A 40,859-nucleotide genomic window follows, 5' to 3' on the forward strand; every position below is an offset into this window, starting at 1 on the left:
TGCTGTACAAGTTATTCATGAATCCGATGAAGTGCCGTTGACGCCGATAAATCTGAGCCATTTAGAACCGGAAAAGCAGGAAGAAGCAGTTAAAAAATTAATTAGAGAAGCAATTATTTCTCCCTTCAATCTTCGCACACTGCCTTTACTGCGCGTCCATCTCTATCAGTTAAATGAGGACGTTCATGTTTTTGTCTTAGTAATACACCATATTATTTCTGATGGTTGGTCATTGGGTTTAATGATTAAGGAATTATCCTTATCTTATGCAGCATTTTGCCAGGGTGATGCATCGCCTTTATCAGCTTTATCTCTACAATATGGAGAATTTGCCCATTGGCAGCGAACAACTTTTGAGCAAACCCAACTACCTGCACAACTGGCTTATTGGAAAGCAAAACTTGGTGGAAAAATCGAAACTTTAGAGCTACCGACTGATTTTCCTCGTCCTGCGATCGCAGGTTATCAAGGCGCTACTGTATCTTTTACGATTAACAGAGAAGTGAGCGATCGCTTGCAGAAGTTATGCGAATCTCAAGGTGCTACCCTATTTATGGGATTGTTAGGGGTATTTAGCACCCTGTTAATGCGTTATTCGGGACAGCAGGATTTATTAATTGGTACGCCCATTGCTAACCGAAATCACAAACAAATTGAAGAACTAATTGGCTTTTTTGTCAATACTTTGGTCATCAGAACTGATTTAACTGGCAATCCTGATTTTAATACATTACTGTTGCGAATCAAGGAAGAAACGCTCCAAGCTTATGCCCATCAAGATGTACCCCTAGAAAAAATTGTTGAAGAACTACATCCAGAAAGAAATCTCAGCCATCATCCCTTATTCCAGGTGATGTTTGTTTTACAAAATGCCCCAATGGGCAACTTGGAATTACCTAATTTGAGCCTTATTCCCTTGGAATTAGAACAGGTGACCGCTAAGTTTGATTTAACTCTATTAATGATAGAGACAGAAGCAGGAATTCAGGGAACATGGGAATATAGAACCGATTTATTTGATGTAACAACAATTAACCGGATGGTGGGACATTTTCAAACCTTGCTAGAAAGTATTGTTGCTAATCCCAAACAGCGAATTACACAATTACCTCTACTAACAGCAACTGAGCAAAATCAATTATTGGTAAATTGGAATCAGACTCAAGTTGAGTATCCCCAAGATAAGTGCCTTCACCAATTATTTGAATTGCAGGTAGAGAAGACACCAGATGCAATAGCTGTGGTGTTTGAAAACGAAAATATGACTTACGGGGAGTTGAATAAACGGGCGAATAAATTGGCGCATTATCTGCATTCAGTAGGGGTAAAATCAGATGTACTGGTTGGTATTTGCGTTGAGCGATCGCTAGAAATGGTAATTGCGTTGTTGGGTATTCTTAAAGCTGGTGGCGCTTATGTCCCCATCGATTCAGCTTATCCCCAAGAGCGGATAAATTTCATCCTAGAAGATGCTCAGACACCAGTCTTATTGACTCAACAAAAACTACTGGAAAAAGTTGATGTTCCAGACAATATACAGATTATTTGTTTAGATACTGACTGGGAAATCATTACCCAACAAAGTGCAGAAAACCCAGTTAATGAAGTATTAGCGGAAGACTTAGCCTATACCATTTACACATCTGGTTCCACAGGTAAGCCCAAGGGAGTAATGATCTCTCACCGCGCTATTTGCAATCATATGTTTTGGATACAAGCAACATTTCCCATGACGGAAGCAGACAAACTGCTCCAGAAAACTCCCTTAAGTTTCGATCCTTCTGTCTGGGAATTATACGCACCATTGTTAGTAGGCGCACAGTTGGTTATAGCTCGTCCAGGAGGTCATCAGGATAGTGCTTATCTAATTAAAATCATTAACGAACAGAAAATTACTTTTGTTCAATTTGTTCCATCGTTACTACAAATGATCTTAGAACAAGGAGGAATTGAAACTTGTAATTCTCTAAAAAACGTCTTCTGTGGGGGCGAAACTTTGCCAGTTTCTCTGCAAGAAGGTTTGTTTAGTAAACTAAATGTCAACTTTCACAATCTCTATGGCCCAACTGAAGTTTGTATCAATACAACCTTCTCAACTTGTCAGCCTGGAATTAATCAAAAAATTGTTCCAATTGGTCGCCCAATTTCTAACAACCAGATTTATATTCTCGATCAGAATTTACAACCAGTTCCTATTGGTGTTCCTGGTGAACTGCACATTGGTGGTGCTGGACTGGCGCGGGGTTATTTAAACCGTTCAGAGTTAACCGCCGAAAAATTTATTCCCAATCCTTTTAATAATTCAAAATCAGAACACCTCTATAAAACAGGTGACTTAGCCCGTTATCTCCCTAATGGCAATATAGAATTTTTGGGGCGTATTGATAACCAAGTAAAAATTCGGGGTTTACGCATCGAATTAGGAGAAATTGAAGGGGTATTAAATCAACATCCAGATGTCCTCAATGCAGTGGTGATTACTTTTCCAGATTCAGTAGGAAGCCAATGCCTAGTTGCATACATTGTCCCCTCAACCGAGCAACTTACTTCTGTAAATAAGCTACGTACTTTCCTAAAAGAAAAATTACCTGATTACATGGTGCCTGCACACTTTTTTATCTTAGATTCTCTACCTTTAACACCTAATGGCAAAGTTGACCGAAAGGCACTATGTGCACTTAATTTTGAAAGAAATATCGACTCCAGCCAACAAATTCTGCCTCGGACAGCCTTAGAGCATAAATTAGTTCAAATCTGGGAAGAAATACTACAAGTTAACCCTATTGGCGTTACTGAAAACTTCTTTGACTTAGGTGGACATTCGCTATTAGCTATTCGGTTAATAGCAACAATTGAACAGCGGTTAGGATGTAATCTATCTGTTATTACTTTATTCCGGGAAGGTACAATAGAGAAGATGGCGGCTTTACTGGAGCAAGAGCGTTCAAGCAGTGATTTAGATGTTATAGTTCCTTTACAAACTAAGGGCTATTTACCCCCCTTATTTCTCATACATCAAGCAGGTGGTTATGCCCTTTCCTACTCCATACTTGCTCAAGCTTTGGGTCAAGAACGTCCAGTTTATGCACTTCAGGCAAAAGGTTTAAATGGGAAACAACTGCCTTTAGATACTATCGAAGCAATGGCTGCTAGTTACTTGAAGGCAATTCGAGAAATCCTGCCTTTTGGCCCATATTTGCTAGGTGGTCACTCTTTGGGAGGACTGATTGCTTTCGACATGGCTTCCCAATTAGAAGCTAGGGGAGAACAGGTTGAGCATCTGTTAATTATCGATACCCATCCACCATTACCTACTCCAAAAATTGAGGCCTCCCTTGAAGATGATGCTGCTATTCTTTGCTTTATTGTTGAGCAAATCGGACTGCATTTTGATAAAAATATAAGTGTTACTTGTGAGGAACTTTCGCCTTTAGGTAAAGCGGCTCAATTTAATTATGTACTGCAAATTTTGCAACACCACAAACTAATTCCTGCTGATTCGGGACGCAATATAATTTTCGGCTTACTCAACGTTTACAAAGCTAATTTGCACGCAAGTCTGCGTTATCAGCCACAACCCATTAAAGCTGCTATCTCACTGTTCAAAACTGCATCGTTAGCAGAACAGTTTCCAGATGACCCTACTGTGGCTTGGGGGCAATTAACCAAAGATCGAGTGCGCGTTTGTTTTGTAGCTGGTGAACATCAAACAGTTTTGAAAGAACCTCATGTCAGGAAACTTGCAGCAGAAATTGCAGAGATATTATCGCCGATTTCTCACAAAATCTGAAAAAAAGAGAACTCTTGCATAAATATTTTTTGATATAATGAAGGGTTATTTATTTCGCTACCAAAGTAAGTTCAAATAGCCAGAAAATACTAAATTTTTTATATTAACTGAGGCTGAAGAATACAAAATCAAAAACTTGATATAGTGAATTGATTCAGCAATTAGTTAGCTGCTGAATTTTATCATTAATTTTGTTTGATTTTAGGCTTTTAAAGCTAATTCATAATTGTAAATTCCGGCAATTAAATTAGACATTAATCCAAATCTCCGATGACGATTTCGGTATTGATTAGATAAAATATTAAAGATTTTTAGACGACGATTAACGTGTTCAACAACAATGCTTAATCGATTAAGTTGTCCATTATATTGCTTCTGTTCTTTTGTCAACTTTTTACCTCTTGGCTTTTTTATTGGTGTTTCACTCAATTGATGAATTTTATTAATCCCTTGATAGCCTTTATCTGCTATGATTTTCGTAAGGATTCAGGTGGCAGAGTATTGACAAAGGGAACACTTGAGGGGAAGTATCACAAATATGAACCAAAGCCTGCCTCAAGATTTATATCAACGTAGGTTTTTAATTTCTATCAATGTCAAATACTTGCTGTGTAGTCTTTTTGGATCTCTCAAAAAGATAAATTCCTGTGGCTTATCTGGATAAATATGTCATTAAAGTAACTAAGCATATAAAATATTGATTTAGCGCTCGCTCTCCCGGTGGGTCATCCCACAAAATCGCATTGCTCCCGTAGTCATCTGCACTTCAAGGGGTATATGCCTCCCAAACCTTTAGCTGGCTTGGTTTTGTGATGATTGTCGCCCCCTCAAGTATAAGGCAATACAATCTCGAAAAACTCAGCTTGACCGGCATGATAACGAATGCTGTCTTGCGATGAATACACTTCGTTACCTTGTTTATCGTTAACCCGGATGTATAAATCCGGTTTTTTTTCGATAATATCGGCAAAATCACATTGGTGATAAATCACGGCAAAGTCACCAAATTCGTCTGTTTCTATATCGCCAAGCAGGTCATCATAAACATAATCACGGTCGAATATACGTACCCGTACTCCCGAAACTGGGTTACCTTGGGCATCGATAACTGTGCCAAATACTACCCACTCACCTGGTTTAACTTGGGGGCGGCGTTGCGTGCGAGTAACGGTAGTTTGCAAATTTTGCTGGAGTTGATTGGCGAAGGAAGCGGCTTCCCGCAAGCCAATTACTTGGGGATGATTTTCTCCTAATGTTGCTTTTAGCCTAGCTTCTGCACCGGCTAAACGGGTTGCGCGTTGTTGCTGCAAACTGGCAAGTTGAGTAAAGTTAGCAATGGTTGCATCGTTAGTTTGCTTTTGCAATTCATTAAAGAGATTCTGAATATTATCTAAGGGAATATCATTGGCGTTCATATATTTATCACCTTCCAGATGTTGGTATTGTGTTTATATTTTGACAAAATGTATTGTTAATTATTTGGTTAAACTCTGCGATTCTCTGAATTGTTCCTTGGATTTGCAGACAATGAGTTGCTTGATTGTTTGTAGCTAGGTTAATTAATCCAATAGATAGGTATGACCATAAAACTTGTTGAGGTAATTCGTTAAAGCGATTGCCAGATGCACGAATTGTAGGAGCTAGTGTTAATACGTTTATGAACAAAGGAGGTACGTCGTTTTGATTAATTTGGACATTACCGATAATTTCGGTGAGAATTTGATTATTTTGCAGAGATATATCATCTAAAGAATAGATTAACACCGCTATAATCAATTCAGAAACAATTTGTAATTCCTGCAACGTCACTTGGTTGTCGTGAAACACCACTCGTCCGTCGTTTATTTCACGAGGTTTAGGGATTCTGCTTTGGAAAGTGTTGAAACCTGCAATATTACCTTGAAACTGCTTTGCTAGTATGCTATTGACAAGCAATATATCTTGACCAAGATTCCAAATATATACGCATCTGCCAACTAGATTTAGCTGATTAAAACTTTCTTTCTCTGGTTGTTTAACAATTCCTTGGGAATTTAAAGTATTTCCAATCACCGACATGGAACCCAGACCAGATAATATTAGGGCTTGGCCTGCGGGAGTGACAACGATATTGTTGTGAATAAATGCTGCTGGAGCAGTGGCTTGTACGCGAGTCAGTTTATCGAAATTTGATGTTTGGGATTTACCAGCTAATACTAGCCAGCCAACAATTCCTGCTTGTAAGGTTGTGGTGTCTTCCTGTTGCGCCGAACCGTTGTTAACGATAGTGTTATTAGTTACTTCTAATTCAAAGCATTGGAAAACAAAAATACCACATGCTCTTACATTTGCTTTAACACCATTGTCAGCAATATAATTATTTTGGATGCGGACTTGCGAAACTTCTCTAAGGATAATTCCACCCACCGCTAGGGAATCAAATAAATTATTTACTCCTTTTGCAGCACATTCAACAATGTGATTGTGGGAAATTATGATATTTTTAATATCACCAAAATTGATTTCTGCACCATCGATATCAGCAACGGTACTAATACCACTATTAGACATCTTAGAGATGCGATTGCCAATAATTTCGATGTCCAGAATACCTGTGCTAAGCGTTGAAGCCTTTTCTCCTGTAGGTAGTTTACCTAAAATAATTCCGGCACTAGCACCTTGGGAAATATCATTATCGTGAATGAGGATGTTTGCAGAACCATCACGAATCCAAATACCTCCGCCAATAACTTGATTTTTGAGTAGTTGTAAATTATTTGCTTGGATGCAGAGGTTGCAAAATGCGCTTGATTTTTGGTTAACGAATTGGCAATTAGTAATAGTGATGTTATCGCTTTGGGTTGTCAAGATTGCACCTAGTGGAGAGTCTACTTCCATCCAAAAGGATTCAAAGATGATTTGTTTACAGGAGTTTAATTGAAATACTGCTTGATTGTTCGTGCCTTTGATGTATGCTTGGCGATCGCAACCACTGATAATTAAATTACTATCACGATTAATGACGATTGTTTTCGGAATTTGGTAAACTCCAGGCAAGATACAGATTTTTACCCAGGTGTCATCTTTTCTGCTTTCAGAAATATAAGCGATCGCATCTTCAATTCTACTAAAGTTTCCCTGACTTTGTACTCCATCGCCAACTGTCACTGTACAACATCCACCAGTTTTTGGCAATTCTGTCAATGGTGGAAAAATTGGACGACAGTCAGCAATAAGTTTTAATATTTCAGTTTCAAGTTCAATCAGTGCTAAACGACAGTAATGATGCTCAATTCCCAATGGTGGCTGTGGTATCGGCGATAACGTCGCCTCATCGATAAACCACTCGATTTGTCCCGTGGCTGTGCGTGCTGGGATAAGCCAGTAATCGCCTGTTTTATAAGTTCCAGAATCAAATTTAACTTCAATTCCTCCTTCCAATTGCATCCAATCATTAGTAATATTTACCGCATCTATTGTAGCGGTATCTCCTTCCTGTTCCCAACGGCGTAATTTAGGATGTAGCTGCAAATTTACGCCTGTATTATTAGGTTGACTACTATCAAAAATATCTGGTGCAACACTTAATTCAATGATACGCGTTGCGGCATCAAGTTTGATAATTTGTAATAACTGTCCTGGCTGACCTTTCAATTCTAATTCATCATTAATTAATTCCACCCATTGACCAGGAGCAAAACCTAACACCTCATCTCTACCTACATCCACCACTGTCAGATTTTGACCGTTGATTTTTTGAATTGCAGTCACAACTGAAGCGTTTTCCCGCGACCATTTAAAACTTACACCATCTGGATGGTCACTGCCATGATGAACTTCCACACGGTAGAGCTGATTTTCTAACCGTTGATAACCAGCAGTAGGAGGAATTAAACAAGGATTTTTCGGATTTTCGACGGGTTTAGTTTGGGCGTTTAATTTTCCTGTACTGCTAGCAATTAATTTATCCCATTCTGATAGTTGAGTTTTACAATCTAATTGTTCTCCTCTGGAGAATTGAATCGGTAAAAATTTGACTTGCCAGACGGTTTTGGCACGAGTTGCTGTATCTGCACCACCTAAAGCTGCCTCTCGAATTCTGGGGTTATCTAAGGCTGTAATGTGGCGTTGCCAAACATCAAGATAAGCGATTCCAGTATTAGTCTTAGCATCAGCAATCAATCTTATAACATCGGTTGGATTGGGTAAGTCAGGTTGTTGAAAGTAGGTAATATCTTCGTGATTTTCGCACATAATACCGTGTACATAAAAACGACCCTTGCCTATAGTTAATTTATGATTAATAATCCCAATTTCAAAGCCAGCATCATGCTTAGGCGCACCACATTTACCAATGACATCTTTAGTTTCAGTGACAATCCGATGCTGATTAATTGATTGTTGTTCATTCCAATCTGCATCAACTTGCACTCGTCCTTGCTGCATTAAAACGGTGCTGTAGTGTTTTTTTGGGTCAAAAGTATAACGACTAAAATCTCCTTGCATTCTAACCTCTTCTATTTTTTTATTTATATTTAAGTCACATAGAAAACTCCTGCTTCTAAATTAAAGCGGAGATACTCATCGAGACGTATTTTTAAATTAGTTTCGCGTTGAGGCTGATATAAGTTGTGAAATACTCCCATTTCGGCTTCATCATCAGCACCTTGACGAATTTCTATGGGACAACGTAGGCGTAGCCCGTCGTAGACATCGCTCAACTGCAAATAACCGGGTTCGCCGTAGCGTTTTGATGTAAACTGCGGATACACCCGCAGGTCATCGGCAGTGGTTTTTGGCTGACAATAATAGCGGCGGGGAACTAACGATTCTAACGATACATAAGAAAAGCGTACACAACCTTGCTGTCGGCGTTCGGCGCGTACCAATCCGAGAAAGATTGTATTTGATGCTAACTTCATTACAGCTGTACGAACGCTGCCGATGACCGTACTGTTTTCAATATGTAATGGTGCGCCTGGTTTTCCAGGTATAACTCCTTCGTAGGCGATTTTATCTTCAGCGATCGCATCAATAATACTATTACGAATTTGCACTTCGGCATCATCAATTATGCGAATTCCGCCCAAGATAGAATCGTCAATTTCTACAACTGTAGTTGCGGTTTCCACTGTTAAACTTGGTGTATCTGGAAACTCAGGTGTCCCATCCGTTTTTAATTGCACACCAGGTACAAGGGTGCAATGTTCTAGATGCAGCAAGCGTAACAAGTTTTTACTACCATCAGCTTGAGTTGCAGGAACCTGTAAACTTTTACCGCTAATTAATACACCGTTAATTGTGACTTCGCTATTCTCGCCACCAATGATTTGTAAATCATCAGTTAAAACTAGAGTCGGGCGAAATTCATCTTGAGCGCGGAGTTCGAGTTTTTGACCTGGATTAATAGTAATGGAGAGGGTTTCAGAATAGCGATCGCTATTTTCGATTTCAACTACACCACCATTTCTCACATTATCAAGAGCTTCCTGAATCGTACTATATTGTGATGGAACTTTAACGACTGGTTGTAATTCGTAATTTAACGATGCAGCCCGGTCATATTCTCCCCCTCCCATATCAGCACTAAAACCATAGTGATAAGTGACACGAACATTTTCTGGACTTTGATTATCGGGAAAAGCAATTCTTCCTAATACTGGGTCAATAGCAATTTTAGATTCTTCGGGTTTGTGTGCCCATTCACCAGCACTTTTATCAGATAAATCGCAAACTACAATTTCATTTATCTTAATTTCCCGACTATCAACTTTTATAAACAAACTTTGATTCTCGCCGTAATAATCATTGAGATACTCACTTAAAACCTGACGACTCAACGGCATAGCAACATTAAGTCTTGTAGCAATACTGGTGATTTCTGCTTCCGGTTTTGGGCGATGAAATAATTGTGTATTGATACCCAAAGGATGAAAAAAGAAACGATGAGCATCTAATTTCCAAGCAGGAGAATTAGTGAGAGAGGATGCAGTTAATCGCCAGAGGAAAATTCCAATATTGGGAATATTATAACGTCCTCTTCCGGGTGGAATCCGGCGCATTTCCGCAGTATGCGCCAAACTATCAAACGCAGTATTAATATTTTCTAACGGTTCCCAGCGTCGCATATCTACCCAAGCGCGATTTTGTGGACGTAGGTGTTTCATATATTGAGTAGTTGCCAATAACTCAAAAAATTCCACCACCCGTGCATCCCACCCCGTCACATCCCGCGCCAATTGTTCCAACACAGAAGCCGTACCCTTACGCCGACGATAGCCGATAGTATTAGCCACCACCGCACGAGAATTCAGGATTTTTTGGTTAAGCTGATTGATATTCCGAATCGAACGAGTTCCAACCAAATCACCAACATAAGGAATTACCCACTCCGCACAAGTTTCGATAAATTGGTCATCATAAAGTTGCTGCAAATCTTCTTCAACCACAGCAACCTCTTGGGCAATCACTGACAACAAAGCCCTTAATTCCTCCCCTTCCTCATCATCCCGAATCTGGTAAATCGCCGGCAACAAATCATATAACTTCTCCCCATCAAAACTCATTTTCCCTCCTCTGCGCCTCTGCGTGAAAAATCTTTATCTTAAAACCCCCAACTCCAACAACAAACCATCAATCATCAACAACTCAGCACCTAGAACCACACCATCTGCACCCGCCTGAGGTACACCAGCAATCAAACGACTATTATTTAAAACACCAGGCGAATCAACACGATACAATTTATCTAAATCTACAGCAATCACCCCCGCTACAGATTGAATACAAGCAATCACTTCACTTGCCGTTACTCCTTGGCCTAACTCCCGCGCCTCAAAAGAAAAATTTGATAATAACGATTCCCGTACCGCAGATAAAACTTTTTCTTCCAAATAATCAGGGTCAATTTTGACTTTTGCAGCAATTCTAAACAGTGCAGGGCGGTAAGATTTAACTGTTAAAGAAACAAAGCGATCGCCAGCTTTCTGCATTTGTGTTAATAATTGTTTATAAGTAACACTCTCTTCACTTACAGGTTGCCCTTGATAACCTGCGACTGTCACAAATACACCCCGCACTTGTCCATTCCACGTCCAAGTCGCCAACGCTTTGGCTATACCCGCAAATGCACGTGTAAAATCTTCGTAATCTTGCAAAGAAACAATCCTGTCAAGAGTCAGAACTGTTAGTGGCGCATTCCGACGAGATTCTGAGAGAGATTCTCTATCTTGTGCGCCAGTCGCAGCCGTGGGGTTAGTAACGCTTTTTACACCCAAAGGACGAGTCATCAACAAACTCAGTTGTCCCGCTTTTACCAGTCCGCCTAAGCCGATACCTTGGCGATAGGTGACTTTGATATTCTCCTGTCCACTAGCCAGACGTGCGCCAGTTCTCCCATCCCCAAATTGAATGGTAGTTTTACCATCATCGTTGGTGCGGGTAATAAAAATGCGTTCTTTGCCACCTTTACCATATAGTGACGGTACTTCATGCCATAAAATATCATTGACGCGTAGTTTTAAAGTTGACTCTGCACCACTCGGATTATCGCTACTTACATAAGTTAATGGCGATTGTCGCAGGATAAATTTTTGATAGGCTTGACTAGCATCACCGCTACCCAGAACCTCTGTTTTAGTTTCGCCGTGCGTAGCAAGCACAACATTACCATTGATTGTCACCGTCTCACGCAGATAAGAGTTTTGCAGTGCAGTTGTAAGTTTGATGCGCGTACCACCTTCAGCAGAAATTGTGTTGTCTACTTTAGCGATAGTTGCGACTTCACAACCTTGATTCCCTCGGTTATTTTCGTACTCGCCGCAAACAATTATTTTTTGTCCGTTAAATAAATTCCCTACCCAACCATCAAGTTCGATTTCATTACCAAAAACTGCTGTAGTTATTGGAATGCGCGCAAGTTTTAATTCTTCGCTTTGAGCAAAAACTGTAGTTTCCCGAATCTTAAATTTATCAAAGTCATCTCTGTTATTTAAAGTCAATTTAGTGATTTTAGCTGAAATTGAAAAATCAGATTTGGAAATTTCACTTACATCTTTCACTTGATGTAATTTCCAAGTGTTACCTGTGACTAAAACCACATAACTATCTTTGACAATGTTAGAATAGATATTATCAAGATATAAATTTGTACTATTTATCGCCTCACCAGGGTAAACATTCAAGCTAGTTTCTGCCCAGGAATTTTCACGACCGTTGTAAGCACCAGGGATAAAATCATAAGTCGTTTGATCCTTGTTACCATATTCTCCATAGCGTTGAGAATTCGGCAAAGAATCCCATCTTGGTGCATTATGACCGAAGATTGCTGTCCTGACACGAAAAGTTATAATACTCGGCGGCGGTGGTTGAATAGCAATGAGATTATTAAAGATATTTTGGGTGATAAATCCATTAACGAAGGCGTAGGCATAAAAATCTGGATTGCTAATTGTTTGATTTAGAAATGATTTAGTGAAGAGGCTATATTCAACTAATGTTGCGTTGCCCAGAATTACATTTGGTTGCGACAACACACCAATTGTAGCTCCCACTTTTTGCAACTGCACAAATGTAGTATTTGTTTGTGGTTGCTGTGTGACGGAAGCAATTTGACGAAAAACAGGTTTACTACCATCATCGGGAACAATTAATAAACTATCTCCGGCTTTTAGCCCCGTACTCACTCCTACAAATAGTAGAGAATTTGTATCAGTTTTAATCGGTTGTCTTTGGGTTAATTTAGGTTTAATTAAATTCCATTCTGCCCTGGCATCAAATTTTTCCACAGTTTCAAAAGTCTGTGGTTCTTCACCAGGACTGGGAAGACTTTGCACTTTTGTCCCAATATCAATAATGGCTTGACGTGGTGCAGTTGGGACATCTTCCAGGGTAAAGACCAAATAAGTGTTAGCAGCTACACCAGGTCGCAATTCATAACCAATTAATCGGGCAAGATTGAGAAGAGAAAGTCTTTCTTTGGCAGTCCGTAAATATGATTCATTAGCGATACGTTCTTGATAAAATGTTAAAACATCAGCAACAGTCGCCCAAGCATCAAGTAATGCGATCGCTAAATCATCATTTTCCCTAGTCTGCAACTTTTGTAATTTGGCATTGGTGGAAAGCCGTGCTATTAAGCTATTTTTAAATTCTGCATGGGTGCCAACACGATATACTATGTCATCTAAACCCGGACGGTTGAAAATCGTCACAGGAGTTTCCACTGTTACCCCTTCACAGCAACCGCAGTCGTTTAAATTCCGCAAGCTGGGATGCAACTCTGTACTCATTTACCCCCCTCCAAAATTAAACGTAAAACACCTTGTTCGGGAAAATTTGCATCGTTATTTAAACGGGCAATTTCCAAACGTCCTAATGTTAAAAAACCCTTGTCCAATGCTTCCTGACTGGGTGTACCTTGACGCTGAAATTTGCTAAATATGACCGAATCTACGCCAGGAACCGCCAACGCTGCTGCATACAACTGACTCAAATAAACAGGCTGTCCGAAAGTAAAATTATCAGGGTGAAATACTCCCCGCGTCCCATTGGGAAGTATTTGGTTACTAAAGACTTGCAACAATGCAGATTTGACATCGCTGCGGAAATAATCACGATTAACACAAACTTGCATATCGATTTCCAAAGAGACAAAACTTGGTGCATCAATTTCCAAGTCATAGCCAGCCATGCGATATTTTTCTAAAAATTGCCGAATTTCTCGTTTAAATTTGTCGTCAACAAGTAAACCGCCAAATCTATCCACCGTCACAAACACCGTGTACCAACTCCCAGTCCACCGAAACGTCGCCGCCGCTTTTTGGACTTGGGGATGACGGGCGGTAACTTCAGCATAATCTTCGGGAGTCACCGCCCTTTCTTGGGTGCGAAAAGCATAGGGGGCTTTTTGTCTGGCATCTTCAATACTTTCAGGTTCCACACCACCAATAGCGGGTAATGGGTTGCGAACACCTATAACTTGGCCATCGTTAGTGACGATATGAGCGATCGCTTCTGCACCCACATTACCAGCTACACCATTACCAACTCGATAAATAGTTGTAAACTCAGTTCCCGCAGCCGGACGCAAACCCCGAACATCATCGCCAAAGCGGATATATGTTCTACCATCCCCTTCGATTTCCACAACAAATTCTCGATCTCCTGAACGAGAGTTGAGTAAATCCCGCGTCGCTTCCCAAGTGTCAATTCTACTATTTAAGTTACTAGTCAGATGAATTTGCGGTTTGGCATCTTTCGTTAACCACTGCATTGACCGCGTTGCCGATACCTTAGCATCATAGGGTGCGGCTTGTGTCAGAGGTGCAAATTTCAAATGTGGGTTAAACCGGGGAGGAACCGGTTCTGGGGGAATTTCTTGACAGCGACTAGCCACAGTTGCTGTTGGTACTTTATAAATTGTGGGTTGCGGTACAGTCCCCAATAACTCTGGTTGGGGAATTATTTGACCGTAGTCTGCCAAGACAATATTACCAAGGGCAACACTCACATTTTTGATTAACTTTGCCCCATGTTCCCTGTCAGTCTTGGCAGAAATACACAACGCAAATGGCAATGCATCCTCCGCATCCCAAACAATCTCTATGACTGGAACGGGGTCGTTGCTGGGAGGTTGCAAAAATAGCCCACCTAATGAGTCTTGTTTGGGCGTCACTTCAATTAAACGCACAGCATGACGATGCGCCAGGTCAGCATCTTCGGTTTCCCCAGTCTCCGGCCCCAAGACTTCGATAAAAATTAAGACATCACCAACTTTCAGATTGGGATAATGTTCTCTGAAAGTTGCCCGCGTTGCACCTTTAGGTAAACAACACTCATCATTACCCCAAGTATAAAAATTGATAGTATTATTTTTGCTAAATAACTTTGCCTCATACATCGTTTCAAATACTTCTGGACGCTGTAAAAAAGCACGAAAGTATGTATTAGAACTTGGGACAATCCGCTTTTGAGTCTCATTCACCTGGGTCAATAACTGCGTACCACGAGTTAAAGTTATATCTGCTTCTACCTGTATATGTACCCACACACGGGCATTGCAACCATTGTGCATGAAATAATCTACCAACCGGGCATGACGACGCACAGAAATCCGACTGCGGCTAGAATCTAAATAGGCTTCAGTAGCGATCGCATCTTGTTGATAACTCAAATGATCGCCCACATAAGCCAATAACTCAACCAAAGTAATCCCAATATCTGCCAAATTGCGTTCTTGCCACTGTGGCATCAGTAACGCCATACGATCGAGGATCAATTGCCGAAAACTGGCAAAATCCTTCGCTAAATAATCGATTTCCGGTTGAACTTGGACTTCCGGAGGACAAACCCGTTCCGTCCGACAATCAAAATCACTCGGACATTCAACCTTGAAAGAAAAATCAACCGCCGCTAACTGCGAGTCAAAATTCGCCGGTGGTTCAAAACTATTCGGAGATTCCCGCAAAATCAATCGATAGGTAGAAAAATCTCCCGCCGAATCTGTTCGGACAACCAAAACATTGCCCGCTTCCGGTAAAGATGTGAAAAAAGCTTGTTCTTGCGGAGTAGCCGGTGGCGTGGTGACAGCATTAGCCACAGCAACCCATAATATTTTAACAGGTGAAATCCGCGTCCCACCCTCAATGAGTACCTGGTCAACACTCAGTCCAGACAAAGGTTTAAAACACCGCACCAATAAAGTTTGCTGGCGGGGACTGCCAATAGTGTTTTCGTCTATTACTTCCAAATAATCAATCCCGTTAAAGGTGGACTCTTTCACCACCTCCCGACGCTGCTGATTGCAACAAAAGTAAATCATAGTCATTAGTCATTAGTCATTGGGCATTGGGCATTGGGCATTGGGCATTCAAACTTGACGCGCAAACTCCCCAACTTGTCGCTGCTGGGTGCGTCGGACGATATAATGCACCAAAACTCTCAGAGTTGAGTCTTCACTTTGCACTTGCACCGCCTCAACTAAAATCAAATCACCTAACCACTGTTGCAATGCACCCTGTAGCGTCGCTTGGGTAGCAGCAGCTAAAGCATCGCTGTTGGGGGCAAACAAAAGTTGTAAGATTCCGCTACCAAAAGTTGGACGGTTGAGGCGTTCGCCAGGGGAGGTAAACAAAACTTGTTCAATTAAATCGCGGATGTGTTCGTCTTGGGTGGTGCTAGCAGTCCGCCCACGACTATCAAAATGGAATGGATAGTCAACTTGCATTACATCCCCTTGACTCGTATTTGCGTGACTACTATGTTTACAGGTGTACCCGTTGGCGCACAAATTGCCTGACTGTCTTGGAGTAAAACTGGTAAACCTCCAGCCCGGACTCGCACAGCACCAGTTACCCATTGTGCAGTCACACAAGGCCCCCCTGCTACGGGTGGGAACGGACAACCCGCAACTAAATAAGGATTAGGCTGAGTAACAATTGGTTGTCCGCTAACTCTAACGCGCGGATAAGGCACTGCCGGCTGTGCTTGGCCACCATGCGTACATAACACTGTCGCCCCTTGATGCAATAAATATCCTGGCATTAAGTCACCTCCAATGCTCCCTGATTAATTGATACCTGTGGTCCCGTCAGCTTGATACTTGCTCCTTGTCCGTTATCAATCTCTACTCCAGTGGCACTCAGGACAATTTTTTGCCCGCTAGAAGTTTCCAAAGTAATCCCGCCAATACCAGGAGTATCGTCAAATAAGATACTCTGACCGCCCTCGGTTTTGATGAGAAGTTTTTTGTAAGGAGGTGCTAGGAGTATCGGTGGCATTTCCGCAGCCGAACCCCACCAACAACCAGACCAAATCGGATAGTCAGGATCGCCATGCTCAAATTCCATCCACACCCCAGCCCCTACAGATGGTAAAGCAAAGAAACCCACACCATTACCACCAAAAGGCGCACAAGGCATTGCCCAACCACTTTCTAGGTCACCCATCACATCCGAAACTCGCGCCTTAATTCTGCCCATCATCAAGGGGTCTTGAATATCAGTGACAATACCGCGATATTTGCCATAAAACTTAGAACTACTGTTCATATTGACCTCGCTTGCAGACCAGCCGCAACCCTCGCAAATCCTGGGGGCTAAAAACTAACTCGCACCACTGGTAAGAGTGCGCCAGTTCCTTCTCTACTGAGTGTAAATCTTTGCTTGTATTCTCCCTTTCTAATGCTGTGAGTGACACTCCGCACATAGTAAAAGCCATCGTAAGACAAGCCAGCACCCCTTAGTCCCACTAGTTTGCGTGCCCGCAAGATATTGCCGTAACGGACTGTATCCAACTCACCTTGCCCACGTACAGCTTCGGGAGAATTAGTAACAGTTGACACCGCAGATAGAGCCGCTTGGGCAGGATTTTGATTTGCCGATCGCCGCAATTGAACTCTGCGTTTGGCTGGAGTTGACGAACCACTCAAGGGCGGAATACGTAAGGAAGGCAGAGGAGGAATTGGGATTCTCTGCTTAGTAATCGGTTCTACAAAATAACCTTCCGTACCCACAGGCCCAAGGAAATCATTGGCAAAGTTCAACGATATCAGATTCGTATAAGCCCCCATATTCATAGTTAATGCAGGCTGGGGAACACCCAGACGATTTTCCCGACCCCAGTAAGCCGTGTTTACACCAAAAGTCACTGGTTCTGTGTAAAAAACAAAACTATTGCGTTGCGCCAACCGCTGAATAAATTGAGCATCCGTTTCCCACTGACGCGGCACTCGTTGCAGTTCAATTGGCACATCGGTTGTTGGCGTCACTTGGAAAGGAGGAATTAAACCATACTGTGCGTAGTTGGCAAGAATACGGTTAACAATTAAGAAATCCGGTTGATTTTTATATTCTTCGTTTTTTTCCTCCAAATCCATCATCAGACTAATGTCCCTACCCATAACCGTTAGAGTACTCATTCCCGGCTCATCGCTGGGCGAAATTTGGTGATGGGTAATTACACCATCAATCAGCACTTCCGGAGATACACCTAGTAGCACTCCAATTATTATTCGTGAAAACGGGCTAAGAATACTACTTTGCAACAAGCTGTAATCTCTCGATTTATCTTTACTCAGAGTAAAAACAATCTGAAAACCGTCTCCATTTTCAGAGTCATTAGTTACTTCCACACTACTGAGAGCAGTAGTCACCTCATAAGGTGCCGGACGGGGAACGGTTTCGCCCATCCACAAAATCAGACGAACGCCAAGTACGCTTGTGAACATATTTGATATTGGGCATGGGGCATTGGAAAAACTCTTCCTAGTCCCTATGCCCTATTCCCAAAATTACATAAAGGGTAAAGCAATTTTAATTACACATCCAACTTCTTCTAGTTCATCGGGACGGAAGACGTTATTGGCATCGCATATCTGCCAGAATTGGGTGGGGTTGCCGATATATCTGGCGGTGATATTATCAAGGCGATCGCTCTGAGTGACTGTATGTTCCATGACAGTGGTCATTTTCTCTGATGAAGGAATAAATCTGCGTTGCACATATCTAACTTCACGAGACAAACCGTCACTATTTGTAACAGTTATGGTCTCCGTTTTCAGTTTGTAATAACGACTGGTCTGCTCAAACATAATTATCAATTGATTCTTGTAAAACTCTTAATTTTCTTCTCTTCCTTTGCGCCTTTGCGTCTTGGCGTGAGACAAAATTTATTTAACCTCCAATACTAATATTTGCATCAAAAGAAAAAGATGCAGATGCCGACGGTAAACTTCCCCCACTATTAATTGTTGCCATTACTTCTTTAGCAATTTGATGGGCCATAAATAATGCACCACCAAAACTCGCCAATCCTAAATCGTGGTAATTAAGTACTTCTAAATCTAAACCAACTTTAGCGCGAATTGGATTTAAATTGGAGTCAAAAGCTTCTTCAGTAATAGTAAATTGAGTTAATCGCACGGGTAAAATCCGTTTTTCACCCCATATAAATAGTGTAAGGGGTGCTTCTGGGGGAATGATTTCAATGATGCCTAAATTTAGCAAAACTTCATCAGCAATTACTTTTACTGACTTGGGATATAAAAGCATTTCCAAAGCTGCTAATGTGGGATAAACACCCAGAGTAGTAGCCGGAAATTTCGCTGTTTCTAACTGGTCAGCCGCGTCGATATCCACGTCTGCCCTGATGGATTCTCTCGGCGGACCTTTTAATCGTAAAGCTTCATTTCTATCATTATTTTCTCCTCCCATTGTTTGGGCGGTAATTGTGCGCGTCAGATTGTCGGGGTTGTATTGAAAAATAATGGTGCTGGCGACGGGCTTGAAAACGTCAACTCCGACGATTGCGCCTTTAAGGACGCGAGGAGAACCGGGGAAAGTGGTCATAAGTTAGCTTTTTATTTATTGGGATAACTAGCACATTCTCTAATCAAATTAGCCGTCTAAAAGCCCTGATTTTAGAAGTCCCAAATATGATTTTGGGGTGCGATCGCGTAATCATTATATTCCTTGAAGCATCACACATTTAAGGACTCCAGCTTGGCTGACGCCAGTCTCGTCGGTTGTAGACCCGAACTGGAGTTCCGTTAGAAACAGAATTAAAAAAGGTTATGGCATCAGCATGTCGCATTCGCACGCAACCGTGCGATCTAGATGTTCCATCGACTCTTAACGTTATTCTCAATCGTTGATCCTGGGGTACACTCCGGTCACAACGGCTATCTCCGTCAGCACAGAGTGTTGCCATTTTGGGATAAGCGATGTTGGAATGAAATCCAATACCTCCGCTAAATGGGGCAAAGTATTGTAGTCCCCACTTTCCTATTTGGGCGGTTGGATCGCTTCTTTTAGTCAGAGAATAAGGTGCAAGGCGAATTAAGTCTTCGGTTAGTGGTCCAGCAGAAACTGGAGAAAAAAGTATATCACTTTCATTCTCTCGATACAGTTTGACCTTTTGGGGTTCTTCGAGATTCACATGCGCTTCTACTCTTTGCCGTTGCAGCCATTTTAAGTGAGCATCGTTGGAGCTAATCCGACTAATTTGTAATGATGAGTGTTGAAAAATTGGCCTTCTTTTGATGAATTCAGTTGGCTGTGGGCTGTTGCTGAGATGATTGCTATTTTGTTGGAGTACATGGGTTAGCTCATGTGCCAATAACCGTTTACCTGTTTGGCTATCAGGATGATACCGCCCAGAGTTAAAGTAAATATCTTGCCCATTGGTAAACGCCGCCGCTTGCAAATTTTGTGCCATTTGACTTGCATTACTATCGGTGTGAACTCTTACGCGGCTAAAATCTTGTCCAAATCTGGGTTCCATAAACGATCGTACCCCATCGGATAAAGGAACACCACGACCCTTGCTATCAGCTAGTTCTCTGCCTATATTATTAGTAGTTTGAGACGTTGTTAACGGCAGCTTTTTTAGCAGTACAGTTCCGTCCTCTTCTTCCCCTTCTGGTAATTCTTGCTGCCCTGAACCAAGTTCTTCTCTTTGCAGTGCAATAGAGCTTTGAGTAGACGCATCTTCTATTTTTTTCTCAGTCCAAGGAGTAATTTGTTCCGAAAGTGGCTGAGTCTGAATTGAGTTTTCTGCTTCGACAGAAACAGAATTGTCTTGCTGACGTTGCTGAGTATTAGCAAAATCCCTCATACTAGTTACTTCTTCGGCAACCCGATCTGCTTCTTGTTCGTATTTGTCGTTGGGCGCACCAATGGTCAGTTTTGCCTGAATAGGTATACGGCTCAAGTCATTCGTCAAATTCTGTTGATTAACGATACGAGTATCTCGAACCAGCAATTGACCTGCTGAATTTGACATCTCATGTAAGATTGGCGGTGCATTAGATACTTCCGCATGACTTGTCGGATAACGCTGTGCAGTCACCAGTTGACTTTGACACCCAGTACAGTTGCTGGTGAAACCCGCAAAGTTACCACAGGCGCACTTACGTTGTAACAATTCCGATCTCACTAGTGTAAAAGATGGTTTGGGTGTGGGTTTGGTTTGGATTGGCAATCGCGTATTCATTTGCTGAGTCCTTTTGTTTATTCCTAGCTCATGTACATTTACCTGAGGCATCTAGTTTGGCCAAAATGAAACCTTCTGCTTTCAGCTTTTGCAAAATTGCCTTGAACAAAGATTTCTTTCCCGCCCAGTGACGGTCGTGCAACAAGATAATATTGTTTGGCTTAGGTAAACTTGTTACCTCTGCGGCGACACCTTTTATACCCTGCCAATCTAGGGCTGTGAGGTGACCAAAGCTGCCATTTGTAGCAAACTCAAAGTGCCAAGTCACATGAGCCATTCCCATACCCTCAGTGCCAATTACGTAAATTAGCTTCCCACCAGCTTTGACAAATCGTCCGTTACCTGGGAGCCTTGCTATCTTAAATATTGATTGAGTCTTGCTTAGCAGAGTTTGGAAGTGCTGCTCATTTTGAGCGTAGTTTGCTTGAAACTTCTTCAAATTTGCTGGATCGCTAAGGTCTCCGTAAGCCTTTTCATACTCCTTACTAGTTGCCGGATTATGGGTAAAGGTGTGGTTACCGAGCTGGTGTCCTTCATTGATCATCCGCTCCACAAGTTGTTTCTGGAGAGCCTGGTTTGAAGCCATGTTTTTACCAGTGAGAAAGAAGGCCGCAGGGGCACTTTCATCCTTAAGTCCATTCAAAACATCTTCCGTACCGCTTTGGGGTCCATCATCGAAGGTTAGACATACCTTTTTATCGGCTTTATCTTTAGTGGCTTCATCGGCAGGTTTAGAAGCATCTTCCTTCTGTTTTGAGCTATCGGTTGGGGCTTCTTCTGCTTGTTTAGAACCTCGGATCTCCACCCGCCAATAGGTTTCCTTATTCAAAACAAAGCTTTTAACCCGATACTCGCTCCCATTTTCTTCCTGTTGCAAAGCTTTCATCCGACGCTTGGCTTCATCTTCGGTCTTGTAATAAAGCGTTCCGTTCTTATCTTTGACCCAATTATCATCTTCTTTGCTACCCCCATTTTCTCGCTGAACTATATTTGCACTTTGGTGTGAAGTTACATTTACTGCTTGGTTTGTAAAAATAATGTTTGCAGCGTTCTCTGCTTCTTGCTCTGGTGCATCTGCTAGATGTCCTGAATCAAGCTTAGCTATCGACTGCTGGATAGAATTGCTCTGTTGAATAGTATGAGTCAACTCATGTGCCAACAACCTTTGTCCCGTTGTACTACCGGGATTATAATGCCCTGCCCCAAACACCACATCTCGTCCAACCGTATACGCCAACGCATTCACCGGCTGCGCTGACTGTCCTGCTTTCCCATCTGTATGCACTCGTACAGAACTAAAATCATGCCCAAATCGCGACTCCATAAAAGTACGAGTATGCGCGTCTAAAGGCTGACCTTGTGAACTCAACACTTCATGCACAATTGGCGGCACTTCGCCAAGTTCACCCTGATTTGCCGCACGACGCTGTACATTTAATTGTTCTTCCTGACACCCAGTACACTTACCTGTTAAACCAGATGAACTACCACAAGCACATTTGCGCTGTAACAATCCCGTTTTTACAGGTGTAAAAGATGGCTGTGGTTTAGTTTTGGCTTGACTGTGCAATTTCATATTCATTGCCCCAAACCTCCATAAATTGACTGTGCTATTTGCACACCGATCGCTTCTGGTTTCGCCCCTGCTGCTACTTGAAATCCCCCACCATCTAAGCGTGTCATCTCCCCACCTTGCACCAAAGATGGTGGTAAACCCCCCTCAGACAACAATCGCGTCAGTTCGTGCTGTATGATTTCACCAATGCGATCGCGGTCTTTTGCTGCAAATCCATGCAGTAGCAATTCTTCTATATGTAATTCCACATTCGTCGGTATCATTTACAACCTCTTATGTTTTGACTTTTGACTTCTTTATACCCATCCTCCCACTTCTGCTTCGGTTAGCTGTTTCTCTAACTTGGCGTATTCACTTTGAGCTGCACGCAATAAATGTTTCATTTGCACGGCTTCCCCAGTATCTGCGGCTATAAATGCAGCATTTAAAGCAATATTACGAATATTTCCGCCTGTAACATTCAATTTTGCTAACTTATTCACATCTATGCCCTCAATCGGCATTTTTGGAGGAAATATTCGTCGCCAAATTTCCTGGCGTTGGGCAAAATCAGGAAAGGGAAATTGCACCACAAACCGAATGCGACGTAAAAAAGCTGTATCGATCGCATTTTTCAGATTGGTTGTCAAAATCGCCAATCCTCGGTAAGCTTCCATCCGTTGTAGTAAATAGCTCACTTCGATATTTGCATAGCGATCATGACTATCTTTGACTTCACTACGTTTGCCAAATAAGGCATCTGCTTCGTCAAATAATAAAATCGCACCTCCCGTTTCTGCTGCATCAAATACTCGACGCAGGTTCTTTTCTGTCTCACCGATGTATTTACTCACTACCTGACTCAAGTCAATTCGGTATAAATCTAGACGTAATTCTTGGGCGAGTACTTCTGCCGCCATTGTTTTACCTGTACCGCTAGCCCCGGCAAATAGGGCGCTGATACCTAGCCCATTGACGCTTCTGAGGGCAAATTCCCAGGTTTCGTAAACTTTTACTCTTTGTCTGAGTTGCGCTGCTATATCATGCAAAATTTGACCCTGCGTATCTGGTAATACTAAGTCGTCAAAGGTAGCTTTTGGTACTAAACGTTGTGCTAAATCTTCTAAGCGGGGACGAGCCGTGGTGCGACATGTATCCCAAATTTGGGAGAGGAGGGGAGATGAGGGAGATGAGGGAGAAAAATTGCTTCCTTGTCTCCCTACTCCCCACTCCCCGCTCCCCATTCCCCTAACTTGATGACAAACGTCATAAATTACTGATGCACTGAGGCTAAATTGAGATATTAAGGTATCTAATTGTCCGTTAAGCTCACCAGCTAAATCGCCTAAAGCATTTTGCCAGAGGCTTTTTTGTTCTGTTACATCGGGCTTGTAGACATCTAAACGAAGAATTTCACGTTTGCGGTTACGTAAATATTCCTGGGTATTAATTATTAACAAGCTTTGCAGATTTTCGACAAAGGGGAGAATTGTCCGCATTTCGCCTGGGGAATCCTCACATTCCAGCAGCAATGCGCTATCACTCAAGATTGCTTCTCTCTCCCAAAGGCGAATCAGGGCTTCTCGTTCAGCGACAGCTTGGGGAATATCCGCAGCCCGGAGGACGTGCAGTTGCATTTCCAGTGTTGCACAAGCCGCAGCTGCGATCGCCCATTTGCCATCAGGTTCATCCCCAGATAATTGAATGACTGGGGGTTGTTTTCCAGAATTCTCAGACCAAATTTTAGCGATGCGTTCAGCTAGCAAGCGGTGTGACGGTGCGAGTTCACTGGCAGGGGGTAACAATTCGATCAGTCCTTGCAGGCGATCGTCTAAATAAGAGAATCCTGTAAGATAATGCAACACCCGCTCATCAATCCCCAGTTTGCTTTGGCTAAGGCTTTCACCAGAGACAACTTCAATTAATCGCCAACGACGCAAGGGTGCAACTGGTGCAAAAGAACGCATATTGGCTTCTGGAAAAACAGCTAGCACTAAGCTAACGGTGGGGTAAGTAAATTGCGGATGTCCTTGGGCTGTTGCACAGAGTTGAGCTAGGGAACCACTCAGTTCCACTCCCGCACACAATAATAAAATTTGCCGTTCAAAGCTAGTCAGTCTCAAAGCATTACACAGTGTCACCAGTGCTGGCGGATATTCCCACTCAGTAGTGTCTTCGTCTGGCGCCATCTGGGCGTCACTCTCAGCAGTACCTTGCGATCGCGCAATATACTGTTGTAAGTTCATCCGAACTTCAGCCAAGGCTTGAGCGAGGTATTCTTGGTTGATTTGTTGCCAGGAATGGGTGACCATCTTTGAAGTTAAAAGTTAAAAGTTCTAAGGCAAAAGTTCAAAGGAAGAAGATGTTCTTGATATCTTGATTTCATACCGTTTCAAAACAACCTAAATTTATCTTGGTGCTTCTTTCTTTTTACTTTTTACTTTTTACTTTTTACTTGCTTTACTGTTGTGTTCATGTGGGAATTACCAGTCGCGGTGTACCTGTATAACGATTGAAGTTAGGGCTGTTGGAGTCTGTATTTACATCAGGTAGGCTTTCTGCGCCATCTACCTGCACCCGAACCAAATAATCTCCGGGGTTAACATCTCGAATCACAAATTCGATGGATTTAGTATCGCTATTTCTGGAATTTGCCTGAAAGCTGTAACTCTTGGCGGGAGGTGGATTTGCTGCTGATGTCCACTCGTTTAACAATAAGGTAACGCGCTGGGACTTTCCCACAATCGGGGTTAACTCGATGGTTACAGTTCTATATGTACCCTTAGAATCATTTAATATAGATGATAGGGCGATTTTACTAGTAGTATCTGGGTTTTTATCAATGGTGGGACGCAAAATAAAAGCTGCTGCATTCGACTCAAACCCTTGATGGGGGTCAGCGGGAGTCCCAAAATATAATGGATGAACTACTTGGACTGTATTTACTCCAGCAGGCAAACTATTAGGGACTGTAACTTGTAAAGAGCGATCGCTCACACTTCCCGGATTCACCTGTGTAGTCGCAAATTTTACCCTTACTGTGTCAGCCTGCAAGTTTTGCCCCTGAATTATCAGATTATTTCCTGATGTAACTATATTGGGTGACACATCTGTAATTTGCGGTTGTTGGAAAGGCAAAACTAGCAGATTCGCCCTTGTGACAGGTAGCGCTGACTTGGTGGAACGGCGGCTTTCAATCAACACCACTGATGCCTGATATGCTGCTGTTGCTCGATAGTTAGTTTGCTGAAAAGTTGCCCATAGTCTAGACATTTCCTCTGTACCAAGGGATTCTGGAGTAATTTTGATTTGCTCAATCTGCTCCTCTAGTCCCGCCGTTGCCAATATTTGTAGGGTTGCAGCCAAATCTGGGTCGGAAACTGGCACTGATGGATTCAAAGCGTTGTGAATTGCTGCCCTGGTTAACACGGGCATTTCATGCAGCAATTGCATCCCATAGCCCAATAAAATCTCACAATAAAAGTCTCGCTGACCGTAAGCAGTCAGGAGATAGTGGAGATTTAGGGCTAGGGGAGGGTTACTGGTGCGATCACCATTGCTATCCCGCGAAGGTAACCCCACATTTCGCCAGCCTTGATTGGGCGTAACGTGGTATAAAAACAAGTTCAGTTGACTTGCTTCTGATGTACCTGTAGTTATTCTGTCTGGAGGTAGTGCAGTTACTGTGGGATTACCCAAACTGGTTAAGTCAAAGTTCTGAAGACCGTTGTTCAGCAGGTCTTTAATAACTGCGGTGACAGCTGCAATGGCGAGAGCAGTACTCATAGATTGCCGACCTTGCACGATTTCAGATAGTCATCTAAGGATAATTTCGGGGCTGCTGGTGTCCTAGTTATCTGCTTTGGTGCTGGTGGTGTGACGGCTCGCACATCAATGCGCCCAATAGTCACCCGAATGGTGGGTGGGGAATGGGGAGTGGGTAGAGACGCGATTAATCGCGTCTCTACTGAGTGGGGAGTGGGGGAAGTAGCTTTTTGGGTAGTAGTTAGTCTGCTTTCAGTGATGTTTTGACGCTGGGATGGAGCTTCTGGAAGTTTGTCAGACTGGTTTATCACCTCCTTGATAATCGGTGGGGATAGGGGCGGAATGGGTGAAAAAACAGGATTTTCAGATGCAATTTGGTTTGTATGATTATTTACAATATTTACCTGGGGATTTAGTAAGGATTGCTTTGGATACTCTACGGAACTGTTTGCTTCCAAAAGGGGGGCTGGGATGAACTGGCTATTAGATATTGAGGATGAAGATGTGATAAATTCTTCATTTTCCCCTTCTTTCGATATTGATGTCTTTATTTTTTGGGGGATATCGTTGTATTTTTTTGCTTCCGTTTTCGGTGAAACTACTTGAGGGCTTTTTTCCACAATTGTGTTTGCTTCTTGCTGCTGAGATGCGATCGCTTCTGTTTCTACAAAGGGAATCGACTCTTCACTGACAGCGGTATATGATTCAAATAACGATGCTAATCGGGGTTGAATAACTGGTGTTAAGCTTAAACTTCTAGCGGCTAAATTACTCAGATAATCACTCATACGCCCACCATCTCCAGATAAAACTGTCTTCTTTGCGGACTCATGGCTAAAATATCAGCTTCGCGCCAACCGTAGGCGCTGGCGAGGGTATGTACTTCTCGTAGGGTGCGATATGCCCAAGCATTAATCTCACTCCACAAAAACGCTACGATGTCAAAAGTAGCTTGCCACTGATGGTTACAAGCCGGACAGCACAGGGCAAGTTGGACATCTGCTTGCGGATCGGCTTCTGCCATTTTTGCCACCACTGCATCCTGTAAATCTGTTGATAAATCGCTGACGGATACTTCTAGGCTTTGACTTTCAACTTTCAGCAGACAGCGTTCCAGTAAAAATCTTCGCATTGCCTGGATATTTTGGCGATCGCGGTAACTGCTGACTGTCTGCATGGCGATTAAATCCCCACTGTTAGGTAGACGGAACTGCACCTGATAATTTGCAACATTTAATATTAGTACTTCTACTGTTTCTGCATGTGTTGACACCCTTATATCTGCAAGATTAAACATTAGTTCCAGCCTTTCACCACACTGGGGACAGGTAGCTAAACTGACTATCTCTGAGCCAAATAACCATTCCCGCAAAGTCAATAGATAAGTATCTCGCTGACCAATACTGAGTTGTGTTAGTAACTCCGTTGATGTTTCTGGACAAGCAGCCGCCAAAAGTAACAATGCTTGTTGTACGGGTGGCTGGTTTAGTCCTTGCTCCCAGACTTGTAATAGTTGTTGTGGTGGTAAAGCACGCATAGGAAAGTCAACAGGCAAAATTACACTGGTGGTTCAACAAAGCTGGGTTCAGTTGGTTCGAGGACTTCGTAATCTCGTTCCCAACCTTCATTTTCCAACTTAATGTTTTGAATAGCGATCGCATTAGCATTGGCATCAAAATCAGGTAGGGCTTGATATTCTGATACCCAACACCGAAAGATTTTGTAGGCGATCGCTAACTGGCCAGCTTCGTTATAAACTTCCAAGATAATATCTTTGCGAAAGTCCCTCAGGGAAACTTCTGCACCCAAACCAGAGCCATAATTCCAAACTTTATTTGCCCACTTTTCAAACTCGGTGTCATGAGTAACACCCCGTTCTAGCGTAATTGCTTCATATTCGGTACGACCAGGAGATTTCCTAGAAGAACTGGGGTCGCCTCCTTCCCGGTGTTTAACTACTTCTGTCGTTTTTTTGAGCGCGCCAACTTTGCTAATTCCCGCTACATAGCGCCCATCCCACTTCACCCGGAATTTAAAGTTTTTATACGGGTCAAAACGCTGGGCATTCACACTAAATTGAGCCATAATTTTCTCCTGATGTAAGGGATTTGGGAATAGGGCGGAGGGGCGGCGGGAGAATAACTAATAACAAATGACATTAAGTAGTTATTTGACCAGCCAACTGTTGAATTCTGATAATGACAAATTCAGCAGGCTTAAGTGGAGCAAAACCAACCAGAATATTCACAATTCCCAAATTAATATCATTTTGAGTTGTGGTTTCTTTGTCACATTTCACTAGATAAGCTTCACGAGATGTTTTACCCTGAAATGCTCCCTGACGAAAGAGATTATTCATAAAAGCGCCAGCATTCAAACGGATTTGTGCCCACAACGGCTCGTCATTGGGTTCAAAAACCACCCATTTCAATCCTCGATAAAGACTTTCTTCGATAAACAAGGCAGTCCGACGCACTGCGATGTACTTATATTCATCTGCTTGGATATCAGCACCCCGGAGAGTACGGGAACCCCAGACTACATTCCCATAAATAGGAAAACTACGCAGACAATTAATTCCCAATGGGTTGAGAGTACCGTTTTCTGGGTCAGTTAAGTTGTAAGACAATCCTTGAACTCCGTTGAGGGCAGCCTCTGTACCAGCAGGTGCTTTCCAAACTCCCCGTTGACTGTCGGTGCGTGCAAAAACACCAGCGATCGCTCCAGATGCAGGCATACTACGCAGACGGAAGCCATCTAAGGGATCGGGTGCGAGAATTTGGGGGAAAAAGACAGCAGCATAACTGTTATTCAAGCCAAGTCCGCTTACCCAATCACTAATACTTGAGTAAGACTTATCAGGACGGGGGTCAATTAAGTAAAATGCTCGACGTTCCTGACAGAAAACAACAGCTGTTGCCATGATATTTTTAGCTTCGGTATCACCCAATTTAGTAGTACCCGGTATTACTAACAGGTTGAACAGGTCTACGTCCCTGAGTGCGTAAATCCCCAGCTTCTGGTCGTAGTTGCCAATAATAGTTGCACTACTAGTGGGTGGAGTTCCGTCTGCACCGGCAACTGGACTAGTTTGTGCCCCAGTTGCACCACTGCCTAAACTGTATTGCTCTACATTCTCAAACGCACCAGTAGATGTTGTTAGGTGGATAGCTGTGGCACCAGTGTCAGTGAATTCAATCAATGCATTTGGTGTACTGGCACTTGGCACAATTCGTAGGGATGTGCCAATGATTTGTACTATAGCTTCTTTTGTAGCTGGGGAGTTTACAGCCCGAATCCACCCTTCCAGGGTATTCCGTAACTGTTGTAGGGTAACGCGGATATCTGGGTCAACAGTAATTGAAAGAGAACCAATAGGGGTTGCTGCCAAGATAGGTGTACTTGTTAGAGTATCTGTGACGGCTATCTGCACTTGTCCGCTGATTGCTCCGGAAAGGTCAGCCAGATCCCGACTGACTGTACCAGTTTGGGCTGGGCGATAAAAACTAGCTCCTTCCTTTTCACGCCCACCGTTATTTAAACCTAACTTGAGTTTGGCAGTTACATCATTACTTGATGCTGTAATTACCTGTACAGAGGAAACCTGATCAGTTTCGAGGGAGGAGAGTTTCAGGTAATCACCCGTAGCAAGAGCGGTAATACCTAAATCATCAAATCTTCCTATTGTCAAGCGGGATGATAATCCTGCTCCAGAAATTGCTGAAGTAATTTGACTTACCAATGCTTGCAATTTGTCACTTGCGGTGTTAATTGCCAGTGGGTTAGCCAAAAGCAATGTAAATGGAGTATTTCCATCTAAAATGCCGTTGATTGCGGTGTCTTGTGAATTTAAAATTGGTATAGTGTCTAATTTACCGCTGAGACTGTAACCTTCTTGTGTAAATCCTGAGACGCTAATACTCAGTCTGATGAGATTCGAGGCATTATTGACAACACTCAGCGCATAAGTTGGGGAGTAGTGATTTATACTAAGATTGCGATGCTGTTCTTTTTCTACAACAGCTAGTGTTCCACCCCGTACTTCATAGCGAGTAACAGCAAGATTAAACGTACTATCGGGGTTACTAGTGGCGTAATCTATATCCAAACGTATATAGTTTCCCCAAACTCCAGGATCTATTGCAGCCACTTTCAAAACTGCATTATTCGATATATCTTTGAGAGTTACCTCTGCGGGGCTTGAACCCTGAGCAACGCGTACTACGTAGGCATCAGTTCCACCATTCAAAAAAAACTGTTGTAGTGCGTAGCCAATTTCGCTATCGCGATCTAATCCGCCGAATTTGCGTTCATAATCGCCAAAATTTAATACACGCAGTGCTTTACTCACAGGACCCCGTAAGGTATAACCAACGAAAGCAGTTATTGAGGTTGCGACTCCTGTAATAGTGCGTACACCACTAGGAATTTCTTCTATATAAACACCGGGATAGGTAGGAGAGATAGCCATAGTAAATTTCTCTTGTTTTCGGTTTTAAGAACTGGGTGTTTTAGATCAATTGATCGCTTGACTTTGCTTCTGACTGATTAACCGGGAAATCGGAATTTTATCGGTTGAATATTTGAGCTTAACATTGCTGAATTCATCTCAAAGCTGTAACTATAAAATGGGATATTTGCAAATTAACTTGAATTTTTGTTAATCTATCGCAAATAAGTTAGTATCTTAAAAAATAGACAAAAAGCTTAATAAATAAGTTTTTTTTTATTTTCAGCTTGGACTTTTTGTACTAATAAGTCTGGTTTGAACCCAAGACAGTGTATTTATGATACTTTATGGAGTTTTATTGAGAATATTTAATAACTTTTAAACAGAAAACTGGTGTTACATTTAGTATAGGTTTCTATATCCAGTTAATCAACTTACTATACTTATAATCCAAGAGGTAGAAAATTTGGCGTTGCATAATATAGGGAGGAATTGAGGTGTACTACTGTGCATTGTCCATACTGTGAATCTACGGAGATACGAAAAAACGGTAAACGTCGAGGTAAACAGAATCACATCTGTGTAAGTTGTGGTCGCCAATTTTATAGATGTCTACAATCCACCAAAAGGATATCCAGATGAAGTCAAGGAAAGCTGTTTGCGATCGTATGTAAACGGTATGGGATTTAGAGCAATTGAGCGCGAAAAAGGGGCAGGGTAAGAGCATCTCAATCAGGCTTGACACAAGGAATCAGAAGAATCTAATGTATTGGTAATGAAACAAGAACTAAGAACTTGAATCATATAATTGTTATCCATAGCCGTGCGTTTCATTTTTTGACGGAGACTACGTTTGTAGGAATGTTCACGGTTGAGAGCATTAAGAGCAATACGTCTTAAAATAGAGAAGTTCTGAGGACTATGGAAAGAACGAATGCGACAAGCATCCTCGGAAAAAGTACAATCAAGTGTCCAATGAGCCTCGTTTTCAATGCCCCAATGTTTTCGGATAGCCCGACCAATAAGTTGAGCATCACTATTTAAAGAGGAGAGATAAAATTGAACCTCACGGGTAGTTTTATTCCAAAGATGACGCACACGGACGACCATAACCACACTTTGGAGTCCTACCCATAATTTAGGTTGATAAAGCTCACCAATCGCAGTCACAGGAACAGTCCAAACCTCACGAATTTCGGTGCGGTGGTGTCCTTTCTCAATCCGTTTGTCATAACTGACATCAATCCCTTGAAAATTCTTGGCAACAGAAGTTTCAAACCATTCTCTTACCTGAGAACAGAGAGTGGGATGATTAGCTTTCAGCGCCAGGACATAATCTGCTTTCTTATCACAATACCGTTGCCAAAATAAGAGCATGAAGAGGTAGGGCGTTTCGTAGTAGAGTTATTGTCTCTCAAAACGACAACTCAAAAGCTACAAGCAGCCCATACCCGATATTTTATCATTGTTACAATGCCTGCTACCGCAGATAAATGCGACAACAATGCGGCAATTTAATCAAATAATCCTGGCGATGTTATCGATGAGCGGCCGAGTAACGATGTTGGGAATTTCCCGTTGGGCAGGCGTTGGTGGTAGTTATCGGACGATGTTGAGGTTCTTCCATACAGTGATACCTTGGGCGACGTTGTTTTGGCTGTTTTTTCGCAAGCATTTATTTCGTGCGAATGAGATATGTTTACTGGCAGGAGATGAAGTTGTAATAAGCAAATCAGGGAAACAAACTTATGGACTGGACAGATTTTTTTCTAGCCTTGCCAGCAAACCTATATTAGGGTTATTTTTTTTACATTATCGTTAATAAGTGTCGAACAAAAGCACTCGTTTCCGATTCAAATAGAACAGGTAATAAAAAATGATTTAGAGAAAAAAAGCTCATTACCAGCCCCAGAAGTAAAGCCTAAAATCAAACGTGGGTGTGGGCGACCAAAAGGGAGTAAGAACAAAAACAAAACGGAGGTAATTTTAACATCTGAATTACTACAAATTCAGAAAATGATTAATTCGCTTTTCAAGTTATTAGGCAGGGCAAACGCATCTAAATTACTCTTGATCACAACGAAGGTTAAAAACCAACGAAAAAATCAGGATTTCGCGCTTGATTATTTTTTAAGCCCCAAAGCGATCGCCTAAAATTTTCGCAATAAGCAAGAGTTAATGACATTAATTTTAGTTCTATTGAGAATAGACTTTGCTTGTTGACATGATGCGGCCGCCCTGCCTTGAGGGAAGATGACTGTCGGATTAGAAAAGATAATGCCCCACAGAATTTTGCAATTCTCAGACATATTGCAGTCAATCTTTTAGGTCAAGAGAAGTGTGTCAAACGCGGAATAAAAAATAAACAGTTTCTCGCTGGGTTGGATAACAATTATTTATCAAGAGTTTTAGCATTAACATAAACTAATATATCAGAAATTGAATTTAAATATTTAATTTAGAAAAAATCGCACTTATTCTCTAGATAAACATACTTTTATAAACTCGAATCTTGAGTCGTTTTAGTATTAATATATAATCATTCAACTTCAGATAAGCTAACTCATATTTATCAGAAATTCTTCATTTATTTTATTTATCATTCCCTGAATTGTTACAATTATCTATGTTATTTTGAAATTTTTCTTAGTTTTTATTAGGAAATAAGATGCGTTTCCCCTAGGGGTAGAGCTTTGTTAAAAACAGCTTTTTGCTCGTCAAAATTGCTTGAACTTAACTTACCTAGTAACTCAAAATATATTGGAATAGACCTTTTATCCCAAACTACACTAATAATTAACAGATTAATACGTCCCTAATTAGTTCGATCTATAACCACATAAACAACTTCGGTGAAGGAAAAATTTATTTCTAGCTAGCTCCTAATAATTGGAAACCAAATTTCTTCAATATTGATGTAGTTTAAAGATAAAAATCGCTGAATTCTCTTCCTTCTACTTTCAAAGAGTATTGGCAAAGGTAAAGCAGTAGCCAATGATTCTATGCTGACAGTTTTAATAGATTGTAATAAATTAATCAGGAGTTTTAGTAATAAATATTCGGTGCGTCCCAATTCTCGCTTGAGGTGTGTTTCATAGAACTCAGGTAATATTATCATTAAATAGAGCTTATTGCGAATGAATGCTATTTTTGTTTTACCATAAGTTGCTACACTGATTGCCCTATATCCATTTCAGGGTATTTCGTCCCCCCTTAAGAACTGCCAATTACTACTTTTGTTGTATCAATTTATTGAAAACCTAAGACTATTGAAAGAATATAAGTAATTTTTTTTTAACTATAACTCTAAGCAATAGAAGAGTTAGAACAAATCAATTTGTCCCAACTTTGATAATTAAAAGACATATAGCAAGCACAAGAGGCAATGGTCATGAGTACGGTCATGAACCAACGGGTCAAAGTTGAAAAGACTTTAACCATTAACAAACCAGTAGAGGAACTTTATCGCTTTTGGCGTAACTTTGATAACTTGCCACGGTTCATCAAGTATCTCAAAGAGGTGAGGGTACACGACGAAAAGCGAGAGTCCTCCGGACACGCTACGCGATCGCACTGGATTAGCAAAGGATTTTTAAATGAAAGTGTTGAGTGGGATGTAGTCATTACCGAAGACCGAGAAAACGAATTGATTGCCTGGACTTCGGTTGAAGGCGCAGCAATTGAAACCTCTGGTCGCGTCCACTTCAAGCCAGCACCTGGGGATCGTGGCACTGAGGTAAAAGCAATCCGAGAATTTACCCCGCCTGGGGGTGAAATTGGGGCTGCGTTGGCGTTCGCGGAGCGTCTCGTAGAGAAGCCCGTCATAGACATCGCTAAATTATTTGGCGAAGACCCAGAACTGGAAATTAAAGAAGATTTACGCCGCTTCAGAATGCTGATGGAAGCAGGCGAGATTGCCACAACAGAAGGTCAACCGCGAGGTTAATAAATATTGCTATGAAAGCTGTTTGTTGGTACGGCACTAACGATGTGCGGGTGGAAACAGTGCCAGACCCAAAAATAATTAACCCCCGCGATGCCATCCTCAAAGTTACATCAGCAACCATCTGCGGTTCTGACTTGCATATCTACAATGGCTACATCCCGACGATGGAACCGGGTGACATTATTGGTCACGAGTTTATGGGAGAAATCGTTGATATTGGCAATGAAGTCAAGAAATTGAAAAAAGGCGATCGCGTATTGAAGGGCGAAGTCGATCCATCTGCTGTGTTCGCGCATCACTTACCCCTAACAGAAGCCAAGCATGGCTTCGAGCTATTCAACCAAAGAAAAGACCACTGCATAAAAGTTAGGTTACAGCCTTGAGTTGGGGACTCACAAGAGCAGGGGAGCAGAGGAGACAAGGAAACCACTGACAACTGACAAGTAAATACCGACAAAGGACTAATGGCTATGAAAGCAGTTTGCTGGAACGGTGCCAACGATGTACGGGTAGAAACAGTACCCGATCCAAAAATCATTAATCCGCGTGATGCTGTTATTAAAATCACAACAACAGCAATTTGCGGTTCTGATTTACACCTTTATAACGGCTACGTCCCCACAATGGAAAAGGGCGATATCCTGGGTCATGAAATGATGGGGGAAGTCGTTGAAATAGGCAGTGCCGTCAAAAATTTAAATATAGGCGATCGCGTGGTTGTACCATTCCCTATCGGCTGTGGTAACTGCTGGTACTGTCAACATGACTTCTGGTCATTGTGCGATAACTCTAACCCAAACGCTTGGTTAGCAGAAAAATTCATGGGTTATTCACCCTCTGGTATTTTTGGCTACTCTCATATGCTAGGTGGCTATGCTGGTGGTCAAGCTGAATATGCCCGCGTTCCTTTTGCCGATACTGGTTTGTTTAAGATTCCTGATGGACTAACAGACGAACAAGTAGTGTTTCTAACAGATATCTTCCCCACCGGATATATGGCGGCAGATAACTGTAATATTCAGCCCGGTGATATTGTCGCAGTCTGGGGGTGTGGCCCAGTCGCACAATTCACAATAAGAAGTGCTTATTTACTTGGTGCTGAACGAGTCATCGCTATTGATCGAATTCCCGAACGCCTACAGATGGCTAAAGATCAAGGCAAGGCAGAAATCCTTAACTATGAGGAAGTAAATGTTAGTGAAGCCCTCAAAGAAATGACAGGTGGACGCGGCCCAGATGCTTGCATTGATGCTGTGGGGTTGGAAGCACACGGTACGGGTCTAGAAGGAGTATACGACGAAGTAAAGCAAGCAGTGCGTCTGGAAACAGACCGCCCCCATGTGCTGCGGCAAGTGATGATTGACTGTCGCAAAGGCGGTCACGTGTCAATTCCTGGTGTTTATGTCGGCGTTGTAGACAAAATACCTATGGGTGCTGCCATGAACAAAGCCTTAGTATTCAAAATGGGACAAACGCACGTTCATAAGTACTTAAACACGTTACTCGATCACATCCAAAATGGCAGGATCGATCCATCTTTCGTGATCACCCATCGTCTACCGTTAGATGAAGCACCCCGAGGTTACGAAATTTTCAAAGACAAGAAGGAAAACTGTATCAAAGTTGTACTCAAACCATAAGGCAGGAGAAAAGACACGGAGAGTGGGAGAGAGAGAAAGAAACAAGTGTATTCAGGGCTATTCAGGTAGTAAAAATTACTAAAACTTTCTCTTTGCTCCCTCTGCTTCTCCTACTCCCCAAGATGAAGTCAAAAGTAAAAAGGTGAGCCACTGCGGTGGACGGGAGCACCTGCATAAAGCAAGTGGCGTTAGCGTCAGCGTTAGCGACGTTAGGAGCGTCACCCGAAGGGCAAAAGGCAAAAGAGAACTGATGAAGTCTTGAAATTTAATTCTTAATTCTTAATTCTTTTCTTTTTACTTTTACCTTTTGACTTACTAGCCCCTGCTCCTCCTCACTCATCACTAATTTGGCGATTGGCATTTGTTCAACTTGTCCTGAATCCAAACCTTTCTATTAATTTATTTAAGCTTAGTTGTATTACAGATTGATACTTGTTTTGTGTTATTAAGATTAATTTTCTGTAGTTTTGTTGAATTTTTTGTATTTAAAGATAAACAGAAAAATTCGTTACATTAAGCTGAGATGGTATTTATAAGTAAAACGGGAATTAGAGTATATTACATCACTATAAATTTTAAGTATATGGTAAGTAAATATTTTTAAAGTAACGTAAAATAAAAATTATTATTTACTTTTTCAATGCCTTTTACAATGATTGTAATAAAAATTTAATTATTAGCTAGCTAATAATTAATTATTACTAAATATTTTAATTGAAATAATTTTGCAAATACATAAAAGGAGTAAAAATGTCTAATATTGGTTTATTTTTTGGTACTCAAACAGGCAATACCCAAACTGAATCAGAAATAATTCAGAAGGAGTTTGGTGGTGATAGTGTTGTAACTTTATATGATATTTCACAAGCTGAACCAAGTGATTTCAATAACTACGATTATATCGTTGTTGGTTGTCCTACTTGGAATGTTGGAGAATTGCAAAGTGATTGGGAAAATTTTTATGATGAGTTAGATAACATTGACTTCATCGGCAAAAAAGTTGCTTATTTTGGTCCTGGAGACCAGGTTGGTTATCCTGATACATTTCAAGATGCCCTCGGTATTCTAGAGGAAAAAATTTCAGAAAATGGTGGTGAAACAGTTGGCTATTGGCCCACAGAAGGTTATGAATTCAGTGAGTCTAAAGCTGTTCGTGATGGTAAATTTGTAGGTCTTGCCCTTGATGAAGATAATCAATCCGATTTAACAGAGGAAAGAATCAAAGCTTGGGTTACACAATTGAAGCCAGAGTTTGGTTTGTAAAGCTTTATTCACTAAAATGCTTGTTACCTAATTAGGTAAGTTTGAGAATTCTTTGCCCGTCTCAAAGATGAAACTGCGCGAGAGAAATTACTGAAAACCATTCTCTAAAACATAACTTGCTTGCTTAGGGTTGCCTTTGAAATACTTGGCTCAATTGCCTGAAAAATAGGTTTTATGAAACTGCTTATCGTTGAGAATGATCAAGATACGGCGGCTGCTCTCACCACTTTTTTGGTAACACAGCAGTTTACAGTTGATACCGCTAGTGATAGTCGATCGGCACTAGAGTTAGCTGAGGCAACAGAGTATGACCTGATCGTGCTAGATGTTATGCTACCCGATGAGAATGGAATTCGTCTGTGTCACCAACTAAGGACACAGAATCAGCAAGAACCTATTTTGCTGCTCACAGGGAAGGTTGATCCGGCAGATAGAATAGCGGGCTTTGAGGCAGGAGCAGATGACTATATTACTAAACCCTACGAGCTATCAGAACTGCTAGCTCGGATTCGGGCATTACTGCGACGAGGCAGCACAGTATTAACCAAAGTACTCTGCTGGGGTCAGTTGCAGCTCGATCCGAATAATTGCGAAGTCATGTGTCAAGGCAAAGGCTTACATCTCACGCCTAAAGAATACAAACTGCTGGAGCTATTTTTGCGACATCCGCGGCGGATTTTTGACCGAAGGACTCTGCTCGATCGCATCTGTTCGATTGATGAATGTCCCGGTGAAGAAGCTATAACAACTCAAATTCGCGGGTTGCGGCGCAAACTCCAGATGGCTGGGCTAAATTCCGATCCGATTGAAACATTGTATGGGCTGGGGTATCGGCTGAAATCTGTGCCAGAAAAGCCGGAGCAGGGTCCGGAGGACGCAAAGACGCAAAGACGCAAGAACACAGAGGTGCGGGGACGCGAGGAAACAGGGAATATATTTGATAGGGTCTCCGCGTTACCCTTCGCCAGTCGCCACAAGTCTTTGCCCTCCGGGTTTGGAAGTGATGCTCCTAAAGTCGCTAACGCTGCGCTAACGGACTCGACGGGAACCGGAGCTACTCCGGTCTTCTCCCAAGGGGAGAAGCCAAGGGCGATGGGGTCTTTGCAAGTCGAGAATGTGGCATCCAAGACTCCGACTTCCTCATCGCAAAGCGGCTCAGTCCAAGGTGCTGCTTCACCGCATCTCCCCATCTCTGCGTTTTCCTCATCCTACCTGCTGAATGCAAATCGATATGATGCAAAGGCGGAGGCAGTGGCGGCAATTCAGCAGATGTGGCAGGATTCTCAGGAGCGATTGCAGGGGCAACTAGGAAAGCTGGAGGAGGCGATCGCCCACCTCTCTACTAATACTCTCACCCTTGACCTACGGCAGTTCGCCCAGACCATCGCCCATCGGCTGATTGGCTCCTTGGGGGCATTTGGTATGCCGCAAGCAGCAGAACTTGCCCGCCAGATCGAACGCACCTTGAAAACACCAACGGCTGCTGTGCAATCAGAGGAAGCGGTTCAACTAAAATCGCTGCTTGGGCAACTGAGGCAAGTTATCCAGCAGTTGCCCACTTTTGCGACAACATCGCCCACTCCAGTACTGAAGTCTAGCGATCGCCTGGTTTTGTTGATTGATGATGATACTGACTTGATTGAGCGAATGCAGGCAAATGCCTCAAACTGGAGCATTCACCTGGAAACCGTCACTGACCTTACCCTCGCCCGCCAACGCCTTCAGTACCTCACGCCCGATGCCATCATATTGGATCTTATCTTTCCCAATACCACCGAAAGCGGCTTGACCCTACTGGCACAGTTGAAGCACCAATTTCCCACTATTCCTGTGCTGGTGCTGACAGGACTTGGCGATTTAACCAAGCGCGTGGAAGTCACCCGTTTAGGAGCCAACGCCTTTTTGCAAAAGCCTGCCACGCCTACCGAAGTGTTTCAAGCCGTCAGCCAACTCCTCCACCGGATTGACACTATCAATGCCAGACTGCTCATTGTGGATGACGATCCGGCATTGTTGTCCATGTTAGAAGCCCAACTGCAACCGTGGGGCTTTCAGGTCACAACCTTGGCAGATTCAAGCCAGTTTTGGCAATACTTGGAAGCCACCACTCCCGATCTGCTATTGCTGGATGTCGCTATGCCGGGGTTTAGCGGCATTGAACTATGCCAGGTAGTCAAGAGCGATCCGCGTTGGAGTCGGCTACCTGTGTTGTTGTTATCGGCTCATGCCGATGCTGATACCCTGTACCGGGCCCTAGCAGCGGGGGCAGATGACTATATCTTAAAACCAATCGTAGAAGCCGATTTGATTCAGCGAATTTTAAATTTCAATTCCTGGTAGGGATTTAAAATAAGGGACTTCCAAATAAAAAAATAACTAATCACTGTGTTATCAGGGGAGCAGGGGGAGTAAGAAAAATAGAATTATGAATAAATTGGATCATTTATTTCTTGGAAATTCCTAATTAGTAATTGATACTTCATCCCTTAGATCTGATTCGTCAAGAAAATCTTAAGAGTACTTAACTCATTACTAGGTCTGAGTTTCAGCGAATAAGCGCTTTATTAATTTAAATGCCTAAAACCCTTACTAGACAAGTAGTTTACTTTAGTTTACAAATTAGCTCTCAAAGGATTAATTCAAATAATGATGCTAGCGGCAATGCTACGCGAACGTACTTTGTTATTTTCCATCAATCAATTTAGAGAGAAGTTGGATCGCATGAAACCAGATTAAATCTAACGCCCCTTCATTACGAATAACGAATTGGTATTATGTCCTCTTATACAAATCGATGCATCCTGGTGATTGACGACGAACCTGACCTGTGCAGCATTGTCAAGTTCACGCTAGAACGCCTCAAAAGCTGGAAAATCCTCACAGCTGAGTCTGCACAGGCAGGACTGATGCAGGCAGAAACGCAGCAACCAGACGTGATTTTGCTAGATCTGAGCCTGTATGGTGAAGATAGACTGACTATGCTGCAATCTTTGAAAACTAATCCGACTACGCAGTCGATTCCGGTTATCTTGTTTACCGCCACAGACCCGTCAGACGATTCGCTGGGATTTGACCCCTCTGACTTTGCTGGAGTGATCCTGAAGCCGTTCAATGTCTTGCAGCTTGGCGAGCAGATTATTGAGCAACTGGGGTGGTGAGGTTAGAGTGCAATGCCTTTTTTATGAAAGAGACGCAAAGCAAAGAAAGGGAATGCGGAGATATTTCATATCAAATCCAGCTAATCACTTAATTATTAAAATCTCCCTGCATCATCTTAAGCTGTTGCGCCTACAAGTTGCACCATTTTCATTGTAAATAAAACCTGCAAACCCTCTCCCTTGCTCCCTGCTCCCTGCCCCTCTGCGGTCTCAATGTGCAAATTAAATGGTTAACAGTTTATTAATGTTTTCTGTATTAATACCAATAGATATTCCATTTATGATGCCTGCTGTCAAGACAGGAAAGAAAGGAGGAATCAA

Annotated in this window: 26 protein-coding genes and 6 pseudogenes (1 of these 32 only partly in view); 10 read left to right on the forward strand and 22 right to left on the reverse strand. The window is 42.2% G+C overall.

Annotated features, from left to right (window positions below; translation table 11 throughout):
* Positions 1 to 3,790, forward strand: partial view of an amino acid adenylation domain-containing protein gene (locus ACM0OY_RS14190; protein ID WP_414569482.1) — the final stretch only. It extends 4,739 nt beyond the left edge of the window; 3,790 of the gene's 8,529 nt are visible here — the last part of the coding sequence; the start codon falls outside the window, past its left edge; it ends in the stop codon at positions 3,788 to 3,790.
* Between the two features lie 201 nt (positions 3,791 to 3,991).
* Here ACM0OY_RS14190 and ACM0OY_RS14195 read toward each other — a convergent pair.
* The 21 genes and pseudogenes from ACM0OY_RS14195 to ACM0OY_RS14295 form a co-directional block, all read right to left on the reverse strand.
* A pseudogene (locus ACM0OY_RS14195) lies at positions 3,992 to 4,273 on the reverse strand (transposase family protein); the annotation flags it as partial.
* A 344-nt stretch (positions 4,274 to 4,617) separates the two neighbouring features.
* Positions 4,618 to 5,205: a hypothetical protein gene (locus ACM0OY_RS14200; protein WP_414569483.1), complete on the reverse strand. Its 588-nt coding sequence runs from the start codon at positions 5,203 to 5,205 to the stop codon at positions 4,618 to 4,620.
* Between the two features lie 7 nt (positions 5,206 to 5,212).
* Positions 5,213 to 8,275: a DUF6519 domain-containing protein gene (locus ACM0OY_RS14205; protein ID WP_414569484.1), complete on the reverse strand. Its 3,063-nt coding sequence runs from the start codon at positions 8,273 to 8,275 to the stop codon at positions 5,213 to 5,215.
* A gap of 29 nt (positions 8,276 to 8,304) precedes the next feature.
* The gene (locus ACM0OY_RS14210; RefSeq protein ID WP_414569485.1) at positions 8,305 to 10,335 is read right to left on the reverse strand and encodes a hypothetical protein; all 2,031 of its coding nucleotides are present in this window, start codon (positions 10,333 to 10,335) and stop codon (positions 8,305 to 8,307) included.
* Between the two features lie 33 nt (positions 10,336 to 10,368).
* Complete coding sequence (locus tag ACM0OY_RS14215; RefSeq protein WP_414569486.1) at positions 10,369 to 13,059, reverse strand: putative baseplate assembly protein; 2,691 nt, start codon at positions 13,057 to 13,059, stop codon at positions 10,369 to 10,371.
* Positions 13,056 to 15,596 (reverse strand): putative baseplate assembly protein, encoded by a 2,541-nt coding sequence (locus ACM0OY_RS14220; RefSeq protein ID WP_414569487.1) that lies wholly within the window; start codon positions 15,594 to 15,596, stop codon positions 13,056 to 13,058. The genes ACM0OY_RS14215 and ACM0OY_RS14220 overlap by 4 nt, the downstream gene beginning before the upstream one ends.
* Before the next feature lie 42 nt (positions 15,597 to 15,638).
* On the reverse strand, positions 15,639 to 15,995 hold the full coding sequence (locus tag ACM0OY_RS14225) for a GPW/gp25 family protein (protein ID WP_414569488.1): 357 nt from the start codon (positions 15,993 to 15,995) through the stop codon (positions 15,639 to 15,641).
* Positions 15,995 to 16,312 (reverse strand): hypothetical protein, encoded by a 318-nt coding sequence (locus ACM0OY_RS14230; RefSeq protein ID WP_414569489.1) that lies wholly within the window; start codon positions 16,310 to 16,312, stop codon positions 15,995 to 15,997. The genes ACM0OY_RS14225 and ACM0OY_RS14230 overlap by 1 nt, the downstream gene beginning before the upstream one ends.
* On the reverse strand, positions 16,312 to 16,818 hold the full coding sequence (locus ACM0OY_RS14235) for a phage baseplate assembly protein V (RefSeq protein WP_414569490.1): 507 nt from the start codon (positions 16,816 to 16,818) through the stop codon (positions 16,312 to 16,314). Before ACM0OY_RS14235 ends, ACM0OY_RS14230 begins: the two co-directional genes overlap by 1 nt.
* 47 nt (positions 16,819 to 16,865) lie before the next feature.
* Positions 16,866 to 17,996, reverse strand: a complete 1,131-nt coding sequence (locus tag ACM0OY_RS14240) for a phage late control D family protein (RefSeq protein ID WP_414569491.1) — start codon at positions 17,994 to 17,996, stop codon at positions 16,866 to 16,868.
* 63 nt (positions 17,997 to 18,059) lie between these two features.
* Positions 18,060 to 18,359 (reverse strand): hypothetical protein, encoded by a 300-nt coding sequence (locus ACM0OY_RS14245; protein WP_414569492.1) that lies wholly within the window; start codon positions 18,357 to 18,359, stop codon positions 18,060 to 18,062.
* 82 nt (positions 18,360 to 18,441) lie between these two features.
* Positions 18,442 to 19,116 carry a hypothetical protein gene (locus ACM0OY_RS14250; protein WP_414569493.1) on the reverse strand — a complete coding sequence of 225 codons (675 nt, stop codon included), beginning with the start codon at positions 19,114 to 19,116 and terminating at the stop codon, positions 18,442 to 18,444.
* Between the two features lie 139 nt (positions 19,117 to 19,255).
* Positions 19,256 to 20,761, reverse strand: coding sequence for an eCIS core domain-containing protein (locus ACM0OY_RS14255; protein ID WP_414569494.1), 1,506 nt, complete (start codon positions 20,759 to 20,761; stop codon positions 19,256 to 19,258).
* Between the two features lie 28 nt (positions 20,762 to 20,789).
* Positions 20,790 to 22,337, reverse strand: a complete 1,548-nt coding sequence (locus ACM0OY_RS14260; RefSeq protein ID WP_414569495.1) for an eCIS core domain-containing protein — start codon at positions 22,335 to 22,337, stop codon at positions 20,790 to 20,792.
* 2 nt (positions 22,338 to 22,339) lie between these two features.
* Positions 22,340 to 22,600: a hypothetical protein gene (locus ACM0OY_RS14265; protein WP_414569496.1), complete on the reverse strand. Its 261-nt coding sequence runs from the start codon at positions 22,598 to 22,600 to the stop codon at positions 22,340 to 22,342.
* Positions 22,601 to 22,633: 33 nt separating this feature from the next.
* Complete coding sequence (locus ACM0OY_RS14270; RefSeq protein WP_414569497.1) at positions 22,634 to 24,628, reverse strand: ATP-binding protein; 1,995 nt, start codon at positions 24,626 to 24,628, stop codon at positions 22,634 to 22,636.
* Between the two features lie 160 nt (positions 24,629 to 24,788).
* A complete protein-coding gene (locus tag ACM0OY_RS14275; protein ID WP_414569498.1) occupies positions 24,789 to 26,102 on the reverse strand; it encodes a DUF4255 domain-containing protein in 1,314 nt (437 codons plus the stop codon).
* Positions 26,099 to 26,869 (reverse strand): hypothetical protein, encoded by a 771-nt coding sequence (locus ACM0OY_RS14280; RefSeq protein ID WP_414569499.1) that lies wholly within the window; start codon positions 26,867 to 26,869, stop codon positions 26,099 to 26,101. The genes ACM0OY_RS14275 and ACM0OY_RS14280 overlap by 4 nt, the downstream gene beginning before the upstream one ends.
* Positions 26,866 to 27,636, reverse strand: coding sequence for a phage baseplate protein (locus ACM0OY_RS14285; protein WP_414569500.1), 771 nt, complete (start codon positions 27,634 to 27,636; stop codon positions 26,866 to 26,868). The genes ACM0OY_RS14280 and ACM0OY_RS14285 overlap by 4 nt, the downstream gene beginning before the upstream one ends.
* A gap of 2 nt (positions 27,637 to 27,638) precedes the next feature.
* Complete coding sequence (locus tag ACM0OY_RS14290) at positions 27,639 to 28,166, reverse strand: phage tail protein (protein ID WP_414569501.1); 528 nt, start codon at positions 28,164 to 28,166, stop codon at positions 27,639 to 27,641.
* Positions 28,167 to 28,239: 73 nt separating this feature from the next.
* On the reverse strand, positions 28,240 to 30,552 hold the full coding sequence (locus ACM0OY_RS14295; RefSeq protein WP_414569502.1) for a phage tail sheath family protein: 2,313 nt from the start codon (positions 30,550 to 30,552) through the stop codon (positions 28,240 to 28,242).
* Positions 30,553 to 31,038: 486 nt separating this feature from the next.
* Between ACM0OY_RS14295 and ACM0OY_RS14300 the strand changes: the two are divergent.
* Positions 31,039 to 31,243: pseudogene (locus ACM0OY_RS14300) on the forward strand (IS1 family transposase); the annotation flags it as partial.
* Between the two features lie 20 nt (positions 31,244 to 31,263).
* Here the strand turns inward: ACM0OY_RS14300 and ACM0OY_RS14305 are convergent.
* A pseudogene (locus ACM0OY_RS14305) lies at positions 31,264 to 31,893 on the reverse strand (ISAs1 family transposase); the annotation flags it as partial.
* 85 nt (positions 31,894 to 31,978) lie between these two features.
* Between ACM0OY_RS14305 and ACM0OY_RS14310 the strand changes: the two are divergent.
* From ACM0OY_RS14310 to ACM0OY_RS14345, 8 genes and pseudogenes are all read left to right on the forward strand, one after another.
* Positions 31,979 to 32,574, forward strand: a pseudogene (locus ACM0OY_RS14310) (transposase); the annotation flags it as partial.
* 197 nt (positions 32,575 to 32,771) lie between these two features.
* Positions 32,772 to 32,954 (forward strand): annotated as a pseudogene (locus tag ACM0OY_RS14315) (transposase); the annotation flags it as partial.
* A gap of 968 nt (positions 32,955 to 33,922) precedes the next feature.
* Positions 33,923 to 34,477 carry an SRPBCC family protein gene (locus ACM0OY_RS14320; RefSeq protein ID WP_414569503.1) on the forward strand — a complete coding sequence of 185 codons (555 nt, stop codon included), beginning with the start codon at positions 33,923 to 33,925 and terminating at the stop codon, positions 34,475 to 34,477.
* Positions 34,478 to 34,488: 11 nt separating this feature from the next.
* Positions 34,489 to 34,737: pseudogene (locus ACM0OY_RS14325) on the forward strand (alcohol dehydrogenase catalytic domain-containing protein); the annotation flags it as partial.
* A 210-nt stretch (positions 34,738 to 34,947) separates the two neighbouring features.
* On the forward strand, positions 34,948 to 36,117 hold the full coding sequence (locus tag ACM0OY_RS14330) for a zinc-dependent alcohol dehydrogenase (protein WP_414569504.1): 1,170 nt from the start codon (positions 34,948 to 34,950) through the stop codon (positions 36,115 to 36,117).
* A gap of 750 nt (positions 36,118 to 36,867) precedes the next feature.
* Entirely contained in the window at positions 36,868 to 37,380 is a 513-nt protein-coding gene (fldA, locus tag ACM0OY_RS14335; protein ID WP_414569505.1) for a flavodoxin FldA, read from the forward strand.
* A gap of 174 nt (positions 37,381 to 37,554) precedes the next feature.
* A complete protein-coding gene (locus tag ACM0OY_RS14340; RefSeq protein ID WP_414569506.1) occupies positions 37,555 to 39,720 on the forward strand; it encodes a response regulator in 2,166 nt (721 codons plus the stop codon).
* Positions 39,721 to 40,154: 434 nt separating this feature from the next.
* Complete coding sequence (locus ACM0OY_RS14345) at positions 40,155 to 40,538, forward strand: response regulator (protein WP_414569507.1); 384 nt, start codon at positions 40,155 to 40,157, stop codon at positions 40,536 to 40,538.
* The last annotated feature ends 321 nt before the right edge of the window (positions 40,539 to 40,859 follow it).

The sequence above is a fragment of the Nostoc sp. CCY 9925 genome (assembly GCF_963920935.1).
Lineage (GTDB): Bacteria > Cyanobacteriota > Cyanobacteriia > Cyanobacteriales > Nostocaceae > Nostoc.

Coding starts and splice junctions, on each gene's coding strand:
- ACM0OY_RS14320 (WP_414569503.1), top strand. CDS start 33,923: ATGAGTACGGTCATGAACCAACGGGTCAAAGTTGAAAAGACTTTAACC.
- fldA (WP_414569505.1), top strand. CDS start 36,868: ATGTCTAATATTGGTTTATTTTTTGGTACTCAAACAGGCAATACCCAA.
- ACM0OY_RS14245 (WP_414569492.1), bottom strand. CDS start 18,359: ATGTTTGAGCAGACCAGTCGTTATTACAAACTGAAAACGGAGACCATA.
- ACM0OY_RS14255 (WP_414569494.1), bottom strand. CDS start 20,761: ATGAATACGCGATTGCCAATCCAAACCAAACCCACACCCAAACCATCT.
- ACM0OY_RS14340 (WP_414569506.1), top strand. CDS start 37,555: ATGAAACTGCTTATCGTTGAGAATGATCAAGATACGGCGGCTGCTCTC.
- ACM0OY_RS14280 (WP_414569499.1), bottom strand. CDS start 26,869: ATGAGTGATTATCTGAGTAATTTAGCCGCTAGAAGTTTAAGCTTAACA.
- ACM0OY_RS14345 (WP_414569507.1), top strand. CDS start 40,155: ATGTCCTCTTATACAAATCGATGCATCCTGGTGATTGACGACGAACCT.
- ACM0OY_RS14205 (WP_414569484.1), bottom strand. CDS start 8,275: ATGCAAGGAGATTTTAGTCGTTATACTTTTGACCCAAAAAAACACTAC.
- ACM0OY_RS14225 (WP_414569488.1), bottom strand. CDS start 15,995: ATGCAAGTTGACTATCCATTCCATTTTGATAGTCGTGGGCGGACTGCT.
- ACM0OY_RS14270 (WP_414569497.1), bottom strand. CDS start 24,628: ATGGTCACCCATTCCTGGCAACAAATCAACCAAGAATACCTCGCTCAA.
- ACM0OY_RS14235 (WP_414569490.1), bottom strand. CDS start 16,818: ATGAACAGTAGTTCTAAGTTTTATGGCAAATATCGCGGTATTGTCACT.
- ACM0OY_RS14260 (WP_414569495.1), bottom strand. CDS start 22,337: ATGAAATTGCACAGTCAAGCCAAAACTAAACCACAGCCATCTTTTACA.
- ACM0OY_RS14290 (WP_414569501.1), bottom strand. CDS start 28,166: ATGGCTCAATTTAGTGTGAATGCCCAGCGTTTTGACCCGTATAAAAAC.
- ACM0OY_RS14330 (WP_414569504.1), top strand. CDS start 34,948: ATGAAAGCAGTTTGCTGGAACGGTGCCAACGATGTACGGGTAGAAACA.
- ACM0OY_RS14275 (WP_414569498.1), bottom strand. CDS start 26,102: ATGAGTACTGCTCTCGCCATTGCAGCTGTCACCGCAGTTATTAAAGAC.
- ACM0OY_RS14240 (WP_414569491.1), bottom strand. CDS start 17,996: ATGTTCACAAGCGTACTTGGCGTTCGTCTGATTTTGTGGATGGGCGAA.
- ACM0OY_RS14230 (WP_414569489.1), bottom strand. CDS start 16,312: ATGCCAGGATATTTATTGCATCAAGGGGCGACAGTGTTATGTACGCAT.
- ACM0OY_RS14250 (WP_414569493.1), bottom strand. CDS start 19,116: ATGACCACTTTCCCCGGTTCTCCTCGCGTCCTTAAAGGCGCAATCGTC.
- ACM0OY_RS14265 (WP_414569496.1), bottom strand. CDS start 22,600: ATGATACCGACGAATGTGGAATTACATATAGAAGAATTGCTACTGCAT.
- ACM0OY_RS14215 (WP_414569486.1), bottom strand. CDS start 13,059: ATGAGTACAGAGTTGCATCCCAGCTTGCGGAATTTAAACGACTGCGGT.
- ACM0OY_RS14220 (WP_414569487.1), bottom strand. CDS start 15,596: ATGACTATGATTTACTTTTGTTGCAATCAGCAGCGTCGGGAGGTGGTG.
- ACM0OY_RS14210 (WP_414569485.1), bottom strand. CDS start 10,335: ATGAGTTTTGATGGGGAGAAGTTATATGATTTGTTGCCGGCGATTTAC.
- ACM0OY_RS14295 (WP_414569502.1), bottom strand. CDS start 30,552: ATGGCTATCTCTCCTACCTATCCCGGTGTTTATATAGAAGAAATTCCT.
- ACM0OY_RS14200 (WP_414569483.1), bottom strand. CDS start 5,205: ATGAACGCCAATGATATTCCCTTAGATAATATTCAGAATCTCTTTAAT.